At 34.7% G+C, this 57,671-nt stretch carries 56 protein-coding genes and 3 pseudogenes (1 of these 59 running past the window's edge); 48 read left to right on the forward strand and 11 right to left on the reverse strand.

The window, feature by feature from the left end:
* Positions 1-117: 117 nt before the first annotated feature.
* Positions 118-462, reverse strand: coding sequence for a winged helix-turn-helix transcriptional regulator (locus ACODS7_RS08350; RefSeq protein ID WP_016080850.1), 345 nt, complete (start codon positions 460-462; stop codon positions 118-120).
* Positions 463-930: 468 nt separating this feature from the next.
* Here ACODS7_RS08350 and spxA point away from each other — a divergent pair, with 468 nt between their 5' ends.
* The 10 genes from spxA to ACODS7_RS08400 all read left to right on the forward strand — a co-directional run bounded on the left by spxA (position 931) and on the right by ACODS7_RS08400 (position 9,306).
* The gene (gene spxA, locus ACODS7_RS08355; RefSeq protein WP_243168380.1) at positions 931-1,326 is read left to right on the forward strand and encodes a transcriptional regulator SpxA; all 396 of its coding nucleotides are present in this window, start codon (positions 931-933) and stop codon (positions 1,324-1,326) included.
* A 48-nt stretch (positions 1,327-1,374) separates the two neighbouring features.
* A complete protein-coding gene (locus ACODS7_RS08360) occupies positions 1,375-1,509 on the forward strand; it encodes a BA3454 family stress response protein (protein ID WP_000573532.1) in 135 nt (44 codons plus the stop codon).
* Between the two features lie 190 nt (positions 1,510-1,699).
* Entirely contained in the window at positions 1,700-2,113 is a 414-nt protein-coding gene (gene saiR / locus ACODS7_RS08365; protein WP_001083465.1) for an Rrf2-family transcriptional regulator SaiR, read from the forward strand.
* Between the two features lie 124 nt (positions 2,114-2,237).
* On the forward strand, positions 2,238-2,573 hold the full coding sequence (locus ACODS7_RS08370) for an IDEAL domain-containing protein (protein ID WP_000987464.1): 336 nt from the start codon (positions 2,238-2,240) through the stop codon (positions 2,571-2,573).
* Between the two features lie 72 nt (positions 2,574-2,645).
* Positions 2,646-3,335, forward strand: coding sequence for a DUF3888 domain-containing protein (locus ACODS7_RS08375; protein WP_224980025.1), 690 nt, complete (start codon positions 2,646-2,648; stop codon positions 3,333-3,335).
* A 958-nt stretch (positions 3,336-4,293) separates the two neighbouring features.
* Positions 4,294-5,613, forward strand: a complete 1,320-nt coding sequence (locus ACODS7_RS08380) for an aromatic amino acid transport family protein (RefSeq protein ID WP_029442867.1) — start codon at positions 4,294-4,296, stop codon at positions 5,611-5,613.
* Between the two features lie 428 nt (positions 5,614-6,041).
* Positions 6,042-6,395: an ArsR/SmtB family transcription factor gene (locus ACODS7_RS08385; protein WP_016080855.1), complete on the forward strand. Its 354-nt coding sequence runs from the start codon at positions 6,042-6,044 to the stop codon at positions 6,393-6,395.
* Between the two features lies 1 nt (position 6,396).
* Positions 6,397-6,837, forward strand: a complete 441-nt coding sequence (locus ACODS7_RS08390; RefSeq protein WP_000021461.1) for a hypothetical protein — start codon at positions 6,397-6,399, stop codon at positions 6,835-6,837.
* A gap of 100 nt (positions 6,838-6,937) precedes the next feature.
* A complete protein-coding gene (locus tag ACODS7_RS08395) occupies positions 6,938-8,701 on the forward strand; it encodes a SulP family inorganic anion transporter (RefSeq protein WP_029442866.1) in 1,764 nt (587 codons plus the stop codon).
* A gap of 263 nt (positions 8,702-8,964) precedes the next feature.
* On the forward strand, positions 8,965-9,306 hold the full coding sequence (locus ACODS7_RS08400; RefSeq protein ID WP_000067658.1) for a zinc ribbon domain-containing protein YjdM: 342 nt from the start codon (positions 8,965-8,967) through the stop codon (positions 9,304-9,306).
* A 347-nt stretch (positions 9,307-9,653) separates the two neighbouring features.
* On the opposite strand, the pseudogene ACODS7_RS08405 reads toward ACODS7_RS08400, so the two are convergent.
* Positions 9,654-9,788: pseudogene (locus ACODS7_RS08405) on the reverse strand (VOC family protein); the annotation flags it as partial.
* Positions 9,789-10,270: 482 nt separating this feature from the next.
* On the opposite strand from ACODS7_RS08405, the gene ACODS7_RS08410 reads away from it, so the two are divergent.
* The 5 genes from ACODS7_RS08410 (at position 10,271) to ACODS7_RS08430 (ending at position 14,776) form a co-directional block, all read left to right on the forward strand.
* Positions 10,271-10,642 carry a DUF1304 domain-containing protein gene (locus ACODS7_RS08410; RefSeq protein WP_029442865.1) on the forward strand — a complete coding sequence of 124 codons (372 nt, stop codon included), beginning with the start codon at positions 10,271-10,273 and terminating at the stop codon, positions 10,640-10,642.
* 534 nt (positions 10,643-11,176) lie between these two features.
* The gene (locus ACODS7_RS08415; RefSeq protein WP_140163781.1) at positions 11,177-11,692 is read left to right on the forward strand and encodes a heme-degrading domain-containing protein; all 516 of its coding nucleotides are present in this window, start codon (positions 11,177-11,179) and stop codon (positions 11,690-11,692) included.
* Between the two features lie 42 nt (positions 11,693-11,734).
* Entirely contained in the window at positions 11,735-12,208 is a 474-nt protein-coding gene (locus tag ACODS7_RS08420; protein WP_029442863.1) for a tautomerase family protein, read from the forward strand.
* Between the two features lie 506 nt (positions 12,209-12,714).
* A complete protein-coding gene (locus tag ACODS7_RS08425; RefSeq protein WP_029442862.1) occupies positions 12,715-13,788 on the forward strand; it encodes a WD40/YVTN/BNR-like repeat-containing protein in 1,074 nt (357 codons plus the stop codon).
* A gap of 388 nt (positions 13,789-14,176) precedes the next feature.
* Entirely contained in the window at positions 14,177-14,776 is a 600-nt protein-coding gene (locus ACODS7_RS08430) for a nitroreductase family protein (protein ID WP_000158940.1), read from the forward strand.
* 338 nt (positions 14,777-15,114) lie between these two features.
* Here the strand turns inward: ACODS7_RS08430 and ACODS7_RS08435 are convergent, their stop codons facing one another.
* Positions 15,115-15,432 (reverse strand): winged helix-turn-helix transcriptional regulator, encoded by a 318-nt coding sequence (locus ACODS7_RS08435; protein ID WP_001000104.1) that lies wholly within the window; start codon positions 15,430-15,432, stop codon positions 15,115-15,117.
* A gap of 303 nt (positions 15,433-15,735) precedes the next feature.
* On the opposite strand from ACODS7_RS08435, the gene ACODS7_RS08440 reads away from it, so the two are divergent.
* The 8 genes and pseudogenes from ACODS7_RS08440 (at position 15,736) to ACODS7_RS08475 (ending at position 26,280) form a co-directional block, all read left to right on the forward strand.
* Positions 15,736-16,473, forward strand: a complete 738-nt coding sequence (locus ACODS7_RS08440; protein ID WP_029442861.1) for a GTP cyclohydrolase II — start codon at positions 15,736-15,738, stop codon at positions 16,471-16,473.
* Positions 16,466-17,569: a bifunctional diaminohydroxyphosphoribosylaminopyrimidine deaminase/5-amino-6-(5-phosphoribosylamino)uracil reductase RibD gene (gene ribD, locus ACODS7_RS08445; protein ID WP_029442860.1), complete on the forward strand. Its 1,104-nt coding sequence runs from the start codon at positions 16,466-16,468 to the stop codon at positions 17,567-17,569. The genes ACODS7_RS08440 and ribD overlap by 8 nt, the downstream gene beginning before the upstream one ends.
* A 60-nt stretch (positions 17,570-17,629) precedes the next feature.
* A complete protein-coding gene (locus tag ACODS7_RS08450; RefSeq protein WP_029442859.1) occupies positions 17,630-18,199 on the forward strand; it encodes a 5' nucleotidase, NT5C type in 570 nt (189 codons plus the stop codon).
* A gap of 453 nt (positions 18,200-18,652) precedes the next feature.
* A complete protein-coding gene (locus ACODS7_RS08455) occupies positions 18,653-19,228 on the forward strand; it encodes an MCP four helix bundle domain-containing protein (protein ID WP_373371762.1) in 576 nt (191 codons plus the stop codon).
* A gap of 91 nt (positions 19,229-19,319) precedes the next feature.
* The gene (locus ACODS7_RS08460) at positions 19,320-20,372 is read left to right on the forward strand and encodes a methyl-accepting chemotaxis protein (protein WP_373371768.1); all 1,053 of its coding nucleotides are present in this window, start codon (positions 19,320-19,322) and stop codon (positions 20,370-20,372) included.
* A gap of 363 nt (positions 20,373-20,735) precedes the next feature.
* Positions 20,736-22,964, forward strand: a pseudogene (locus ACODS7_RS08465) (putative mucin/carbohydrate-binding domain-containing protein).
* Positions 22,965-23,131: 167 nt separating this feature from the next.
* Positions 23,132-24,829: a M4 family metallopeptidase gene (locus tag ACODS7_RS08470; RefSeq protein ID WP_098629891.1), complete on the forward strand. Its 1,698-nt coding sequence runs from the start codon at positions 23,132-23,134 to the stop codon at positions 24,827-24,829.
* Between the two features lie 656 nt (positions 24,830-25,485).
* Positions 25,486-26,280 (forward strand): SDR family NAD(P)-dependent oxidoreductase, encoded by a 795-nt coding sequence (locus tag ACODS7_RS08475; protein ID WP_243168381.1) that lies wholly within the window; start codon positions 25,486-25,488, stop codon positions 26,278-26,280.
* 252 nt (positions 26,281-26,532) lie between these two features.
* Here the strand turns inward: ACODS7_RS08475 and ACODS7_RS08480 are convergent, their stop codons facing one another.
* On the reverse strand, positions 26,533-27,528 hold the full coding sequence (locus ACODS7_RS08480; protein ID WP_098629890.1) for a zinc-dependent alcohol dehydrogenase family protein: 996 nt from the start codon (positions 27,526-27,528) through the stop codon (positions 26,533-26,535).
* Between the two features lie 416 nt (positions 27,529-27,944).
* Here ACODS7_RS08480 and ACODS7_RS08485 point away from each other — a divergent pair, with 416 nt between their 5' ends.
* From ACODS7_RS08485 to ACODS7_RS08520, 8 genes and pseudogenes are all read left to right on the forward strand, one after another.
* Entirely contained in the window at positions 27,945-28,898 is a 954-nt protein-coding gene (locus tag ACODS7_RS08485; RefSeq protein WP_000410326.1) for an LLM class oxidoreductase, read from the forward strand.
* 13 nt (positions 28,899-28,911) lie between these two features.
* The gene (locus ACODS7_RS08490; RefSeq protein WP_016080868.1) at positions 28,912-29,862 is read left to right on the forward strand and encodes an NADP-dependent oxidoreductase; all 951 of its coding nucleotides are present in this window, start codon (positions 28,912-28,914) and stop codon (positions 29,860-29,862) included.
* Positions 29,863-30,193: 331 nt separating this feature from the next.
* Positions 30,194-30,616, forward strand: a complete 423-nt coding sequence (locus ACODS7_RS08495) for a hypothetical protein (RefSeq protein WP_029443403.1) — start codon at positions 30,194-30,196, stop codon at positions 30,614-30,616.
* Between the two features lie 44 nt (positions 30,617-30,660).
* A complete protein-coding gene (locus tag ACODS7_RS08500) occupies positions 30,661-30,993 on the forward strand; it encodes a cupin domain-containing protein (protein ID WP_000450933.1) in 333 nt (110 codons plus the stop codon).
* Complete coding sequence (locus ACODS7_RS08505) at positions 30,990-31,778, forward strand: GNAT family N-acetyltransferase (protein WP_029443402.1); 789 nt, start codon at positions 30,990-30,992, stop codon at positions 31,776-31,778. The genes ACODS7_RS08500 and ACODS7_RS08505 overlap by 4 nt, the downstream gene beginning before the upstream one ends.
* Before the next feature lie 2 nt (positions 31,779-31,780).
* Positions 31,781-32,125, forward strand: coding sequence for a DUF6176 family protein (locus ACODS7_RS08510; RefSeq protein WP_001100204.1), 345 nt, complete (start codon positions 31,781-31,783; stop codon positions 32,123-32,125).
* A 233-nt stretch (positions 32,126-32,358) separates the two neighbouring features.
* Positions 32,359-32,499: pseudogene (locus ACODS7_RS08515) on the forward strand (anti sigma factor C-terminal domain-containing protein); the annotation flags it as partial.
* Between the two features lie 63 nt (positions 32,500-32,562).
* Positions 32,563-32,769, forward strand: coding sequence for a hypothetical protein (locus tag ACODS7_RS08520; RefSeq protein WP_001248905.1), 207 nt, complete (start codon positions 32,563-32,565; stop codon positions 32,767-32,769).
* Between the two features lie 13 nt (positions 32,770-32,782).
* Here the strand turns inward: ACODS7_RS08520 and ACODS7_RS08525 are convergent, their stop codons facing one another.
* Complete coding sequence (locus ACODS7_RS08525) at positions 32,783-33,610, reverse strand: DUF2785 domain-containing protein (RefSeq protein WP_088115263.1); 828 nt, start codon at positions 33,608-33,610, stop codon at positions 32,783-32,785.
* Between the two features lie 94 nt (positions 33,611-33,704).
* Here ACODS7_RS08525 and ACODS7_RS08530 point away from each other — a divergent pair, with 94 nt between their 5' ends.
* Both ACODS7_RS08530 and ACODS7_RS08535 read left to right on the forward strand, forming a co-directional pair.
* Complete coding sequence (locus ACODS7_RS08530) at positions 33,705-34,079, forward strand: hypothetical protein (protein WP_029443400.1); 375 nt, start codon at positions 33,705-33,707, stop codon at positions 34,077-34,079.
* Positions 34,080-34,099: 20 nt separating this feature from the next.
* Positions 34,100-34,465 carry a DUF3221 domain-containing protein gene (locus ACODS7_RS08535; protein WP_029443399.1) on the forward strand — a complete coding sequence of 122 codons (366 nt, stop codon included), beginning with the start codon at positions 34,100-34,102 and terminating at the stop codon, positions 34,463-34,465.
* A 181-nt stretch (positions 34,466-34,646) separates the two neighbouring features.
* Here ACODS7_RS08535 and pepQ read toward each other — a convergent pair whose 3' ends face one another.
* Entirely contained in the window at positions 34,647-35,744 is a 1,098-nt protein-coding gene (gene pepQ, locus ACODS7_RS08540; protein WP_088115261.1) for a Xaa-Pro dipeptidase, read from the reverse strand.
* A 149-nt stretch (positions 35,745-35,893) separates the two neighbouring features.
* Between pepQ and ACODS7_RS08545 the strand changes: the two genes are divergently transcribed.
* Positions 35,894-36,577, forward strand: a complete 684-nt coding sequence (locus ACODS7_RS08545; RefSeq protein ID WP_000868922.1) for a metal-dependent hydrolase — start codon at positions 35,894-35,896, stop codon at positions 36,575-36,577.
* A 40-nt stretch (positions 36,578-36,617) separates the two neighbouring features.
* Here ACODS7_RS08545 and ACODS7_RS08550 read toward each other — a convergent pair whose 3' ends face one another.
* A complete protein-coding gene (locus ACODS7_RS08550; RefSeq protein WP_197242931.1) occupies positions 36,618-36,776 on the reverse strand; it encodes a hypothetical protein in 159 nt (52 codons plus the stop codon).
* A gap of 247 nt (positions 36,777-37,023) precedes the next feature.
* On the opposite strand from ACODS7_RS08550, the gene ACODS7_RS08555 reads away from it, so the two are divergent.
* Entirely contained in the window at positions 37,024-38,337 is a 1,314-nt protein-coding gene (locus ACODS7_RS08555; protein WP_016080093.1) for a CBS domain-containing protein, read from the forward strand.
* Between the two features lie 193 nt (positions 38,338-38,530).
* Complete coding sequence (locus tag ACODS7_RS08560; protein ID WP_016080094.1) at positions 38,531-38,794, forward strand: DUF3949 domain-containing protein; 264 nt, start codon at positions 38,531-38,533, stop codon at positions 38,792-38,794.
* Positions 38,795-38,802: 8 nt separating this feature from the next.
* Here ACODS7_RS08560 and ACODS7_RS08565 read toward each other — a convergent pair whose 3' ends face one another.
* The gene (locus tag ACODS7_RS08565; RefSeq protein ID WP_016080095.1) at positions 38,803-39,108 is read right to left on the reverse strand and encodes a YtpI family protein; all 306 of its coding nucleotides are present in this window, start codon (positions 39,106-39,108) and stop codon (positions 38,803-38,805) included.
* A 160-nt stretch (positions 39,109-39,268) separates the two neighbouring features.
* On the opposite strand from ACODS7_RS08565, the gene ACODS7_RS08570 reads away from it, so the two are divergent.
* The gene (locus tag ACODS7_RS08570; protein ID WP_243168676.1) at positions 39,269-40,201 is read left to right on the forward strand and encodes a DHH family phosphoesterase; all 933 of its coding nucleotides are present in this window, start codon (positions 39,269-39,271) and stop codon (positions 40,199-40,201) included.
* A gap of 51 nt (positions 40,202-40,252) precedes the next feature.
* Here ACODS7_RS08570 and ytrI read toward each other — a convergent pair whose 3' ends face one another.
* Both ytrI and ACODS7_RS08580 read right to left on the reverse strand, forming a co-directional pair.
* On the reverse strand, positions 40,253-40,756 hold the full coding sequence (gene ytrI / locus ACODS7_RS08575; protein ID WP_001265736.1) for a sporulation membrane protein YtrI: 504 nt from the start codon (positions 40,754-40,756) through the stop codon (positions 40,253-40,255).
* On the reverse strand, positions 40,753-41,166 hold the full coding sequence (locus ACODS7_RS08580) for a YtrH family sporulation protein (RefSeq protein WP_002005839.1): 414 nt from the start codon (positions 41,164-41,166) through the stop codon (positions 40,753-40,755). The genes ytrI and ACODS7_RS08580 overlap by 4 nt, the downstream gene beginning before the upstream one ends.
* 42 nt (positions 41,167-41,208) lie before the next feature.
* Here ACODS7_RS08580 and dnaE point away from each other — a divergent pair, with 42 nt between their 5' ends.
* The 8 genes from dnaE (at position 41,209) to ACODS7_RS08620 (ending at position 52,036) form a co-directional block, all read left to right on the forward strand.
* Positions 41,209-44,535, forward strand: coding sequence for a DNA polymerase III subunit alpha (gene dnaE, locus ACODS7_RS08585; protein WP_043935407.1), 3,327 nt, complete (start codon positions 41,209-41,211; stop codon positions 44,533-44,535).
* Between the two features lie 133 nt (positions 44,536-44,668).
* Positions 44,669-45,877, forward strand: a complete 1,209-nt coding sequence (gene ystJ / locus ACODS7_RS08590; protein ID WP_162200710.1) for an NADP-dependent malic enzyme — start codon at positions 44,669-44,671, stop codon at positions 45,875-45,877.
* 14 nt (positions 45,878-45,891) lie between these two features.
* On the forward strand, positions 45,892-46,536 hold the full coding sequence (locus ACODS7_RS08595; RefSeq protein ID WP_016080099.1) for a FadR/GntR family transcriptional regulator: 645 nt from the start codon (positions 45,892-45,894) through the stop codon (positions 46,534-46,536).
* 185 nt (positions 46,537-46,721) lie between these two features.
* Positions 46,722-47,591 (forward strand): acetyl-CoA carboxylase, carboxyltransferase subunit beta, encoded by an 870-nt coding sequence (accD, locus tag ACODS7_RS08600; protein WP_000942856.1) that lies wholly within the window; start codon positions 46,722-46,724, stop codon positions 47,589-47,591.
* Positions 47,579-48,553 carry an acetyl-CoA carboxylase carboxyl transferase subunit alpha gene (gene accA, locus ACODS7_RS08605; protein ID WP_000818801.1) on the forward strand — a complete coding sequence of 325 codons (975 nt, stop codon included), beginning with the start codon at positions 47,579-47,581 and terminating at the stop codon, positions 48,551-48,553. Before accD ends, accA begins: the two co-directional genes overlap by 13 nt.
* Before the next feature lie 128 nt (positions 48,554-48,681).
* Positions 48,682-49,641 (forward strand): 6-phosphofructokinase, encoded by a 960-nt coding sequence (gene pfkA, locus ACODS7_RS08610; RefSeq protein WP_000821156.1) that lies wholly within the window; start codon positions 48,682-48,684, stop codon positions 49,639-49,641.
* A 53-nt stretch (positions 49,642-49,694) separates the two neighbouring features.
* A complete protein-coding gene (pyk, locus tag ACODS7_RS08615; protein ID WP_029443394.1) occupies positions 49,695-51,452 on the forward strand; it encodes a pyruvate kinase in 1,758 nt (585 codons plus the stop codon).
* Between the two features lie 194 nt (positions 51,453-51,646).
* Positions 51,647-52,036: an FxsA family protein gene (locus tag ACODS7_RS08620; protein WP_029443393.1), complete on the forward strand. Its 390-nt coding sequence runs from the start codon at positions 51,647-51,649 to the stop codon at positions 52,034-52,036.
* 600 nt (positions 52,037-52,636) lie between these two features.
* On the opposite strand, the gene ytvI is transcribed toward ACODS7_RS08620, so the two are convergent.
* Positions 52,637-53,755, reverse strand: coding sequence for a sporulation integral membrane protein YtvI (gene ytvI / locus ACODS7_RS08625; protein ID WP_006926492.1), 1,119 nt, complete (start codon positions 53,753-53,755; stop codon positions 52,637-52,639).
* A 505-nt stretch (positions 53,756-54,260) separates the two neighbouring features.
* Between ytvI and ACODS7_RS08630 the strand changes: the two genes are divergently transcribed.
* From ACODS7_RS08630 to icd, 3 genes are all read left to right on the forward strand, one after another.
* The gene (locus ACODS7_RS08630) at positions 54,261-54,722 is read left to right on the forward strand and encodes a DUF441 domain-containing protein (RefSeq protein WP_000625507.1); all 462 of its coding nucleotides are present in this window, start codon (positions 54,261-54,263) and stop codon (positions 54,720-54,722) included.
* 387 nt (positions 54,723-55,109) lie between these two features.
* Entirely contained in the window at positions 55,110-56,258 is a 1,149-nt protein-coding gene (citZ, locus tag ACODS7_RS08635; RefSeq protein ID WP_000503651.1) for a citrate synthase, read from the forward strand.
* Between the two features lie 160 nt (positions 56,259-56,418).
* Positions 56,419-57,671, forward strand: partial view of an NADP-dependent isocitrate dehydrogenase gene (gene icd, locus ACODS7_RS08640; RefSeq protein WP_000206893.1) — the 5' portion only. 40 nt of this gene lie beyond the right edge of the window; the window shows 1,253 of its 1,293 coding nt (coding positions 1-1,253); the start codon lies at positions 56,419-56,421; the stop codon falls past the right edge of the window.

Consider the following 57,671-nt stretch of genomic DNA (forward strand, 5'->3'; position numbering starts at 1 on the left):
GGGAACAAGTGGTTTAGGTGTTTTGATAGGTGTCCCGTTTTCAGGGTTCACTTCAGTATTGTCTCAACCGGTTTTTTATAACCTTGATAGAATTTACACATATAGTAGGAGCAGTTATTATTCATCGGCTGTAATCAGCATGGATGTGTTCCCGTTTTTTTCAAGATGATTTTCTCCCCAAGCACAAAGTGAATCGAGTATAGTTCCTAAAGACGAACCGTAATCCGTTAAAGAGTACTCTACTTTCGGTGGTACTTGGTCATATACTTTCCTTTGGATTACACCATCTTCTTCTAGTTCCCGTAATTGTTGTGTTAACATTTTTTGCGTAATACCAGGCATTAATCGTTTTAATTCACTCGTTCTTTTTGTTCCTTTTTTTAAATGACAAAGGATAACAACTTTCCACTTTCCGCCAATAACTTCTAAAGTCGCCTCTACAGGAATATTGTATGTTTTCATAAAAAAACCTCCTTTGATGAGTTTAGATTTCCGTTTTGGGGTTACATATGTTTTCGTGCCAAAATTATTACTTTTTAGTGCCTATAACACTTTAAAGTGCGTACTTTTTATTATGTTAAATATATTTCATAATAGCACATGTAAGCAAGAAATGAATAAAATGTACTTTAAAGTACATTGGGAATTGGTTAGCGTAACACTATGGGGACATTCATATAAAAAAATGATTTGTTACGTTCAATAGAATGTATCCAAGACTTAACATTTGATTAATAGAACTGTAAAGTTTAAAATTACAGTATAGTTTTTAGAAGTGAGTTGTTATCGTCTGTAAAATGTAGATAAATGAAATATTCCCGAAAAAATAATATTATGTGTATTTGATTCTAAACTGTAATTTTTTTTAATACATTTCAATAACCGATATTTAAAATGTACGTTTGATAACATTAAAGGAGTGAGTTAAATATGGTAATTCTATATACAACAGCAAGCTGTGCTTCATGCCGAAAAGCGAGAGCATGGCTTGAAGAGCATCAAATTGATTATATTGAAAAAAACATCGTATCAAATTCTATGACAGTTGATGAGCTTAAATCGATTCTTCGTTTAACTGAAGAGGGGGCTACTGAAATTATTTCAACTAGATCCAAAACTTTTCATGACTTAAATATAAATATTGATGAGCTCTCGCTAAATGAATTTTATACATTAATAATTGAGCATCCACTAATGTTACGTCGCCCGATTATGCTGGACGAAAAAAGATTGCAAATTGGTTTTAACGAAGAAGAAATCCGTAAATTTTTACCACGTAGCGTCCGAACATTTTTAAACATTGAACTGCAAAAGTTGGCTAATTAATAAACAATATTTCTTACGGAAAATTTTCTTGAAAGGAGGAAGCAGAAGATGATTGAAGTATGTGTTACAGTTAATTATAATGATAGAAATTATCAAACAAATGTTATTGTGAGTAAAGATACGATTTGGACAAAAATTAAACAACTGGCAGAAGAACAAGTGAAGAAACAGTGGAGTGTTTAATTTTATTTTCAACTTAAAAAGCTAAATGAAGTTATCGGATATAGGTGAGACCGGATAGAATATAAAGGAATTAATTTTTTTATGATAAGAAGTATTCTATATGTTTTAACGTTCTAACCAATCTGTAATATTTATGGCTACAGTATGTTAATATATGAGAAACAATATTTTTAATCGTAGGAGGAAAATCATGAACAGCGACTTTACCTTGGCCATTCACAGTTTAACTTATTTAGCTTTACAGCCAGACCGGATGTCAACAAGTAATGCTATTTCAGAAAGTGCAGGTGTACATCCAGTACGTATTCGTAAAGTGCTAAGTTTGTTAAAAAAACATAAATTTATACAATCAAAAGAGGGAACTGGTGGAGGTTTTATTTTTGCTCGCGATTTAGATGAAATTAATCTTTGGCATATTTATCAGATAACCTCTGAAGGTGCTTTGCAGCCGAAGTGTCCGGAATCAAACAATCAGTGTGTTGTAGGTTCGAACATGCGAAAAGTTCTTTTCGCTATTTTCTTAGGTGCTGAAGAACATCTAGGTGAATACTTAAAGAATTATACAATGAAAGAAGTTGTTGACCTTATCAATCAAGAGCGTTAAGCGGCTTAATTATTATATATCCGTGAGTTCTTAACACTTAAATGTAATGAAAAATATTACAGTATAATTTGTTTTTATATCTTTTTTATCGTCACAAAAAATATTTATAGGAAGGTGAAACGGTATGATGTCAAATAATAATCATGTTTTAAAAGTAGGAGATTGGGTTCGTGGAATATCAAATGAAGGTGAATTAATAGTTGGTTATATTGTATCACTTGATGATGTAGAGGATATAGTTACAGTTAGTATTGTGAAACGTGACGGCCAGTACACAATAAACGAAGCGATTTTACTCTTTAGTAAACACGTTAACAAACTCCCTGAATCAAAGGTAATAAATAAGGAACAAATCCTTTATCTTATAGATCTTGCATTATTAACAGGGGATGAAGAATGGTTTATCGAGCTTTCTTCAAAATTAAACTCGATAAATGAGCTAGTTAATGGGGGAGTTTAATTTTTTAGCCTATGCCCTAATCAATAATATCCTCTCTTTTGTTGCATCTTAATAAAAGAGAGGATTGATGTTATGAAAATAAGATTAACAATGGTTAGCATCATATGTCTGTTTAGTTTTTTATTATCCTGCATTTCTGCTCAAGCAATTGTAAAAAAGGAAAATGATATAAACAGAAATTTTAGCATAGATTTAACCGGTTATGAACTTTATTCGTTTGGTGACTTTAACCAATTAGATTATAAGATAACGCCACTTACTCAGTTGTTTTTAGGGATAGTGCAAACAGAAGGTGAGTGGATTAATGAGCCACGATTATATACTAAGGGAAATAAAGGTTATTTTCATCTTTTGAAAGCGGACGGTACGAATGTTCTTTATACCGTTGAAAAGAGCGGGGATTTTTGGAGGATTATAGATGTAAAAAGAAAGAAAATCAACAGAATACCTGTACCAAAAAAACTTTTAAAAGAAGTAGTAATTGAGCTCTTATTGGAGCCGATAAGCAAAGAGGTTGAAAACTATTATAAGGAACCAAAACTTTGGTATCGAGGTTCTGAAAAAATACTTGAAATAAAAAAAGATACAACAAACTATACTTTTTATGTAACTGTTCAAATTCAAACTTTTGAGGGTGCACACAATCCGCCTTATGGAGAGGACACAATTACTTTTCGCATAAAAGGAAATGATCTAAAAACGATTCATTACAAACATAGAGATATCTCTGAAGAAGAGTCGAACAAACTAGAATTAAGATGACATTGAAGTGATTTGTTTGTGAATCCTTGATAACGATAATTATGTAAATGAGCTGTCCATATGGGGCAGTTTTTTTGTTTTTTGCTCAGTGTAGTTTTTTAAAAGTGTATATGAATTCAATATTGATAATATATATCCTAAAAATTAGTTTTTGTATTTTGTGAATTTTTTCTTTTTGCCTACATTAATTATTTATTAGAATATCTTTTATGTTTAAAATAAATTTTTTTGATAAAAGGGGATATAAGTATTTTTAGAATGAGTCACCTAGAAAGACAATGTATAATTGTATATTTTTACTAACTAATTTAGCTTTACGCGATAAAAACAATGGCTACATGCTAACTGTAAAATATTATCCATATAAAATTATTCCGCTTTAATATTTCTGAAAATATAAAAAAATTAATTTTATAAATATACACGTTATAATGAGGGCGTCGAGAGAAATTTTATTATCTCTGGAGAAAATATAAAAAATGCGATTCTTAGTAAGAAAGGTGTGTGATTAGAGGCGAAATGTATGTAATGTGCTTCAGTGGCTTGTGTAAGCAATATCATCAGTGCTACCGAAGTTATGAAAGTAATGTATAGAATTGAGAAAGAAATGCCTAGCAAATGAAGAGAGGCCGGTTTAGCTAAAATTACTGTTAAAAGTAAAAAAGAGAAACCATTAAAGTAATACACTGTTATTAGAAATGTTGCAACGTATTTATGAAGTCTATTCTATATTGTTCTCTTAAGGGGTCTTTATATAAAGAGCGGATACTTTGAGTAAACTTTTTTGTGAACGCTAACAATTATATTAGGACGCTAACTAGCGAATGTTTCAATTTGGATTCATTATGATGAAGGACATACAATGTGGGGCAACTTGTAAGGAATTCATTTTCCGAAAAGGGAATATTTGTTAGATGCAAAGAGAGATGTAGGAATAGATACAAGGGGGAGTTATTATATGAACGGGAATACTGCAAAGAAAATAGAAGTTCAAGCTGAAAATACCGCACTAAAAAATGAGCAATATGCAGATCCGAAAAAGTGGCATAAGCAGGATACTACATGGGCACTCAGTCTATTTGGAACTGCAATTGGAGCAGGGGTGCTCTTTTTACCGATTAATGCAGGTTCAGGTGGTTTATTATCTTTACTACTAATTACATTACTTGCATATCCAGTTATGTACTACTCACATAGGGCGCTTGCTAAAATGATATACGCTTCTAATTCTGCTGATGAGGGGATCACAGGTACAATTAGAGAGTATTTCGGAAATAAAGCGAGTATCATTTTTAACATCGTATATTTCGGTTCAATTTATACAATCGTACTAATGTATTCGGTTGCGCTTACAAATACTGCAAGTAGTTTTATCGTGCATCAATTGCACATGCCAGAGCCTCCAAGGGCTATTTTATCACTTGTATTAGTTCTTGGTCTTATCGCTATACTGAATTTTGGTCAAGATATTACTGTAAAGATCATGAGTATGCTAGTGTATCCTTTCATAGTTTCTCTACTTTTTATCGCAATATCTTTAATTCCACAGTGGAATACGTCAATGCTTAGTTTTTCAGCTGTTTCAACTGCTTCAACAGGAACAGGCTATTTTGGGACGATATTGATGATTCTACCAATCATCGTATTCTCATTTAATCATTCACCTATGATTTCATCATTTGTTGTGAAACAGAGAGCTACGTATGGAATCGAAGCCACTGATGCTAAATGTGCGCAAATACAAAAGGTTTGTTATATCATGACATTCGCTGTTGTTATGTTCTTCGTTTGGAGTAGCGCATTGAGCTTGACTCCAGATGATATAAAAATGGCAAAAGAACAAAACTTATCAATCCTTTCATATCTTGCTAATGAGCTTAATTCGCCTGTAATCACTATTGCAGCTCCAATTATTGCTTTTGTGGCTATTACAAAGTCTTTCCTTGGCCATTATATAGGAGCATTCGAAGTAATGCGTGACATGATTATTAAGTTCGGTAAATCACGTGGAAAAGATATTGAAGAAAAAACAATTAAGACAATAATCCTTACTTTTGTTGTATTATCATGCTGGTTTGTTGCTTATACAAATCCGAGTATTCTTGGACTTATTGATTCTCTAAGCGGTCCTTTAGTTGCTGCTATCTTATGTCTATTACCGATGTATGCGATTCAAAAAGTACCAGTACTAGCTAAATACAAAGGGAAAATGAGTAACGTATTTGTTATTATTGTAGGTATACTTACAGTTTTAGCAAGTATTAAGTCATTATTCTAATTCACTACTGTTGGTTTTAGTATCAAAATAGTTGGATCTGAGAAAATAAGGAGCAAGTTTTGAATAGTTTTTTTCAAAACTTGCTCTTAAAATATTCTAAGGAATTAATTTTACAAATAAGTTTATTCATATTAGTCATCTAGCGTTTTGGTCATATACTCATCCAATATTATCAAGACCTAAAACAAAAAAATTTAAATATCAAGCGCCTAACGTATTATATATTCCTAATATGTTAGGCGCTTTTATTTTGGATAATAAATTTTGAACCTAAATTTGAATAGTATATTTCTCTATTTGATGCTTATTTAATATTGTAAAATTTGTATTGAAAATTCGAGGTTTTAAAAGTATCATATACATATTCAAACATTTGAAGATGTATATGATACTTTTTGAAATTGAGGAAAAGTAACGGAGGGATTTCAATGGGAAACGAAATGCAACAATTTAAAGCAGATTTCTTTAAAGCCTTAGCACACCCTTTGCGAATAGGTATCTTAGAATTATTGTCAGAAGGTGAAAAAAGCGTAAACGAAATTCAAGATATTCTAAATAAGGAAGGTTCAGCTATTTCTCAGCAATTAAGTGTACTACGTTCAAAAAACATTGTTGTTGGTAGAAAAGATGGAAAAAGAGTTTTATATTCTTTACGAGACCCTATTATTGTGGATTTATTGGTGGTTGCACGGAAGATTTTTAACAACCATTTAATCGATACGATTTCAATGTTAGAAGAGCTAGATGGAGCAGAAAGTGAAATGATGGCTAAGGAGGGATAGGTTGAGTATTGAGGTTAAGAAAGAAGATATCATCCAACATGGAATTGAAACATTTCGCTCATTAGGAGCTCATTACGTTTGTGAAGTTTGTATAAAAAGTGGAAATTCTTGTTGTTTTTCATGCCAACATTTACAAGATGGAGTTGGATGTCGAAAAAGAAATACTGCTTGTACAGCTTGGTTATGTGGAATTCAAGGTTTTTTATTTGATCAAATAGGATTACTGGATGAATGGAATCGTTTTTGGAGTGAAATTCCAGGACAAATGTTTCGTAGAGATATTACTCCAGATAAGGTAAGGATTAGATCGTTTATTGATACAAAGAAGCTAGATAGTCGAGCCGGAGAACGTTTAGCAGAAAGATTGAAATCCTATGTACAACAAGGTGGAGATATAGGTGAATTGGAGTGTCATTTAAGTAAAACATATAGTAAATATTAGGGTGTTTTTTATTTTTGTGAAAAGGACAATTTTCTGTATAAGGGACCGAGAAATACATTTGTAATCCAGATCTATTAAAAATAGAAAAGAAGGGTTTGTAATGAGAAAGTTATTTACAGGAAGGTTTGAAGGATATTCATTAGCACATTTTCAAAAGGATCTTCTTTCAGGAATGATTGTTGGAGTTGTTGCGATTCCACTTGCTATGTCTTTTGCTATAGCCTCTGGTGTTAAGCCAGAGTATGGGATTTATACAACCTGTATTGCTGGAATACTCATTTCACTGTTTGGTGGTTCGAAGTATCAAATTGGAGGACCTACAGGTGCTTTTGTTCCGATTCTTTTAGGAGTTGTAATTACCTATGGATACGAAAATTTACTACTCGCGGGTTTGTTAGCTGGAATTATTTTATGTCTTATGGGAATCTTCAAACTAGGCTCTTTAATTAAGTTTATTCCACGTCCTGTAACAATTGGTTTTACTTCAGGTATTGCTGTTATTATCTTTACGGGACAAATTGCTAGTTTTTTAGGTTTAACAGGTATAAAAAAGCATGAGGAATTTCTAGCAAATTTGAAGGAACTCTTCACTCATATCAGTACTACCAATTTTTATAGTGTTATAACTGCTTTGATTTGCTTTTTTGTTATACTCATAACACCAAAGATTTTACCAAAAGTACCTGGTTCATTAGTAGGTGTTGTTATTTCAACTGTAATTGCAACTGTATTTTTCTCAGGTCATGTACCTACTATTGGTACAGCATATGGCACGATTACAAATACACTTCCTCAGTTTGATATACCAGAAATCACATTAGAACGTATAAAACAGTTAATTGGTCCTGCATTTGTTATTGCGATGCTCGGTGGAATTGAGTCGCTTTTATCCGCTGTCGTGGCAGATGGTATGACAAATAGTAAACACAACAGTAACAAAGAGCTTGTCGGTCAGGGGATTGCAAATATTGTTACCCCGTTATTTGGCGGAATTCCAGCGACTGGAGCAATTGCTCGTACAGCGACTAATATTAAGAGTGGGGCTGTATCTCCGATGTCGGGTATTATTCATGGGGGATTTGTGTTATTGACACTTTTACTGTTAGCTCCATATGCTTCACATATTCCTCTTGCTAGTATGGCTCCCATTTTAATGGTGGTAGCTTGGAATATGAGCGAACAAAAACATTTTTATCACATACTCAAAATGAAGACAGGAGATTCCCTTGTATTACTAGTAACATTTTTACTTACTGTATTTACTAGTTTAACAACAGCTGTGGAGATCGGTCTTATTTTAGCTGTTATTTTGTTTACAAAACGTATGAGTAATATGCTTGTTATATCTAAAGTGCTTCCTGATCATACAAAAAAGAATGAAAAATTGTTATCGCATGTGGTAAATAAAGCTCATGATTGTCCACAAATTAGTATTTATACAATAGAAGGCCCATTATTCTTTGGGGCTGCTCAAACATTTGAACAAAATATTTTAGCGACTATTCATTATAAACCTAAAGTTTTAATTTTACGTATGGGAAAAGTTCCTTTTATTGATACCACAGGAGAGTCTTACTTTAGGAATATTGTTCAGCACTTCAAAAAACAAGGTGGCGTACTTCTTATTTCTGGAATTCAATCAGAGCTAAAAGCCAATCTAGATAAGAATGGATTGTACGCTGAGATTGGGAAAGAAAACTTTTTTGATCATACAGGGGAAGCAATTAATTGTGCTTTAGGACATCTGAATACAAAAAAATGTATAGGGTGTAAGCATTTTGCTTTTCATGAGTGTACAGGGCTTTCTCAGCAATCGCAGGAAATCAATACAATAAAGAATAAAGTAAATGCATTAGATTTTTAAAAATTTCACTTCACATACAAAGTTTGTTTGATTTAATCTACTTTTTCATCATTTTATTAAAAAATAGAGAAGAAGAAAGTTTGCTTTGGAGAATGTGGAGAAGATTTTTTACAAGGTGTGAACAAGTAGTTTTTTTATACATTCAACAAATAAGTATCAAACAGTAAGAAGAGAATATTTTCCGTATATTTAAACGGAAAAGGGAAATTAAAAATAATATTTATTTAATAGAATACACGAAAACGAGTGGAGGAAATAAAAATATGTCTAATTTACCAAATTGTCCAAAATGTAATTCAGAATACACTTACGAAGATGGGAATCTTTTTGTTTGTCCAGAATGTGCTCATGAGTGGACTTTAGAATTAGAAGCTGAAAATAGTGAAGATACAAAAGTAATTAAAGATGCAAATGGAAATATTTTAAACGATGGTGATTCTGTAACAGTAATTAAAGATCTTAAAGTAAAAGGAACTTCATCAGTTGTAAAAATTGGTACAAAAGTAAAGAGTATCCGATTAGTTGATGGAGATCATGATATTGATTGTAAAATTGATGGTTTTGGAGCTATGAAATTAAAATCTGAATTTGTTAAAAAGGTATAAATACAATTTTGTTACATCAAAATTAGTTTGAAGTTAATGAATATACACTGTTTTTCAGCTGTACCCCGTGCCCAACAACTTAAGAATTTCGAATTACCTTGAAATGATAAAATGAACTTTTGGTTATGATTCAGCAGATTTTTTTGGGGAGTACCATGAAATTTTAGCTTGCTAGCAATATAGTACAGCCGAAATATTTGAAATAGCTATAAGACTATTCTTTCGATGGTATGATGAAAGATGTGGAAAAGGAATAGGTGTCAATCAGACCTCAATATTAACCTTCACTATTAGCAACAAAAAACCACCTCTCATAAAGGTGGTTTTTCAGTATTAATATATTTTAATTAGTCACGTCTAAATGGCCCTTTTGGAGCAATTAGCTCTAAATTAGTACCATCTGGATCGGGGAAGTAGGCAACTCCTGTACCAATTCCAGATTTCTAGCCATCTTCTTGAAAGATAATTGGTTCTCCATATGGGTGCTATCTTATGCCCATCAGGCTAACAAAATGGATTGCCTCTGAAACAAAAAAATGATTTTTATTACTATAAAAAACGTAAAGTATCTGTTTTTAGAAAAAATTAATTTTTATAAATTGATGGAGATATAACTCAATTCTTTTATATATTTAGTTAAATATGATTGTCAGAATAAACTTAAAGTAATTATGATTTCTAGAAATACGAACTGATGTTTTGAATTGGTTTAAAGTTGCTGGAACAAAATAAAACCAATTGAGCAAAAAAACTTGCAAAAATAAAAAGAGAGATGTATATTAATTGACGTATCAATAATTGATATATCAATTAATATTTTGACAAGAAAGAAAAGGAACGTTTCATGAAGGGAATGTTCGTAAATATCAGTGGAGAAGAACGCAAAATACTTATTCATGTTCTATTACAGATGCAAAAAAATGTAGAGAATATTAAAGAATAGAGAGTGTAGGGGCAGAATAGTGTGGAAATAATCGTAGCTATTTTAGTCGGGATCGTAGCATTAGAACATTTGTTTATCATGATCCTTGAAATGTTTTTTATTGATTCAAAAGTAGCGAAACGTGTTTTCAAATTACCGAAGCATTTAGAAGGAGATCGAAACGTAGCCATTATGTTTGCAAACCAAGGTTTATATAATGGATTTTTAGCGGCTGGTCTCATTTGGGGACTTGTAATTGGACTCAATCCAATTGGTTATATGGTCCAATTATTTTTCGTGATTTGTGTGGTGGTAGCAGCTATTTTCGGAGGTTTCACATCTAATAAATCAATTATTGTGAAACAAGGACTTCCAGCTGTTTTAGCACTGGTTGCCCTTTTATGTATGATATAGAATCAAAGTTTCTCAATAAAAGAACTCATTTTTGAAAAGAATACGCTATTCTTTCTTTAAAATTATAGGAAAGGATGGCGTTTTTGTATGTCTATTTCTATAAGTAGTGAATTATAACTATTCCCTCAAGGGACTCAACTGCTTTTCAGCTTTTGGATATATTTTCATCCATCTTTGTTTCCTCCTATTGTTGGATAGTGTAATAATTGATAAAAATTTTGATGAAATTGGATTATAACGATTGATCAAAAAAGTTAGTGATTAAAAATATTATTCTTTAGTACATACATTTTTAAGATGTTAAATATATTTCATAATAGTCTCTGTAAGATAGGGATAAGTAGAATAGTACTTTAAAGTACCTATAGCACTTTAAAGTGCGTACTTTTTATAACTTTGAATATCATTCATAATAGCACCAGTAAGAAGAAAACAAGCTTTACGGTACTACTAGTTACCAACGATGTTACAGCAGTTTATTTGGAATCAGATTGATTGAAAGGTTGTACTATATGGCCTAATAATTTCGAAAAAATGTCGGTGTGGCATAAAACAATTATGGAGGTTAAAGATATGAGTACTTTAAATTTGAATGAAATAAGTAAACAAATTTTAAAAGAGGAGGAAACGCTTCAATTTTCCTCTTTTACAAATGAAGATGCCTTGCAACTAGGTTTATTTATCGTTGAAACAGCAAAGCGAGAAGGAAAATTGATTGCTGTTGATATAACGAAAAATGGTGTGCAATTATTTCATTTCAAGATGACAGGGACAAATGCGGAAAATACGAAATGGATTGAGCGTAAAAAACGAGTCGTTTCCCTGCATGATCGTAGCTCGTATTATATGCAGATACAAAGTGAAATAACTGGAATTTCATATAATGAAAAATATCTTTTAAATACTTCGGAATATGCTGCGTTTGGTGGATGCTTTCCTATCAGAATAAAAAACGTAGGGGTTATTGGAATGATAACAGTTTCCGGATTACCACCAGAAGAAGATCACGAATTGGTAGTAAGAGCAGTTAAACATCAGTTGAACCAATAGTTGTAACTAGTCAATAGATAATTAATTTTAGGGGGCAATACTATGCCATTAATTGAGCTAAATACTTGGCCAACCATGTCAACAGAAGAAAAGAAGGAATTCATTTATAATGTAACGGAACTTACAATAAAACTATTAAAAATTGTCCCTGACAAAATTCAAGTGTTGATAACGGAACTTGAGAAAGAAAACTGGGGGAAAGCTGGGGCTGTAGCAAGTGATGCTACCTTTGCTGAGAAAAGTAGGGTGTCCAATTGGGAGACAAAAGAGTCTTACGATACACCAGGTCGTAACGTTGATGGAATGGCTATTATCAAGATTGATATATGGAATACATTTGATCAAGAGACAAAGGATAAGTGGGTAAACGAACTTACACAAGTAACATCTAAATATACTCATGCACCTTTGGATAAAGTACTAATTCTTATTCGCGAAATGATTCCAGGGAACTGGGGACAAAGTGGTGTAACAGGAGCTAATGCAGATTTCCTTTCCAGAAGTCGTACATTTTAATCGTTAAATAAAAAAGGCAAAAATGAACACATTTCTGTTCGTTTTTGCCTTTTTATTATTTGTCTGTGATAATGAACATGATCCTTTATATGTTTAAGTAATGTCCTCTAAAGTTGCCCCTACGGGAAAAGTGTATTTTTTCATTGATTTCTATTCAATAAAATGTTTCTGTTTATATTATGACTTTTAAATTACTTTAGGCGAGCTAAAGAACTGATTAACAGTATTAAAGTTTGACATAAAATAATGCATTCTATATTATGTATGCTATAGCATATAAATTGCGGTTTATTTGGAGGTGGCATATGGACTTATATGAGTTAACAGGACATCTTGTTCATCATACGGATGTGAAGTTAACAAATTATATAATGTAAGTTTTTAATCACATATTGCTTATAAAATTTACCTTTTATATGCTATAGCACATAAATGTCACCTCTTAACTTGTAATGGTAAAGATTCAAATAATACCAGATATATTATGAAACTAGGAGATTTTAGTTATGGAAAAATTCATATTAGCGTTTGATAGAGAACTTGTAATTGCAGAAAAAAAAGACTCAACATGGAGCGTCCAATCGCAGTTTGTAGGTGCGAATCCAGTTGCGTTAGCTTCAGATCCCTACGATCCAGAAAGAATGTATTGTGGTACTTTTGATAGGGGATTATGGAGAAGTAAAGATGGAGGAAGTTCATGGGAAGCAATTGGTGCGTTACCTTCATTTGGTGAAGTGTTCCCAGCTAATGCTATTCATATGAGAGCTATTACAGCAGTTTCTGTATCTCCAGCGAAGGGGGATGACGGTAACGGGATTGTATATGTAGGAACTGAACCGAGTGCAATGTTCGTATCCAAAAATGGAGGAGACAGTTTTGAGCTGCTAACAGATTATCGACAAATGCCATCATATTCATCATGGTTCTTTCCTCAAAGAACATATACACACCATGTAAAACATATTGAAATTGATGCTAATAATCCAGAAACTATTTATACGACTATTGAGGTAGGCGGATTAATTAAAAGTGTAGATGGAGGTAAGACATGGACTGAGGAAAAAGAGGGGAACTATCCTCAAGATATTCACATTCTTAAATCACATCGCAATGCCCCAAATCGTTTATACGGGGTGTTAGGTGATTCATTCTTGAAAGAACCAGGTCAAGAGTATGCGGAGAGTAATGATGGAGGTAAGACTTGGAACTATATGTGTAGTGGGCTAAAGCATCATTACGCATATCAAATGGCAGTTAACCTAAATGATCCAGAAAATATTATCATCGCGACATCTTCAAATCCACACGTAGCGCATGATTACAATAATGGAAATTGTGAATCATTTATTTATAAGAAAGAAAAAGATCAGTCTTGGGCAGAAATGAATGCAGGTTTACCAACTCCTAAAGGGGCAATCATACCAGTATTAAAGGCAACAAGTGATGGAACGTTTTATCTGTTTAGCAATAAAGGAGTGTATCAGTCAGTAGACGGTGGTTCAAATTGGACATCATTAGAGATTCCTTGGGAGAATAGATTTATGGAACAACATCCTTATGAGATGTTAATTATTAAATAAGTGACGGGTATAGTTTTTACTACTATTCATTGGTAATGTTTAGTTGAATTTAAATTAAAAATGTAAAAAGCCAGGTAATGTGTTATTCATACTACCTGGCTTTTTTGACCAGCAATTTAAGGTTATTTTCATATTTGTGTAAATATGAAACAAGCAGGATACATGAATAGAGAATGGGTAAAATAATACCGAATGATCACTAGATTGTATCAATGATGCTATAAGAGTTTTTTTAGGTAAACTGAAGCAAGAAGCAGTGGTTTAGATTCAGAATGACTAGCAATTGGTGTTATGGTGTTCGATGGTTCAAAAATGAACTCATTTCAACTCATATTCTCTTCGCAATGTATCATTTTGAAGAATATTAAAACTTAGGAGGAAATGAATTATGACAAAAGATTTCTATACTGCACTGAAAGAAAGACGTACTTACTATGGAATTAACAAAGAGGTACAAGTATCGGATGAAAAAATTAAAGAAATTGTGGAGTTTGCTGTGAAATATACTCCATCAGCTTTCAATTCTCAAACTGCGCGATTAGTTGTATTATTTGGTGAAGCTCATGATAAATTATGGGATATTACAACTGAAACATTAAGAAAAGTAGTTGGAGATGGAGATTTCTCAGGAACGCAACAAAAAATGGATTCTTTTAAAGCTGGTTATGGAACAGTACTATTCTTTGAAGATGAGGCTATCGTTAAATCGCTTCAAGAAAAATTTGCTGCATATGCTGAAAACTTCCCAATTTGGTCACACCAAGCATCAGGTATGCACCAATTAGTCGTGTGGACAGGTTTAGAAGCAGAGGGATTAGGGGCATCTTTACAACATTATAATCCATTAATTGATGATGAAGTAAAAACAGAATGGAATGTTCCTGCTAATTGGAAACTGATTGCGCAAATGCCATTTGGTAATCCAACGGCTGCACCAGGAGAAAAAGAATTCCAACCACTTGAAGAGCGTGTGAAGTTTCATAAGTAATATTCAAATGCAATAAAATGGAAATTTAATCAGTGGTGGTCTTACTGTCCGCAAATAGCGGGATAAGATAACTGTATTGCGAAAATAAAACTGTTTAGTTACAAAAATTCTATTTATTATTTCTGTTAATCGAGTATGTATTAATAAAAGTTGTTAAAATCACTATTTTAATCTTTAAAGGAACAAGGTGATCGGTTTGATCATCTTGTTTCATTTCTTAAATTTAATTTTATTCATTAAAAAACGCTAGCTTTTCATAAATGCTTGAAAAACTAGCGTTTTAATAATAGGTATCTGTAATTTGATTACTTAAAACTATATACGAAAAAGCTTTTATGTTATTCCTCAAGTTCTATCCATTCCTGTGACCATTCTTCTATTCCGCGAATAATAGCTTCTAAAGCAAATCCTTTTTGAGTTAAAGAATATTCTATACGAACTGGTGTCTCAGGAAAGACTTTACGTTCGACAATTCCTTCTAGTTCTAATTCCTTCAATCTTTCTGAAAGTAATCTTCCGCTAACAGGAAGAGAAGATTCAAGTGTACAAAAGCGCTGAGATCCAGAGAAAAGTTGATAAATAATCAGTGCTGTCCATCGTTGACTAAAAAATTTCATTCCTTTTTCAAAGCGAGGGCATAATGTAGAATCATTCATTTTCCTTCACCTCCTAAAATAAATTATATAACATCTTACAGTTAGTAACAAATATTTTTATAATTAATTACTTGACGTAAATTAATTACGAATGTATACTCACTTACATAAAGTAACTAAGTTGTTTTATGTAACTGGAATTCTTTTCTTTAAATAGCCAAGGTTGTAATGATACATATTGCATATAAGCTGAGAGAAAAAAGAATAGCATCTGTAAAAACACTTACGTTGTGTAAGTTAAACAATAAAAAATATAACAATGGAAGAGAATTTTTAGAGATTCTCTATACTAGGAGGTACCTAATGGCTACAACAGATACAATTCATATGTTAGAAGATAAAATTCAATTTATACATCAAGATGGAAGGGATATTTATTTAGTAGGCCCTATCAAATTGCCAATTAATTTATATGGGGAGACTAAAGTTTTCCAATGGTATTCTTGGTTACAATGTAATGAGGTTACAAATAGTGTAGAAGGAATTATCGAAAAACTCTCATCTATTAATTTAGCTGATATGCAGCAATCTAGTGTGCTTGTATATGGTGATTTTGAGAATTCTGAAGATGCCCTAATTCGTATGCATAGTATTTGTCACACCGGTGATATCTTTGGTAGTAAACGTTGTGACTGTGGATTCCAATTAAAGCAGTCTTTACAAATGATTACAGAACATGGTTCAGGTGCTTTATTTTACTTAGCGAATCATGAAGGAAGAGGAATTGGTTTGTTTAGTAAAGCAATGACGTACCTCTTGCAAGAAAATGGGTTAGATACAGTAGAAGCTAATCTGAACCTAGGTTTTGAAGATGATGTTCGAAACTATGATGATACAATTGAAGTATTAAAAGCGTTACGCTCAAAACCTGTAAAACTTATTACAAATAATCCGAAAAAATTAGAAGCTTTACAAAAAGCTGGATTAAATGTTACGAGTCGTGAACCGTTATGGGGTGATGTCTCAGAGTTTAATGAGAAATATTTGCAAACGAAGATTCAGCGTTCTGGACATTTTGAAGGGGGACACTTACATGCTTGAGCATGAATTGTATATGAAGCTAGCACTAGAAAATGCCAAGGCTATGAAGGGACAAACGACTCCAAATCCATTGGTTGGATCTGTAATTGTAAATGATAATCGAATTGTAGGGGTCGGAGCACATATGAAGGCCGGAGAACCACATGCCGAAATACATGCGATACGTATGGCTGGAGAACAGGCACGTGGTGGTACAATCTATGTAACTCTTGAACCTTGTTCTCATCATGGTAGAACAGGGCCATGTGCTGAAGCAATTGTACAAGCAGGAATTAAGAAGGTAGTAGTTGCTACCCTTGATCCAAACCCGCTTGTTTCTGGACGTGGAATTAAAATTCTACAAGATGCAGGTATTGAAGTACTTGTAGGAGTGTGTGAAGAAGAATCTAAAAAAATGAATGAAGTCTTTAATAAATATATTTTGACAAAGCGCCCATTTGTAACGATTAAATCAGGAATTACATTAGATGGGAAAATCGCTACGTCTTCATCGGATAGTAAGTGGATTACATCTACAGAAGCAAGACAAGAAGTACACCAAATACGAAACGAAAATGCGGCTATTTTAGTAGGAGCGAATACTGTTCAAAAGGATAATCCATCATTGACAACGCGTATTCCAAATGGACGAAATTCAATTCGAATAATATTGGACTCGACATTACGCATACCGATGGAAGCTAACGTTGTTACAGATGGAGAAGCTCCTACCTGGATATTTACAACAAGTAATCATGCAGCGGAAAAAAAGAAAGCATTAGAAAATGCAGGAGTCAAAGTATTTGTTACTAGCGGAGAAAAGCATATAAACTTACATGAAATGCTTGATGTTTTAGGGCAAAAAGGAGTCTCCTCCCTACTTATTGAAGGTGGTGGAGAGGTAAATGCTTCGTTTATTGAAAATAAATTAATAGATAAACTTATTTTATATATTGCACCTAAAATTATTGGGGGTAGAATGGCGCCTAGCTTTGTAGAGGGTGCTGGTATTGCTAAAATGCAAGATGCGATTGAGTTTAAGGACATATCCTTTACCCAGGTTGGAAAAGATTATAGATTTATTGGCTATCCAAAATATCGCAAAGAAGAGGAATAAGGAGAATAAAAAAATACTTATATTTTTCAATAAATGAAGTACAGAAAGGAGCGATGAAGAGTGAAGTTTGGATTTGATATCGATGATACGTTAATTGATTTAAGACAGCATGCTTTTCATTTATATAACAAAAAATTAAACAAAAAAGTAGGTTTGGATGTATTTCATACTTTAAAAACAATTGAAATTCATGAAGCATTTGGCATGACTTCCGAGGAAGGCAGTCAGATGTGGAATAGTTTGCTGGATGAGATTTATTATACTTCTTGTTCACCGTTTCCATATTCAGTAGAGACATTACAAGAATTAGAAAAACAGGGACATGAAATATACTATATAACAGCACGGCCTAAAGAGCATGGAGAGCGAACAAAAAAATGGTTAATAGAAAAAGGTTTTCCGGTACATGAAGATCGCTTTTTCTATGGAATGAGGGATGAAGAAAAAATACACTTCATACAAGAAATAAAATTAAACTATTTCTTTGATGATAAGCCGGCAGTCTTAGAAACGTTAATAGGAAAACCGATAAATGTGTATGCAAAAACTACTTCTTACAATCAACATCTCAATATCCCGCGGATTACAAGTTGGACGGAGTTAGGAGATATTATAAAGAAAGAAATGTGAGGATTTAACTGGCAAATCAAATAGAGCTAAGAGCATATTGAGTGTTACAATTTTAGAGGAAAGACATAGGTGTTATGTCTTTCCTTATTTTTTAATACTATCGTTTTTATTAGTGCGATGTGCTAGGAGTACTTCTAATAGAGAGGAAATAGAAAAATGAGCAATAAGAAAAATATTTTTAAGCTAGTCTTGTATGGCAGTGTAATTTATATATCAATGATGGGTTCCCCTGGTGCCACAATATTTTTGGATATTTTGGATGAGAAGTTTAAGAATTAATAGGGTGTGTTCATAATCATGAATTTTTGGAAAACTAAAATTACAATGTTAGGTTATTTTGAATCAGTAGTGGATGATATGCAAAATTGCATATCACAAAATAAACATCGTAATTTTTGGATTCTTGGTATAAAATACATTACTTAAACTGTATATTAGAATAGATAAAGTGAATTGGAATTATTAAGAAACAGTAAGGTTGGTACAAAACTAAACATATTAATAACTATATCAAGTATTGCATGTATAGTATTATCCCTAATAGGGTTTTGGGGATTAGAAAGAGGGAAAAGTACTTCCTCTAATATGTATGAGGATAATTTACTACCAATTGAGTGGATTGGTATTGTAGAATCTAATTTTTATCATGTTAATATGAACTTTATGGAAATAATGTTATCAAAAGATGAAAAAAGAATGAATGAATTAATAAGAGAAATGGACGGAATTCGTCAGGAAAATGATCATCTTTTAAAGCAGTTTGAGGCTAAAGTTATTTCTACTAAAGAAAAAGAATTATATAACACGTTTTATGAAACATTTAATGAATTAAGAACTCAAATGAAGAAAGCGCAAGAATTAGGGAAATCTAATAATGAGGAAGCATATGCATATTACCTAAAAGAGATTGAACCTAATATGCAAAAATCAATAAAATCAATTCGTGAATTGATTTTATATAATAGTAATAATGCAGAGCTTTTACAGAAGGAAAATAATAATAGAAAATACAATGATAATGTTTATTAGTATTTCGCTTTTAGCAATTTTGATAATTATATTAATTGGATATATTATTAAATTAACTATCCGAAAACCACTTGTGTTACTACAAAATGATATGGAAAAAGTAGCAGCTGGAGATTTAACAACACGTACTCCTTATAAAGCAAATAATGAATTAGGGCATATTGTTCAGTCTTTTAATAGTATGTTAGATAACCTTCAACAATTAATTGCGAATGTTAAGATGACAACACAAGAGGTTATTTCTACTACGGAGGGCGTATTACAAGATACAAATCGAGCGTCTAGTATTTCAAATGAGGTTGTACAGACTGTTTTAGAAGTAAAAACAAAAATAGAAGGACAGGTAACTAGTATTCAGGAGAGCTCATCCTCAATGGAAGAAATTACAACAGGGGTGCAAACTGTAGCTGAATCTTCAGCAGTAGTCGCTGAGGTAGCAGTAACGACTACAGAACGAATAAATATCGGTAGTGAAGTGATAAATCACTCTATTCTTCAAATGAATAGTGTGCATGATGTTGTTGAGGAAACATCAAAAGTAATAAATAAACTTGTTACACGTACACAACAGATTGATACAGCTCTCGCTGCAATTACTAATATTGCCGAACAAACGAATCTTCTTGCCTTAAATGCCGCTATTGAAGCGGCACGTGCTGGAGAGAATGGGAAAGGATTTGCAGTGGTTGCCGCAGAAGTTCGAGACTTGGCTGAGCAATCTAAAGAATCTGCAAAAGAAGTTAATCATTTAATAAAATCCATTCAAAAAGATACCCAAGATACAGTTAATGTCATGCAAAAAGGACAACAAAAGGCAGTAGAAGGAAAAGAAGCTGCTTACAAAGCGAATCAAACCTTCTTGTCTATTATGAGAGATATTGATAAGATTACAAGTCAAATTCAAGAAGTATCCGCAGCGACAGAAGAGATGTCTGCTGGTACAGAAGAAGTAAATGCTTCTCTTTCGCTAGTTTCTGAAACTGCAACGGATGTGAAAAAGGAGACGCTTCAAACAGTAAATTCAATTCAATCACAGGCCGTATCAATTGAACAAATATCAATCCAATCCAACAAAATGAAAGAAAAGGTGGAAGAATTAACGGAACTGGTTTCAAAATTTAATATTACAGAACAAAAAGGATGAGTAAATCATAAAAGTTTAAGTATGGCTATCAGCCTAAAAATAATTGATTTTTCGCGATTAAAAAGATTTAAGTAATTAATTCAATCACAAGTTTAATAACATGTATAAAAAAACATGAAGACTTAAGAGTCTTCGTGTTTTTTTTGAATAATGTCTGAAAAAATATTGATAATTATAGGATACTTTGGGAATTGTCATTAAGTATTCGTATATGCAAAATTACATACATTTAATGATTGATAATCACGAGTTAATGTAACTATAATAATTACACTGATAAGTAACTTACTGACGACAGTTATAAGTGAAGAAGGAGGGTTTTATTGTATTTTGTATATAAAAAATAGAAAAGGAGATATGCAAATGAAAAGATTACTTGTTATAGGCATCATGTATACAATGTTTTTCCTCATAGGAAATATACATTTACATGCTGATGAACGAACAAATGTAAAAGAAATTACTAGTTTAGAAGAGCCTACTTGGATATTTCAGGCGGGCATAAGTAAGGGGAAATATCACGATCGACAAGATTTATGATTTATTTTGCAGAGAAATACACCATTAAAGATAAGACAAACGAATCCTAATTTTAAAGACAAATTAACATTACGTTTATTGTCTAATGACTCAAAAAATGAAAAATCCATACAAGTAGGAAATGAATGGGTTACCATTCAAGGTGATACGCCTTTAGTTCCTTTCATAGATACTCCGTATGGTGAAGAGCACGCTGTACTTGAGTACCAAGTAGGGAATGAAAGTGCTACTAAACCTCTTCCCATTTATAAACAACAAGGAAGTGTATCTCAATTTTTTAGTACATGGGATCAATTTGATGGAGAGTATGCATTACTTCAAGGGGAGAGTTTTCAATTATTTATACCTAAAAAAGATAAAGAAATAGTAAGATCTTTAAAAGATTTTCAATCATTGGATGAGTTAATTGCGTATTATGAAGATATTTTTGCGATGTATGATTCAATTATTGGTTTAGATGGTTCAGCGGTTGAAAATAAAAAAAGTCAAAATCGTTATTTTTTAAAAGCAGATATATCTGGTGCTGGCGGTGCCTATTATGGCACAAATTGGACAGCGAATAGTTCAGATAGTACAAAAATGTGGTTAGATAAACTGAGTTGGGGAACTTTACATGAAATCGCTCACGGATACCAAGCTGGTTTTGATAATCAAGGAATATTTACAGGAGAAGTTTCTAATAATCTATTCGGTGTTCAATATCAATATAGTAAATATGGAAAAAAAGCAGATCAAGTTGGTTGGTTGTTTAATTTCGGGAAAAAGGAACAAGTAGAACGGAATTTATATAATGCTTTAATGAAAGAAAATAAAAATTATGATGATTTAGATTTACGACAAAAACTTATTCTTTTAACGATGGCGAAACAAAAAGCTGGTGATGAAGCTTTTGCAAAAATGTATCAAGGTTATCGAAAACTAGCTAGCAATGCTGCTTTCAAAAAGGATGATCATTCTTTACCGGATTTAATGAATCAGTATTATAGTGAGAATGGACAAGTTGATTTTACACCCGTGTTTGAAAGATGGGGCTTTAAGCTTAATAATAAACAAGTAGAGATAAATAGGGCGAAAGGTTATCCGGCTGTTACGTCTTTAGCCTATATAGTGCCTGAATCACAATTAGCTAAAGCGAGAGCTCTAGTTGATTCTGATATTACGATAAACTCCAACTTTGAAATAGTTACAAATCAGCAAATTGCTTCACTTGGGCTAAAAGGGAATTTGCATATCCATTTAAATACAAATGAAATAGATACATTGAAAGGAGGAAAAATTAAATTAAAAGAAGGGAATACAGTTGTTCAAGAGAAAACAATTGAAACAACAGATATCAATTTACAAGACGTACCAAATGGAGTTTATACAGTTGAAATTTCAGGTGGGAAAACGGATAGTATGTACCATTTTAGTTCGTATTATGCCTATGTAAAAGAAAAAGATAATAGTCTAACGATTGATGTTAACGAAATGAAAGTGAGTAAGTTGGTAAATCAAACAATTCAATTCCTAGGATTAGGAGATGACCAGTTTGCCGAATTAAATACAGACTTAGAGCAAAAGCAAGCTGTTTTTACGGTTACTACTAAAACTCCTCATAGCTATTATACAGATGAAAAATACGCATCAATAGAGGTGTTTAATGATAAGGGAGAAAAAATTTATACGAAGGAAATGGAAGGGACAAATGTAACGATTGTAAAAGATACTATTCCACTAAAAGAAGGAGATAGAATTAAAATCTATCATGATGAAATAAAAAAACGATTAACTAGTACAGCTACTATTATTAATCCTATGAATAAAACGAATGAATTTATAATGACAAAATGGGGATTGAAAAATACTTATTTGAAAAATAATCCAGAAGAAAATCTTATGCAAAGAATTGATGAAGAAATGGAAGAAATTATAGGTAATCCAGTTTTAAAAGAGATACCAATGCAAAAATTAGAAATGAAAAAGAATGTGTGGATGGCGATAAATATGTTATCAGAACCACAAAAAATAACGTATATAAATAAATATAAAGATAGCTTATATAATGAGTAATTTTTGAGAAATGAAATGAATCTAAAAGTAACGACACAATCTATCTATATTATGAGGAATCACAATTCATAAACAGTAGATAAACATAGATAGTTTGAAATATCTATGTTTCCAATTCTAAAGAACATTTATTTAACTTAATAATAAGATTATAAAGGAGTAAGAGTATGAATAATTTCGTAAAGGTAGGTTTAACTACAGGTGTGGTGTTATCGGCGATTATGCCCTCTGGAGGAGTGCATGCGGAAACAGAAGATTTAAAAGTGGAAACAAAGGAAGATACGTTCCGAACAGGTAATTTAACAGCACCTTCTCAAAATTCGGCAGAAAATGTAGCAAAGGATGCACTAAAAGGAAAAACAGAACAAGCATTATCATCAAAGCAAGTTAATACGGAATCCAAAGTTAATTATAATGTTACGCAAAGTCGTAAATCTTATGATGGTACTACATTGGTACGTCTTCAACAAACGTATGAAGGACGTGATGTATACGGATATCAACTAACAGCACATATTAATGATGATGGTGTACTTACGAGCGTTTCGGGGGATAGTGCCCAAGATCTACAACAAAAGGAAGATTTGAAACAACCTATTACTTTATCAGAAGAGGATGCAAAGAAACAGCTTTTCAACATCTATGGAAATGATCTCACATTTATTGAAGAACCAGAAATTAAACAAGTGGTATATGTAGATGAAAATACAAATAAAGCTACAAACGCATATCAAATTACTTTTAGTGCATCTACACCTGAATATGTATCTGGTACAGTATTAATTGATGCTTTTGGTGGAAATCTATTAAAAGAACTCGTTCAAAAATTGGGTATACAAGTAGATAGTAGTATTGTCCAATCTGCGACAGCAAATAAATCACAAGATCCTTCAAAATTAACAGGTACAGGAAAAGATGACTTAGGCATTAATCGTACGTTTGGAATTACACAGCGAAGTGATGGAACGTACATGCTTGCAGATTATTCTCGTGGTAAGGGAATTGAAACATATACTGCTAATTATAAAGATTATAATAATTATAGAAGAAATGTATGGGGGTATCTCGATGATTTAGTAACAAGTAATTCTACAAATTTTACAGATCCTAAAGCAGTTAGTGCCCATTATTTAGCAACAAAAGTATATGATTTTTATCAAGAAAAATATGGCCGTAACAGCTTTGATAATAATGGGCAAAAAGTAATTTCTGTCGTTCATGGTTGGAACACAAATGGTACGAATAAAGGAAATCCTAAGCAGTGGTTCAATGCATTTAGTAATGGAGCTATGCTAGTATACGGAGATCCAATTGTTAGAGCATTTGATGTGGCAGGACATGAATTTACACACGCGGTTACAAGAAATGAGTCTGGACTTGAGTACGCAGGAGAAGCTGGTGCCATTAATGAGGCTCTATCTGATATTTTAGGAGTAGCAGTTGAAAAGTATGCCAATAACGGAAAGTTCAATTGGACAATGGGAGAACAATCAGGTCGTATTTTTAGAGATATGAAAAACCCATCATCTATCTCTTCTAGATATCCGGAGGACTATAGACATTATAATAACTTACCTATCGATGCTGACCACGATCATGGTGGTGTACACACGAACTCTAGCATTATTAATAAAGTAGCTTACTTGATTGCTAGTGGTGGAAACCATAATGGAGTAAACGTACATGGCATTGGAGAAGATAAAATGTTTGATATTTTCTATTATGCAAATACGGATGAATTAAATATGACTTCTAACTTTAAAGAATTAAAAGAAGCTTGTATTCGTGTAGCAACGAACTTATATGGTAAAGACTCATTAGAAGTACAAGCTGTCCAACAAGCCTTTAAAGCAGCTTATATTTAATATTATTTTGATGAATTATAAACCCTTTTATTTTAATATAGTGATTAATTTGTGTGTATAGGCAAAAACCTTGTAGAATTTTTCTGCAAGGTTTTTTTAGAATTTTATTTTACAAATGTGTTATATGGTTTTTAGTTAATTAGAATAAAAATAATCTTATAACTGTATGTAAGAATGTGTGATTTTACACTCTTTTCTATGATGGAAAAGGATACTACGTTAGTAAATATAAAAAGTTAGAAATTATAGTAAATAGGGCACTTTTTTGTTCCTATGGAACTTTAAAGTGCGTAATTTTCTTTCTAGTTAATATATATCATAATGGTATTTACTAGTTGGTTTTAGCTTTACTCTGCTGTTGATGTGATTTTTTAACATTACAATGATTAGAATCAGAATTATCGAGTAGATCTAAATGATGATAATTTCGATTTTTAATTCAGTACAGAGTCCCATAGCTACATAATTTTCGTTTATCCCGCTATTTGCCGGGCAGTAAGACCCCCACTGATTCAAGTTTCACTTTATACTCTTTCGAAACAAGTGTGGATTTGCTTATTTTCTGTTAAAGATAAGAGAAGTGCACCACAATATAAACGTAATTATTTATTCCAACGTAAGTCAATCATTTAGCACATGAATTTGGAGGAATCTATATGCATACGCAATTAAAAGGAAAAACAGCACTGGTTACTGGATCTACGGCAGGGATTGGAAAAGCAATTGCCACTTCTTTAGTAGCGAAAGGAGCTACTGTACTTATTAATGGACGCCGTGAAGAAAATGTTAATCAAACGATAAAAGAAATTCGAGCGCAGTATCCTGATGCTATCCTTCAACCCGTAGTAGCTGATTTAGGAACAGAAAAAGGGTGCCAAAATGTGATTGAAAAGTACCCTGAAGTAGACATTCTTATTAATAACTTAGGAATTTTTGAACCTGTAGAATATTTTGATATTCCTGATGAAGATTGGTTTAAATTGTTTGAAGTCAATATTATGAGTGGTGTTCGACTTACTCGCTCGTATTTAAAACAAATGATTGAAAGAAAAGAAGGAAGAGTCATCTTTATTGCTAGCGAAGCAGCTATTATGCCATCTCAAGAAATGGCTCACTATAGTGCGACTAAAACGATGCAACTCTCACTTTCTCGCAGTTTAGCTGAGCTGACGACAGGAACGAATGTGACTGTTAATACTATAATGCCTGGTTCGACTTTAACGGAAGGAGTGGAGACTATGTTAAATAGTCTTTATCCTAATGAGCAATTGACAATAGAAGAAGCTGAGAAGCGATTTATGAAAGAGAATCGACCAACCTCTATTATTCAAAGACTTATTCGACCAGAAGAAATTGCCAATCTTGTCACTTTCTTAAGCAGCCCACTTTCTTCAGCAATTAATGGTTCCGCGTTGCGAATAGACGGGGGATTAGTACGTAGTGTGTTTTAAAAAATTAAAAACAACATAATATTCTGTTGAAGGTAAAGATGGTAAGGCAAATGAGTTGTATTTTATCTATTAATGGAAATATACAAAAGTAAATTGCGACATGCAAACAGCCGAATTTTCTACTATAAGAAAAATTCGGCTGTTATTTTTTACTTGTTGTAAAGGATGGAAAGCTTTTAAGGTTGTGGCACGCCTCTTAAGACAAAGATAAGGCGAAGCAATCCCGCTGTTATTTGTATTATTTAGTGAAAGTTACCAAACGTTTTTCAACACTATTTTCCCAATTGCTTTATTTGACTCCAAATATTCATGTGCTTGTGCAACTTCATCAAACGTAAAAGTTTTAGAATCTAGCAATGGTCGAAGGTGTCCTTCTTCTACTATTTGCGTTAGTTTAGTTAAAATTTCCCCGCAAGCGTCACGTTTATCTGTATGTAATATTTTTAACGCCATAAAAGTAACGTGCAGAGAGAGTCCTTTTGCGTGTAAAGGAGAGAGGTCATGGGTTGAACGAGCAGCGATTGTTACGACGGTTCCATTGACCGCAGCAGCTTCAAAAGAATGATCGAGATTCTTGCCGCCTACTGTATCAAATATAACTTCAAATCCGTTTCCGTTCGTATGTTTTTTTACATATTCTTGAACAGATTCTTCTTTATAATTAATAGCTATGTCGGCTCCTAGACGATGGGCGATGTCTATTTTGCTTTGCTGAGAAGCGGTTGTAAAAACTTTAGCGCCTGCCCATTTAGCTAGTTGAATGGCTACGTGTCCTACGCCACCAGTAGCTCCATGAATGAGAACATTTTGACCAGGTTTAATATTTGCACGATCAAATAAAGATTCCCAAGCTGTAATTGCAACTAATGGCAAGACAGCTGCTTCTTCCATTGTTAAATTTTTAGGTTTGTGAGCAATTAATCGTGCATCAGCAAGCATAAATTCTGCAAGTGCACCTCCAGTTTCTTTAAAACCTCCGGCACATCCGTATACTTCATCCCCTGATTTGAATTTCGAAACACCTTCTCCTACTTCAATAACAATACCAGCTACATCGCCGTGTAATATAGCTGGAAACTCAGGAGCGACTGCTGAAACAGCGCCACTACGCATTTTTGTATCGATTGGATTTACACTTGTTGCTTTTACATCGATTAGAACATGACCTGGTAAAAGTTTTGGTTTTGAAACTTCTTCTAATTGAAATACAGATGAATCCCCAAAAGAATGGATAATTTGTGCTTTCATAGTTTATACCTCCTGTTTGTGGTTATAGCATAGCAAAGTACGAAAAATAAGTATAATATTTTGAATTTGGTTAGTGAGAATTTTATATAAAGAAGAGGAAAGTACGTGAAATAATGTAACGTACTTGCAAAAGCAACGGTACAGCTTTTTGAAGAAAGGATAGATGTTATTTTTGCAGCATGATTTATTATTACTCACTTAGTATAGGTACTTTAAAGTGCCTACATCACTTTAAAGTACGTACTGTTATTCATGTTATGGCCGATTTATAATAACACTCGTAGCACAAAGAAAGTTATAACGATTACAATCGGCAACAATGTGGTGTTACAGCATTGTCTATGAAATTTCAAAAGAAATATTAAGAGTAAAGAAAAGTATAGATTTATATGAATGAAGGAAAGTGAGTGAAACACATGGAAAAGTTTGCGAATCATTTTGGATATAATCGTATGTTTGCGAAAGATCAACTTACATTAGGAGTTCACATTCCGATTGAAAATTATCAGTTTCATGCTCCAACGATGGAAAAACAAGTAGAGTTAGTACAAAAAGCGGAACAATACGGTTTTACAGGTGTATGGCTTCGCGATGTATTGCTGCAAGACCCTGACTTTGGTGATCCTGCAACAGGTCAAATTTACGATATGATGATTTATTTGACATATTTAGCAAGCAAAACAGAGAAAATCGCATTTGGAACGTCGGCAACTGTATTGTCACTTCGTCATCCATTGCGTGTGGCGAAAGAAATTGCTACATTGGATCAACTATTTCCAGAAAGAATTATGCTTGGCGTTTCATCCGGTGACAGACGTGCTGATTTCAAGGCGTTAGGTGTTAGTCATGAAACACGAGGTGAAAAGTTTAGAGAAGCGTTTGCTTACTTGGAAGAAATTTTGTATAAAAACTTCCCGTCTATCCAGTCGACACTAGGAGAAGTTCATGGTGCGAATTTAGTTCCAAAACCGTCTAAGCATATTCCAACCTTTATTACAGGTTTTAGTCAGCAAAATATGGACTGGTTCGCTGAACATGGAGATGGATGGATGTATTATCCACGTAGTCCAGTACATCAAGCGGGAGCAATTGGACAATGGAGAGAACTAGTAGAGGATTATCATCCAGATGTATTCAAACCATTTATACAACCGATGCATTTAGATTTATCTGAAGATCCAAATGAACGTCCTACACCGATCCGTTTAGGTTACCGTACAGGGCGTAAGGCACTAATTGAATTACTTGATATATATAAAAGTATTGGTGTGAATCATTTATTCCTTGCTCTATTTGATGGTCAACGTCCAGCTGACGAAGTATTGGATGAGCTAGGAGAAGAAGTACTACCTCATTTCCCAGCATTGTAAAGGAGTGTAAAGAATGAAAGCAATAGGACTTATGCAGTATGGAGATAAAAGTGTACTACAAGAGATTGAAATGCAGAAACCGCTATTGGGAGACAACGATATACTGATTGAAGTATATGCAGCTGGTGTAAATCCTGTGGATTGGAAAATACGTGAGGGTTTACTTCAAGACGTAATTTCTTATGACTTCCCGCTCGTTTTAGGATGGGATGTTGCAGGTGTAGTTGCTGCTATAGGAAAAAACGTAACAGCATTTAAAGTGGGGGATGAAGTATATAGTCGTCCAGATATTGAACGAAATGGTACTTATGCAGAGTACGTGGCTGTAGATGAGAAGTATGTAGCGAAAAAACCGAGAAATCTATCTTTTGAGGAAGCAGCATCAATCCCTCTAGTAGGTTTGACAAGTTGGCAAAGTTTAGTGAAATTCGCTAATGTTCAAAAGGGTAATAAGGTTTTAATTCATGCTGGATCTGGCGGGATTGGTACGTTTGCTATTCAGCTAGCAAAAAGCTTCGGTGCACATGTTGCAACTACGACTAGTACGAAAAACATACAGTTTGTAAAGGATTTAGGCGCTGATACTGTCATTGATTACAAAACAGAAGATTTTTCTTTGCTTTTGCATAATTACAATATTGTATTTGATGTGTTAGGCGAGGATGTACTAAAGGATAGTTATAAAGTACTTGCACCAAATGGAAAGTTAGCGTCTATCTATGGTCCGAAAGGTATGGAAATTCCGCAAACTGAAATAGCAAGAGAGAAAAATATTCAGAGTGACCATATATTTACTGAACCTAACGGATATGAACTTTCTCTTATTACAGAATTAATTGAGGGCGGGAAGATTAAACCTGTTGTAACACATGTGTTGCCTTTACATGTAGAAGGCGTAAAAAAAGCACACCACATAAGTGAGTCAGAACGTGCTCTTGGCAAAATTGTATTGAAGAAACATTAGTAAAGTATGAGGTTTTAGAGACAATATTTTGCTAAGTAGCGAATGAACTTATATATTCTATTCTAGCAATTGTTTTAAAAGGGAGAGAACAAATGGATTCAATGACATTTCTTTTATTCCGCATTAACGGGCAGTAAGATCCCCGCCTCAAACTTCAGCGGAAGCAAAGAAGTTAGGTGGGGGATCAACTGCCCGTAAAAGCCCGATTGGTTCAACTAATAATCAGTGGGGGGATGAATAACCCCCCCCACTGATCAAAGTTTCACTTTATTGGTGTAAATCGATTTTTATTGTGATAATTTAGAATTATATAATAAAAAGAGGGGATTGGATGGGGAGTAAAAAGAGGAAGAAAAAGCAGGCAAAGAGACAAAGGTATATAAAGAAAAAACAGGAACAGAACGTACCTATTTCAAATAAAGTAGTCCTTATGATAGAAAAAACATTTCGATATATTTGTATGGCTCTGTATATCATTTTGTGTCTTTATTCAGGTGGGGTGTTTTACAGTTTTGATATAACCCCGAATATTATTGAGAATATTTTAGGCTATATCCTTTTCGCAATAGAATTAGTCTTATTCTTTATATTATTTAATAAAGTATGGCCTAGTCATGAAAGTAAAAAAGATAGAAAAAGAAGCAAAAAATCTTCATACGCTTCAAGCTCATCAAGTGGATTCGGTGACTACAGTAGCAGTGATTGTAGTAGCTCAAGTGATGGTGGAGGAGATTGCGGAGGTGGTGGAGATTAAGTTAATTTTTCAGAAGAACGACTAATGAAAGGATAGGACGAAATATGGAAACTGTGAACTTAATAGAATTAACAAAAGACATTCAAGATCAACATAAAAACTTCGTCGTTTCAAATATAAACAGTCATTGTTTACGAATCGCTGTATTTACTGGTGAATATGATTGGCACTATCATTCTAATTCGGATGAATTATTTATTGTGCTAGAGGGAGAATTACTTATTGATTTTGAAGATGGAGAAACAGCGGTTTTAAAGCCAAATGATTCTATTTTAATTCCAGCATGTACGATTCATAGAACAAGAGCATTAAAGAGAACGGTAAATCTTTGTTTTGAACATATAGAGGCTGATACGATTAAAGTGGAGCAATTATGAAAAAATTATCTGTAGCCGATTATAGAAAAGTTCTTCCGGTTTTAGAAGGTAATACAAGAACGACGACGTTTGCTTATGCGGTATGTGATCAAATGATAGATGGTGAGGTTTTTAAAAACGGGCAATTAACAGCAGGATTAATTATTACAGCTAATGGTATCTATTATTTATTTGGTGATACGGATGATCAAAATTATAACGAAGAGTTATTTTCATATTTAAAAACGGCTATTGAAAAAACAGAGAAGAGATTTACACTGTTCACTTCGAGTGAAGAGTGGGAAATGATGATAGAAGAGCGTTTTAGTAATGTACTTCGGAACATCCCGCGAATGAAATTTCAAAGCGTAACCTTTGAAGAGAGCCAACGAGATTTTAACAAAAATACATATGAAGTGAAGCGTATTGATAGAAGAGATATAGAGCGCAGCAGTGAATTTAAAGAGGAGTACTACAAAGAGTATTGGGGATCAAAAGAAACGTTTTTGAACAGTGGTTTTGGATTTTGTATAGAACAAGATGGGATAATTGTAGCTGAATGCGTCTCAATATTTAGCGGGAATGGTTTTGCTGAAATAGATATTGCAACACATGAAGCGCATCAAGGGAAAGGATTAGCTCAAGCTGTTGCAACAAGGTTCATTGAACATTGCATGCAAAATGACATTATACCGAGCTGGGATTGTTATGTAGACAATATTCCTTCGCGAAAATTAGCTAGTAAATTAAGTTTTTATCATCCAATAGAATATAGTTTATTTGTACGTAAGAAAACGGGGGAATAAAAATGAATGTAGAATTAACAAGATTTAAAGTTAAGCCTGGTAAGAGTCATCGAGTAGATGAATGGATGCAGCTTCTTAATGACAATTTGAAAGAAGTGCTTTTGACATTAAACGACGAAAAGATGTACGTTGAGACAATTTTCCGGGAAATAAGAGATGGAGAAGAGTACTTATATTGGTATTCTGTGCAAGGAGAAGGTGGTATTTTTGTCGAAAATTCGCATCATGAAATTGATAAAAAGCACTTAGCATTTTGGTATGAATGTATCGATGAAGAAGCACCGTCTATTGATATGAAAACAGAAGTTGTTATGATTCAAGATGTTGTGAAGGAAGCGATGAAATAATAGAATAGTATAGTATTTCAGAGAAGCGCATCAAAATGGATGTGCTTTTTATTATGAAACAATTTATAAAAGTTGCATTTGGATGTCTTTAAGTGAAAATAAAGAGGGATACTGAGAATATTTTAGGATAAACTATAAAGTGAAACTTTAATCAGTGTGGGGTTCATCCCCCGTCTAACTTCTTGCTTCCGCTGAATTTTGATGTGAGGTCTTACTGCCCGTTAATGCGGGATAAAGAAATAAAAAACACCAAACCAAAAGACTTACCAATATACGGTATAGTCGTAACAGGAAAAACAGAGGATTTACAAAGTTTACAAGGGTCACCGTATATTAAGGCTGCTGTAAGAGGTGTAACAGTTGAGAAATATTGATTACAAGTAATTAATGTGAATAATCAGAAAATTCATGTTATAATATGGGAAAAGGAGGTTTATATGAGGCAAATACATGGAGCAATTTATATTTACATAACAATGTTTTTCGTGGCGATATCCTATGGGTTGGGGCACGTGTATTCGCATCCTATACTAACTTTTTTAAGTGGAGCATGTATGGCGTTTGCGCTTCTTGTCCACCTTTTCTCAGTTTGGATCGTGAAATTTCAATTAAATATTAGTGAAATAGAAGAAGGCACTTTTTGAGTGGCCTTCTTTTTTAATAATATTTTGGAAGCTCTTGTAGCAATTTTTCAATATCGAATTCGGTTTCTTCACATATAGAAAGTGTGCGTAGTCTGAAAAATAAGCTACGTAAGAAAGATTTTGTATTTCCATATAGAAACTCGTACGATTCAATAGGTAGTGCTTGTTTTTGGACCGGTAATTGAGCTACTAAGTCACGAAGGGCTAATATGAGTATTTCTTCTTTCAGGCCATTTTGCAGCATTGCGACAATCGGATAAACGAGACGCTCGTCTTCTTCGTATTTATAGTAAATAGAATGGACAAAAACTTTGTTTAACAAAGTTTTTAATATCTCTTCGTAATGTAAAGTTTCTAGTTTAGGATTATGAACAAGCGCCTTAAATGTATCGGAAGCATGAGCGATACTATGTGCCCAGCCGTGGTCTGGAACATATCCGCGGAAATCATGTTCATTGTTCATATATAGAATTAATTGATCTTTTACAGTTAAAATATCATTCTGTGATAAGAAATTATGAGTTGTATCTGCATCTATAATGAGCGCAATTAATAAGGTCGTAAATGCGCGAGTAAATACAGCATCTTCATCATCTGAATGAATTTTATACAATAAATATTTTTCACCGATGCTTTCTAATAATAGTTTCTGTAATTGTGTGTGTGAAAGGTAGCGATTTTTGATGAGATGATAAAAAGTAGAGTAGATGAGTTTGTCCCTTAAATAGCTATCAGTAACACCGATATGTTCAAGCATACTGGAACTTAAAGAATCAATATGAAGTGTGTTATCTATGATGTAATTATTATTACGAATTTTTTCTAACTGTTGTTGTAACATATAAACCTCCTATTTTAGAAAATTCTGTATTTTTATAATATAATAAGAGGAAGAAATAGACAATAAATAAGTGCATTTGAATGGAGGGGGCATTATGAAGAGAGCATTATTTTTTTTCATTAGTATTTTCTTTTTAGGAAGCTGTTCCATTTCGTATGTTAATTTTTCTAGCGAGAGCAAAAGTTGGACTGGACAATATAAAGGGCATATTAAGGATGACAGTGAAGATGGAATGTTTACGTTTCAGTACAAGGGCGGAGATGGGAATACAGAATTTAAAAACTTAGAGATTGCTATTAATGGAGCCTTTAGTACAATGACACAAACGTCAGAAGTTCATAAAGGAGCAAGGGTTGAAATGAAATCTTCTTGTGTAAGTTGTGCACCTCTATCTAAAGATGAACCGATAGAAGTTGTAATTAAATGGGATGATAAGTATGAGGAGAAGATGGTGCTAAATCTGAAATAGCCTAGAGTAAGGAGTTAAAAATGAATAGGTATATGAAAATTGTTATGTTTTTAAGTGTATTTCTAGTCATATTATCAGCGTGTACTACAAAACAAGTAGAGCAAGTAACGGTAAAAGAAGTCCCTAAAGAAGGGTATATCATATTAAGAAATGACACGGTGTTTTTTGCCGATGATAAAACGTTTGAAACAAAAGTAGAGTTACAAAATTATATAGAACAACAAATGAATAAAGAGCATCCATCACATATAGTCTTGAGCTTTAAGGACAAAGACGCATGTAAACAGTTAAAAACAGGGGATAAAATAAAAGTATGGTTTTCTCAAATACTTGAAAGCTATCCAGCAAGAATGATTGTAGAGAAATTTGAAATAGTAGAGAAATAAAAAAGGCAGCATTCACGCTGCCTTTTTATCCCGCTTTAACGGGCAGTAAGACCCCCACCTCAAAATTCAGCGGAAGCAAAGAAGTTAGGTGGGGGATCAACTGTCCGTAAAAGTCCGATTGGTGAGGGCTGATAATCAGTGGGGGATGAACGAAATCCCCACTGATTAAAGTTTCACTTTATTATTTCACAAATTGTAATTCTTTCGGGAATTTCGTTAAAATTTCTGATCCGTCTTTTGTGATGTAAATATCATCTTCAATACGAACGCCACCTACGTTTGGTACGTAAATACCAGGTTCGATTGTGAAGACCATACCTTCTTTTAATGGAGACTCGTTACCAGCTTTTACATCTGGATATTCGTGTACGCTAATTCCAAGTCCATGACCAAGTCGGTGCGGGAAGAAGTCTCCGTAACCTGCATCTGCGATAACAGAACGAGCAGCGTTGTCGATTGCGCCAAGTGTAACACCTGGTTTACATGCTTCAACTGCTTGTAGTTGTCCAGCAAGTACAGTGTTGTAAATGCGAGTTTGCTCTTCAGAAATCTCACCGAATGCTACTGTACGTGTAATATCAGAGCAATAACCTTCAATGATTACACCTAAATCAAATAGTACGAAATCACCGCGCTTCATTTTGTTTGCGCCAGGAATACCGTGTGGAAGAGCAGAGTTTGCACCCGCTAATACCATCGTATCAAATGACATTTTATGTATGCCTTTTGTTTTTAATTCGTGTTCAATAATTGCTAATACTTCTAGCTCGCTGCGGTTTTCTTTAATTGCATTTACACCAACTTCAACAGCGTAGTCCGCCATTTTAGCTGCTTCGCGTAAAATAGAAAGTTCTTTTTCATCTTTAATTAAACGAAGTTCGCGAACTTTCTCCTCAGCTGATTTGAAAGCTGCATTTGGGAATAATTTCGTTAATTCTTCGTAGCGCTCTACGTTTAAATGTTCTTTTTCAATTGCAACTGCATTTGCATTAATGCCGCGGTCTTTAATTGCTTTTGCAATCATATCCCATGGTCTGTCAGTATCAGTAAATCCGATAATTTCATGTGCCCAGCCAGCGTTACGTGCTTGACCTTCTTCCATTTTAGGACAAATTAAAATAGGTTCTTTTTCTTGGAATACAAACATACCAAGTAATCTTTCATGCGGTTCACAGTGGAAGTTCGTCATGTAGAAGACGTTCGGTGTAGAAGTTAAGAACGCAACTTCTACGTTTTTTTCTTTTAGCCATTGCATTAAATTTTCTAATCTAGCATTCATCGATTGGCACCCCCGAGATATTTAATTACAAATATAACTTTAACTCGGAAGAAAGCGTTATGACAAGTAAATAGATGTTAGAAAAGACAGGGAATTGAAAAATCATGTAGAATAAAAAGTGAGAATGTGAATAGGGGAGGAATGTAATAATGAAAGTATCTTATCATGGACATTCAGTCGTGAAAATTGAGGCGAATGGAAAAGTTATTTTAATTGACCCGTTTTTAACAGGTAATCCGAAAACAGATTTAAAAGCTGAAGATGTAAAAGTGGATGCAATCCTTTTATCGCATGGACACGGTGATCATGTTGGAGATACAGTAGAACTTGCGAAGAAAAATAATGCAGTTGTTGTAGCGCCATTTGAACTAGCAACATTTTTAAGTTGGCAAGGTGTAAATACACATCCGATGCATATTGGTGGTTCACATGAATTTGACTTCGGAAAAGTGAAGTTTACACAAGCATTCCACGGCTCTAGTTATATTGATGAAGCAAATAAGACGATTACATATACAGGTATGCCAGCAGGTATTTTATTTACAGCAGAAGAGAAAACAGTGTACCACGCAGGAGATACTGCACTATTCTCTGATATGAAGTTAATTGGGGAATTGAATAAAGTTGATCTAGCATTTTTACCAATTGGCGATAATTTCACAATGGGACCAGAAGATGCTGTACTAGCGGCAAAATGGATTAATGCGAAAACTGTTGTACCGATGCATTACAATACGTTCCCAGTTATTGAACAAGATCCATATCAATTTGTAGAAAAGCTACAAAATTGTACAGGGAAAGTATTAGAAGCTGGAGAAAGTATTACACTATAGAAAAGAAACCCTTCATTTGAAAAGAAAAGTGAAGGGTTTTTTACGTGTGTAGGACAGCTTTTAATGCTTGTATTTGTTTTGGTGATTCTTTTCTTTTGGTACGTGGTTGTTCAGGTGTTTCATTCAATTCCATTGCAACTTTTTTCCCATCTACGAAAGCTAAAAATACAGCACCTACAACCTCTAAAAGTTTTTTCATCATGTGTTCGCTCCTTTGTTTTATTTCTTGTCTTCATTGTATAGGGAATCAAGTGGGCGAACTATCGAATGAGATGACAAAAGCATTACATTGTTGTCATAGAATGACTGGTGGAATGTAAGAGTCATTTTGTTATAAAAAAAATAGTACAGGTATGCAAAGAGAGAGTGTAACAGTTTTGAAAATATAGTATACTGAAAGTACAACACATGAAGAATTTAGGGAAAAGAAAGTATGGTGAAACCATTTGGCTACCAAGCATAACCAAATTTTAGAACATATTAATAGCCTGCCAGTAGGCCATAAAATTTCTGTAAGACAAATTGCGAAAGATTTGAGTGTAAGTGAAGGGACAGCTTACCGTGCAATTAAAGATGCAGAAAATAAAGGATATGTTAGTACAATTGAACGTGTCGGAACAATTCGAATTGAACAAAAGAAGAAAGAGAATATCGAAAAACTGACATATGCAGAAGTCGTTAACATTGTCGACGGTCAAGTACTTGGGGGCAGAGAAGGACTACATAAAACATTAAATAAATTCGTAATCGGAGCTATGAAATTAGAAGCGATGATGCGCTATACAGAAGCTGGGAATTTACTCATTATTGGTAACCGTACGAATGCACATCAATTAGCGCTAGAAACTGGAGCCGCTGTATTAATTACGGGCGGATTTGATACGGAAGATCATGTGAAGAAATTAGCAGATGAATTAAAGCTGCCGATTATTTCAAGTAGCTACGATACATTTACGGTCGCAACATTAATTAACCGTGCAATTTATGATCAACTGATTAAGAAAGAAATTGTACTTGTTGAGGATATTTTAACACCAATTGAAGAAACGTTATATTTAAAGCCGCATGATACAGTACAGCAATGGCATGCATATAATGAAGAGACAATGCACGGAAGATATCCAATTGTCGATGAAAATAAAAAAGTGCTAGGAATCGTAACTTCAAAAGACATGATCGGTGTAGCGAAAGAAACACCAATTGATAAAGTAATGACAAAACACCCAATTACAGTGAATGGTAAAATGTCTGTCGCAGCTGCGGCACGTATGATGGTGTGGGAAGGAATTGAATTACTTCCTGTCGTTGAGGAAGGAAATAAACTGCAAGGTATTATTAGCCGTCAAGATGTACTTCAGGCACTGCAAATGATTCAACGTCAGCCACAAGTTGGAGAAACAATTGATGATATTGTAACGAATCAATTTATGACGCCAAAAGAAGCGAAAAATGAGCATCTATATCAATTTTCAGTGACGCCGCAAATGACGAACTCAATCGGAACGTTATCGTACGGTGTATTTGCAACAATTGTGACAGAAGCGACAAATCGCGTCATTCGTGCGCAAAAGAAAAGCGATTTAATTGTTGAAAACTTAACGATTTATTTCGTAAAACCAGTTCAAATTGATAATGTTGTATCCGTTCATCCGAAAGTATTAGAAATTGGACGTAAATTTGGTAAGGTCGATGTAGAGGTGCATCATGATGGTAATGTCGTTGGAAAAGCATTACTTATGGTGCAGTTAATCGATAAATAAAAAGATGGAACAAATCGTTTTGATTTGTTCCATCTTTTTTGTTGTTTTAAATTTGAAAGGCATGATTTTAGATGGAGTGGAAAAGCTAGTGGGAAAGTAATGTGACAAAAGACAGAATAGTAATTCAATTTTGTTGTATATTGTGTTATGATTATATTGTAAGAAAATGGTTTTTTGGAAGGTGGTATACATTATGTCATCAACAGTACTCTTTTTTGGTAGTATCGCACTATTTTACTTCCTTGTAATGATACCGATCCAATATTTATATTTACAAGGTTTACGTGAAAAAAAGGAAAAGACAGGATTATCTCAGCGAGAGCTATATGAAAAAATGTCTTTTGGAGAAGAACAATTACATTTTCACGTACAAGGTAACCCATTTAATATACCATCTGCGTTTGTTGCATATATGATTTTGAAAGTTAAGGGACGTAAAAAAGCATCACAATATTGATGCTTTTTTTATGTTGCTTCATAGACTTCGGCTTCTTTAACTGCTAATGGTAAGAAGTGTTTGTATTGGCGAAATCCATTAAATACACTTGCACTACCAAATAGAACGAATAAAACACCAACAATAATACGGGCGGTTGAAAGTTCTAAAAAGAATTGGTTTACCCCGAAAAATAAAACGAATGAACCGAGTGCCATTGCGGATTTTCCTGAGAGCCAACCTTTTTCCATTGGGCGGTTTGTACGAAAGTATTTTGTTTTGTAAAAGAGGTACAACATAAATGAGACGATAATACAGAAGACTAATACTGGCATAATGAACACTCCCATCGCTTTGTGAAAAATAATAGAAAAGAAAAAAGAAATATCTAAACTTTCTAACTTTTATTATAAAGCAATTGTTCGCATGTATGAAATACTTTCCGTTATAATGGAGGATAAAGTGAAGAAGTTGATTAAAAAGGAGATTATACATATGCATGAGCAAATTTTAGGAGCAATTAAAGAGTTTGATACAATTATTATTCATCGCCACGTGCGTCCGGATCCAGATGCATTAGGTTCACAGGGTGGTCTTGGTACAATTCTACAAGAATCGTTTCCAGAGAAAAATATTTATACGGTTGGGTACAATGAACCGTCACTAGCATACTTACGAGTAATGGATGATATTGAAGATAGTGTATACGAAAATGCGCTTGTTATTGTTTGTGATACTGCGAATCAAGAACGTGTTGACGATCAACGCTATACAAAAGGGAAGATGTTAATTAAAATTGATCATCATCCAAATGAAGATCCATATGGAGATATTACATGGGTAGATACGACAGTGAGTTCTACAAGTGAAATGATTTACGAGTTTTACACGTATGGAAAAGATAAAGGATTAAAAATAACAAAAGAAGCAGCTCGCCTTATTTTAGCGGGAATTGTTGGAGATACAGGTCGTTTCTTATTCCCAAATACGACAGCAAAAACACTTCGTTACGTAAGTGAGCTTGTTGACATGGATGTGAAATTCACAGATTTATACAATGAAATGTATAAGACAAAAGAAAAAATTGCTCGTTTAAACGGTTATATTTTACAGAACTTTACGATGGTAGAAGAAGGAGCAGCTTACATTAAATTAACGAAAGAAGTATTAGAAGAATTTGATGTACTTCCTTCTGAAGCATCTGGTGTTGTTGGAGCGCTTGGCAATATTGACGGATTAAAGGCGTGGGTTCTATTTTTAGAGGAAGACGACGTAATTCGTGTTCGTCTTCGTTCAAAAGGACCAGTTATAAACAAATTGGCAATGCAATATAACGGCGGAGGACATCCGATGGCTTCTGGTGCCAAGGCATCTTCTTGGGAAGAAGCGGATCGTCTTTTTGCTGATTTACGTGAGATTTGTAAATAAGAGATTATATGTTAGAACGAAAAGAAGGAGCGGCGCTAAAGCCCTCCTTCTTTATTTTTCTTTCTCTATAGTAATGCTAATTTCAAGCACTGTATCAAAAGATATTGTATCGACTTTAAAACGGTATAGTCGATCGTAATGTTTGTACGTTTTGTTTTCGATTACCTTTTTGAGTAGGTCTTTATTTTTTGCGATACTTTGAATGTTTTTCGTTAAAAGATGCTGGAGGTCATTATGGATAGATGTAGTCATATTTTCGAGTGTAAGATTGTCTAAATCGTATTTTTCTCGATTGATAAGTTTTATTTTAATTTCTTGAATGGTTAAGAGCCGTTTATTTTCAGTGTTCAATTTTTCTTGATCTTCGAGAAGGACGTGGAGCTTTGCTTCTTGTTTTTCTATAATTTCTCTTTGTTCTGCTATTTTACTAGCTTGTTCTTCTTGAAAAACACCGTATATGTACAAAAAAATAAACCAGCTCAACACGCCTCCAACAGCAGCACCAGCTAATACTAAGTACCATCTTTTTGCTGTATTGGCACTTGGTACTCTCATACATGTTCCTGCGTTAGCCATTTAATAATAATGAGACCTGTTTGCATACCACCAGTTGCGAAAAAAATAAGGAGAATTTGTTTTACGATATCTTTCATATCTCCGCCAAAGAAACTTCTTTCAAAGCTATAAAAGGTATCGAATGTTCCGCCGATTGCTGCAACGAGTGCCCAAATTCTTAAATTTTGGGCGAATTGATTAATGTAAGTTAGAGCCGGTTTTCCGATAAGAAACGCACCAAATCCACCAATTAATGAACCGCCAAGTATAACCCCAAAGGCAATAAAATAACTAATAATAAGCAGAGAGAAAAAAGTATGTTCTCTTACATCCATCGTCATTCCCCTTTCTTCTTCATATATATGGACAAAGTATAAGAAGTATGTTTTGATTTCCGCTTTCCTCATCACCTATAATAAAAGTAGTCAAATAGGTAAAGAGAGGGTACAACAGTGAAGTTTGTGCATTTACAATGTCAAACCGTTTTTAGTTTATTAAAAAGTGCTTGTAAAATTGATGAGCTTGTAGTCAGGGCGAAAGAACTTGGTTTTTCATCGCTGGCTATTACGGATGAAAATGTTATGTATGGCGTTATTCCGTTTTATAAAGCATGTAAGAAACATGGTATACAGCCTGTTATTGGATTAACCGCTTCTATTTTTAGTGAAGAAGAAGAAAGGTCTTATCCGCTTGTATTACTTGCTGAGAATGAAATAGGCTACCAAAATTTATTAAAGATTTCTAGCAGTATTATGACAAAGTCCAAAGAAGGTATTCCTAAGAAGTGGCTTGCGCATTATGCGAAAGGATTAATTGCTATTTCACCAGGTAAAGATGGCGAAATTGAGCAATTATTACTAGAAGACAATGAGAGTCAGGCTGAAGAAGTAGCTCGCACATATCAAAATATGTTCGGCCATTTTTATATGAGTTTGCAGCATCATGCGATTCAAGATGAGTTGCTTTTACAAGAGAAACTACCTGAATTTATTAGTAGGGTTAATATTCCAGTCGTTGCAACAAACGATGTGCGCTATATCAATCAAAGTGACGCACTTGTTCACGAATGTTTACTATCTGTTGAAAGTGGAACGAAAATGACTGATCCAGATAGGCCGAGGCTGAAAACAGATCAATATTATTTAAAGTCATCGGATGAAATGGAAGCACTATTTTCCCATGCGCCGGAAGCAATCCAAAATACAATGAAAATTGCAGAGCGTTGCCAAGTAGAAATACCGTTCCATGTAAATCAACTTCCGAAGTTTCCTGTTTCGTCTAATGAAACGAGTGATATATACTTGCGTCGTGTTTGTGAAGAAGGTTTGCGGAAACGATATGGTGCGCCGAAAGAAGTGCATATAAAGCGTTTAAATCATGAATTAAATGTTATTTCTCGTATGGGATTTAGTGATTATTTCCTCATCGTATGGGATTTTATGAAGTATGCACATGAAAATCATATTTTAACAGGACCAGGTCGTGGATCGGCAGCTGGTTCACTCGTCTCATACGTATTAGAAATTACAGATATTGATCCGATTGAATACGATCTATTATTTGAAAGGTTTTTAAATCCTGAACGTGTGACGCTTCCCGATATTGATATTGATTTTCCAGACGTAAGACGTGATGAGATGATTCGCTATGTGAAAGATAAATACGGTCAGCTCCGTGTTGCGCAAATTGTAACGTTTGGTACGCTTGCAGCAAAAGCGGCAATAAGAGACATTGCCCGCGTAATGGGGCTTCCGCCGCGAGATATTGATATATTTTCAAAACTTATCCCATCAAAGCTTGGTATAACGTTAAAAGATGCATATGAAGAATCACAATCACTTCGTGAGTTTATACAAGGGAATCTTCTGCATGAGCGTGTGTTTGAAATCGCAAAACGTGTAGAAGGTTTACCACGTCATACGTCTATTCATGCGGCTGGCGTTATTATGAGTCAAGAACCGCTAACAGGCAGTGTAGCAATTCAAGAAGGACATAACGATGTTTATGTTACGCAATATCCAGCCGATGCACTAGAAGAACTTGGGTTGCTTAAGATGGACTTTTTAGGACTGCGTAATTTAACGTTACTTGAAAATATTATAAAATTTATCGCGAATAAAACAGGGAAAGAAATTGATATAAGAAACTTACCTCTTCAAGATGAAAAGACGTTCCAATTATTAGGGAGAGGGGATACAACAGGTGTATTCCAGCTTGAATCAGGTGGTATGCGAAATGTACTTCGCGGGTTAAAACCGAATGAGTTTGAAGATATCGTAGCTGTTAACTCATTATACAGACCGGGACCGATGGAACAGATACCGACCTTTATTGAATCGAAACATGGAAAAAGAAAAATTGAATATTTACATCCGGATTTAAAGCCAATTTTAGAAAGAACATACGGCGTCATTGTATACCAAGAACAAATTATGCAAATTGCATCGAAGTTAGCAGGGTTTTCGCTCGGTGAAGCAGATTTACTGCGCCGTGCAGTGAGTAAAAAAAATCGTGATATTTTAGATCAGGAACGTAAGCATTTTGTCCAAGGTTGTTTGCAAAATGGTTACGATGAGACGTCTGCTGAGAAAATTTACGATTTAATTGTAAGATTTGCGAATTACGGTTTTAACCGAAGTCACGCTGTAGCTTACAGTATGATCGGATATCAGCTTGCCTACTTAAAAGCGAACTATACGCTGGAATTTATGACGGCACTATTATCAAGTGCAATTGGAAATGAAGATAAAATTGTACAGTATATACGAGAAACGAAGCGAAAAGGTTTTCATGTTTTGCCGCCGTCTCTTCAAAAAAGTGGTTACAACTTCCAAATAGAGGGGAATGCGATACGTTACAGTTTACTTTCGATTCGAAATATTGGAATGGCTACAGTGACGGCATTATTAGAAGAACGAGAGAAAAGAATGTTCGAAGATTTATTTGAATTTTGTCTCCGTATGCCATCAAAGTTTGTAACAGAGCGCAATTTAGAAGCTTTCGTCTGGTCGGGATGTTTTGATGATTTTGGTGTTTCGAGAACAAATTTATGGAAAAGTCTTAAAGGGGCGTTGGAGTACGCAAATCTCGCGCGTGATTTAGGAGATGCTGTTCCAAAATCAAAATACGTACAAGGAGAAGAGCTATCTTTTATTGAACAACTAAATAAAGAGAAAGAAGCACTTGGCTTTTATTTATCAAGTTATCCGACTGCGCAGTATGTAAAGTTAGCAAAAGAATTAGAAATTCCATCTCTCGCTCAGGCGATGCGACATAAGAAAAAAGTACAAAGAGCCATTGTGTATATAACAAGTGTGAGAGTGATTCGTACGAAAAAGTTTCAAAAGATGGCATTTATTACATTCTGTGATCAAAATGATGAAATGGAAGCGGTCCTCTTCCCGGAAACGTATATACATTTCTCGGATAAGTTACAAGAAGGAGCAATTGTTTTAGTTGACGGTACGATTGAGCTAAGAAATCATAAGCTGCAGTGGATTGTAAATGGACTATATCCGCTAGAGGAAATGGATGTGTATGAAGAAAAGAAAGATGCATCTGTTTACGTGAAATTGCCGTCTCAGTATGAGAAAAAGCTTTTAAATCAGGTTACGAAAATATTGTTCGACTATTCAGGTTTTGCGAAAGTACTAATTTATTATGAAAAGGAACATAAAATGGTACAATTATCTCGAAGTTTATCGATTCATCCAAGTGAAGAATGTTTAGGAGCACTTCGTGAAATTGTCGGGGAAGAAAATGTAGTTGTGAAAATATAATGGACAATTTCCCTACACTTCGATTATTATAGTAGTAGTGTTCGTGGTCAGACCACTTGGAGAAATTGATATCAGCAAGAATAATTTGAGGAGAGTGGATAGTTTGTCAACACTTCGTGAAGAAGCACTTCACATGCATAAAGTGCATCAAGGAAAATTAGAAACTGTATCAAAAGTAAAAGTAGAAAATGCAAAAGATTTAAGTCTTGCATATTCTCCAGGGGTTGCAGAACCTTGTAAAGAAATTTATGACGATAAAAGTAAGGTATATGAATATACGATGAAGGGAAATATGGTAGCAGTTGTGACAGATGGAACAGCTGTACTTGGTCTTGGTAACATTGGACCTGAAGCATCTCTTCCAGTAATGGAAGGTAAAGCTGTATTATTCAAGAGCTTTGCTGGTGTAGATGCATTCCCAATTGCCTTAAATACAAACGATGTAGATAAAATTGTTGAAACTGTAAAATTAATGGAGCCAACTTTTGGCGGCGTTAACTTAGAAGATATCGCAGCACCAAACTGCTTCATTATTGAAGAGCGTTTGAAAAAAGAAACAAATATTCCTATCTTCCATGATGATCAACACGGAACAGCTATCGTAACAGTAGCAGGTCTTGTAAATGCACTGAAATTAGTTGGAAAGAAAATGTCTGACATTAAAGTTGTCGCAAATGGCGCAGGTGCAGCAGGTATTGCAATTATTAAACTTTTATATCGCTATGGTGTACGCGACATTATTATGTGTGACCGTAAAGGGGCAATCTATGATGGTCGTCCTACAGGTATGAATCCGGTGAAGGATGAAGTTGCAAAATATACAAATAAGAATCGTATAGAAGGTTCTTTAGCTGATGTTGTACAAGGTGCGGACGTATTCATTGGTGTATCTGCAGAAGGTGCATTAACAGAAGAGATGGTTCGTACAATGAATGACGATGCGATTATTTTTGCAATGGCGAATCCAGTTCCAGAAATTATGCCAGAATTGGCAAAAGCAGCGGGCGCAGCTGTTGTTGGAACAGGTCGTTCTGACTTCCCGAATCAAGTAAATAATGTACTGGCGTTCCCTGGTATTTTCCGCGGTGCACTTGACGTACATGCGACACAAATTAACGAAGAAATGAAGATGGCAGCTGTACAGGCTATTGCTGAGCTTGTAGCAGAAGATGAGTTAAATGCAGACTATATCATTCCGGCACCATTTGACGCGCGTGTAGCGCCTCAAGTAGCGTCTTACGTTGCAAAAGCAGCAATGGAGACAGGAGTAGCTCGCCGTCAAGTAGATCCAAATGAGATCGCTGAAAAAACAAAACAATTAGCGCTGATTGGTAAAGAATAAGCGAGGAATTTCCATTGACATCATCAAATACAAAAGTATATCTCGAAATTGTAAAAAAAATCCGTTCCATTATGGAAGAGGATGGATTGGTAGCGGGGGATCGTTTGCCGTCTGAGCGTGAGTTAAGTTCACGCTTAAACGTAGGACGTTCCTCTGTAAGAGAAGCATTGCGTGCTTTAGAACTGGTAGGATTGATTGAAACGAGACGTGGTGAAGGGACGTTTATTCGAAACTTTTATGATAACGGTCTTGTACAATTAATTGCTCCGTTCTTATTGCAAGATGAGAAAACAATTCGTGATTTATTACAAACAAAACGATTACTTGAGAAAGATATGATTCGAATTGTATGTAATTTACCGAAAGAAACGTTTTCTAAAGTACTAAGTAGATTACACCAAGTACTTGAAGAAAATGAAAGCTCAATCCCAACGCTTCATCAAACGTTCTTTAAAACACTTATTGAACAAGTCGATAATTATTTACTATATCGCATTTGGATGATCGTAAATGATTACGTAGCAACTCTTTCTTGTAAAGTTTCAAGAGATACTATCGATATGTATAGAAAGCTTTATGCTACTTTGGAAGAAAAACAAGAAAATGATGCACTAAAAATTTACGATGAATTAGTAGAGAATATACAGTTTCACTCGTAATGTATAAAATTTGTCGAAATGACCATGACACGTTATGACAAACATTCTACCGCGTAGCGGTTAAAGTTAAACGTAAAGAGTGAGGTTATTAGACAGATTGAGAAGATAAGGCTAACATCAAACTTTGGTGTTAGCCCCATTTTCTTCTTACGCTAACCTTAGCTCTCAACGAAGGGGGTCAAATTGTGCTAAGAGATTTATTCGTGAAAAAGAAAAAGTACGCTGCAATACCTTCAGAACAAGTACGAAAAGATGTGCCAGATGGCGTTATGACAAAATGTCCGGAATGTAAAAAAATCATGTATACGAAAGAACTTCTAAAAAATTTAAAAGTATGTGTGAATTGTGGATATCATCATCCTATGAATGCATGGGAACGTCTTGATAGTATATTGGACGAAGGGTCATTCCGTGAGTATGACAAAGAAATGGTTTCATTAAATCCACTCGAGTTTCCGGGTTATGAAGAGAAACTAGAGAGCGATCGTAAGAAGACTGAATTGAACGAAGCGGTTGTAACTGGTGAAGGAACAATTGATGACATGCTTGTTGTTGTTGCAGTAATGGATTCTCGTTTTCGAATGGGGAGCATGGGCTCTGTAGTAGGAGAAAAAATCGCCCGTGCGGTTGAAAAGGCGTACGACTTACAAGTTCCATTTATTATCTTTACTGCTTCGGGTGGTGCCCGTATGCAAGAAGGTATATTAAGTTTAATGCAAATGGCAAAAACAAGCGTAGCTTTGAAAAAGCATAGTAATGCAGGAGGATTATTTATTTCTGTTATGACTCACCCAACGACGGGCGGGGTTTCAGCGAGTTTCGCTTCACTTGGTGATTATAATCTTGCAGAACCAGGTGCACTTATCGGATTTGCTGGTAGACGTGTAATTGAACAAACGGTGCGTGAGAAACTACCGGAAGATTTCCAAACGGCAGAATTCTTACTAGATCATGGTCAATTAGATGCGGTGGTGCATCGTGATGATATGAGAGAATCGCTTCGCAAGATTTTAGAAGTTCATCAAGGAGGGGAAATGGCTGTATGGCAGAGCTAGAATTTGAAAAACCAGTTGTTGAGCTAAGAAATAAGATTCGTGAACTGAAAGACTATACGAAAAACAGCCAGATGGACTTCAGTGAGGAGATTCGTATTTTGGAAGAAAAGCTAGAAAATTTAGAGGAAGATATATACGGCAATCTAAAAGTATGGGACCGTGTTCAAATTGCTCGTCATGCAGAACGACCGACAACGCTCGATTATATTGAGCACTTATTTACTGATTTTTTCGAATGTCATGGAGATCGTCTATTTGGCGATGATGCAGCGATTGTCGGCGGCATTGCGAAATATAAAGGGATGCCTGTAACTGTAATTGGGCATCAGCGCGGAAAAGATACGAAAGAAAATATTCGCCGTAACTTTGGAATGCCTCATCCGGAAGGATATCGAAAAGCACTGCGTCTCATGAAACAAGCGGAAAAGTTTAATCGTCCTATTATTTGTTTCATCGATACGAAGGGAGCTTATCCTGGTAAAGCAGCTGAAGAACGTGGACAAAGTGAAGCTATTGCCCGCAACCTATTTGAGATGGCAGGTTTAACGGTACCAGTTATTTGTATCGTTATCGGTGAAGGCGGTAGTGGTGGTGCGCTAGGTCTTGGAGTAGGAGATTACATTCATATGCTAGAAAATTCCACTTATTCTGTTATTACACCAGAGGGTGCAGCGGCAATTCTTTGGAAAGATGCAGGAAAAGCGAAGGAAGCTGCAGAAGCAATGAAAATTACAGCAGCAGATTTGAAAGAATTAGGTGTAATTGATGAAATTATTCCAGAGGCAAAAGGTGGAGCTCACCGTAATCTTTTGAAACAGTCAGAAAATATAGACTTAATGATTAGAAAAACTTTTGAACAATTAAACGGAATTTCGAAAGATGAATTAATCGAAAAACGTTATGAAAAATATATGAAAATTGGGCAAGTTTCGTTTTCAAACGCTTCCATTGGGATAAAATAAGAAAAGCGTGCGTTCCTCTTCGCGAATGCACGTTTTTATTATGAAAAGACACATCTTCTCCATTGTGTTTTTATATTTTTTCGTGTTATTTTATTATAAGGCAAATAATCTTTATGAGGTGAGTACAAATGAAACGTATTGGTGTATTAACAAGTGGTGGAGATTCACCTGGTATGAATGCTGCCATTCGTGCAGTTGTTCGTAAAGCGATTTTCCATGATATTGAAGTATATGGTATTTACCATGGATACGCTGGATTAATTTCTGGTCACATTGAAAAATTAGAACTTGGTTCTGTTGGCGATATTATCCACCGCGGTGGTACGAAATTATATACAGCAAGATGTCCTGAGTTTAAAGACCCAGAAGTACGACTAAAAGGTATCGAGCAATTAAAGAAACATGGTATCGAAGGACTTGTTGTTATTGGTGGAGATGGCTCTTACCAAGGTGCTAAAAAATTAACTGAACAAGGATTCCCATGTGTTGGTGTACCAGGTACAATCGACAATGATATTCCTGGAACAGACTTCACAATTGGTTTCGATACAGCTCTAAATACTGTTATTGATGCAATTGATAAAATCCGTGACACAGCTACATCTCATGAACGTACATATGTTATTGAAGTAATGGGACGTCATGCTGGAGATATCGCATTATGGGCTGGTTTAGCTGATGGTGCAGAAACGATTTTAATTCCAGAAGAAGAGTATGACATGGATGATGTAATCGCTCGTCTAAAACGTGGTAGCGAACGTGGTAAAAAACACAGTATTATCATTGTAGCTGAAGGTGTTGGAAGTGCAATTGACATCGGTAAGCACATTGAAGAAGCAACAAACTTTGATACTCGTGTAACTGTATTAGGTCACGTACAACGTGGTGGATCACCAAGTGCACAAGACCGTGTATTAGCAAGTCGTCTTGGTGCAAGAGCAGTTGAGTTGTTAATTGCTGGTAAAGGTGGACGTTGTGTAGGTATTCAAGATAATAAACTTGTTGATCATGACATTATCGAGGCGTTAGCTCAAAAGCATACAATCGATAAAGATATGTATCAATTATCTAAAGAATTATCCATCTAATCGGCGTAATGTCGGATATTTGGGAACGGTTTCATAATTTTCGGAGGTGCAATATGCGTAAAACTAAAATTGTATGTACTATAGGTCCTGCTAGTGAAAGTATTGAGAAATTAGAACAATTAATGGAAGCGGGTATGAACGTTGCTCGTTTAAACTTCTCTCATGGTAGCCATGAAGAGCACGGCGCTCGTATTAAAAACATTCGTGAAGCTTCAAAGAAAACTGGTAAAACAGTTGGTATCTTACTTGATACAAAAGGTCCAGAAATCCGTACTCACGACTTCGTAGACGGACAAGCTGAGCTTGTAACAGGTGCAGAAGTAGTTCTTTCTACTGAGCAAGTATTAGGTACTGCAGAGAAGTTCTCTGTATCTTATGCTGGTCTTTATGATGATGTGGACCCAGGTTCTCGCATTCTAATCGATGACGGTCTTATCGAACTAGAAGTAATCGAAAAAGCTGACGGAAATATCCGTACAAAAGTTCTTAACAGTGGAACTGTAAAAAATAAAAAAGGTGTTAACGTACCAAACGTAAGCATTAAGCTTCCTGGTATCACTGAAAAAGACGTAAAAGATATCATCTTCGGTATCGAGCAAAAAGTTGATTTCATCGCAGCTTCATTCGTACGTAAAGCGTCTGACGTATTAGAAATCCGTGAATTATTAGAAGAGCATGGCGCTCAATACATCCAAATCGTACCGAAAATCGAAAACCAAGAAGGTATCGACAATATCGATTCAATCTTAGAAGTTTCTGACGGTTTAATGGTAGCTCGTGGTGATATGGGTGTAGAAATTCCACCAGAAGAAGTACCATTAGTACAAAAACGTCTAATCAAAAAATGTAACGTGTTAGGTAAACCAGTTATTACTGCGACACAAATGTTAGATTCTATGCAACGTAACCCACGTCCAACTCGTGCGGAAGCAAGTGACGTAGCTAACGCAATCTTCGATGGTACAGATGCAATCATGCTTTCAGGTGAAACAGCTGCTGGTCAATACCCAGTAGAAGCAGTAACAATGATGGCTAACATTGCAGTACGTGTTGAAAAATCATTACAATACGAAGATATGTTCAAAAAACGTATTAAAGAGTTCACTCCAACAATTACAGATGCAATTAGCCAATCTGTTGCGCATACAGCACTTGCTCTTGATGTAGCTGCAATCGTAGCTCCAACAGAAAGTGGACATACTGCGAAAATGATCTCTAAATACCGTCCAAAATCTCCAATCGTAGCTGTAACATCTGACGAGCAAGTAGGGCGTCGTCTTGCACTTGTTTGGGGTGTACAAGCATTTATGGCTGAGAAGCGCGCAGCTTCAACTGACGAAATGTTAGATACAGCAATTCAAACAGGTATGGATGCAGGTCTAATCGGCCTTGGAGATACTGTAGTAATTACTGCTGGTGTTCCAGTTGCTGAAACTGGTACAACAAACTTAATGAAAATCCACGTTGTTGGTGAAGAAGTTGCTAAAGGACAAGGAATCGGTCGTAAAGCTGCGAAAGGTAAAGTAGTTGTAGCAAAAACAGCTGCTGAAGCTGTAGCGAACGTAAACGAAGGTGATATCCTTGTTACAACAAGTACTGATAAAGATATGATTCCTGCAATCGAAAAAGCTGCTGCTTTAGTTGTAGAAGAAGGTGGCTTAACAAGCCATGCTGCTGTTGTAGGCGTATCAATCGGTATTCCTGTTATCGTTGGTGTAAACGGCGTAACAGCAACTTTAAAAAATGGCCAAGAAGTAACAGTTGATGCAGCACGCGGAATTGTTTATAATGGACATGCGGAAGTGCTATAAGTAATACGGAGAGAAGGATCGGAGTCCTTCTCTTTTTTTTACACAAAAACGAGATAGAATTAGCTTAAAACGCCTAGAATTGCTTTTAAAAGCTGTTTGTTATGGGTTTTAATATGAAAGGGTATTATATTTCATATGATGTATATAGGCGTTGTGAGGGCGTTAAAAGTGAGTTGTGAGAGAGGTGTAGAACTATGAAGTGGTTACTATTCTTGTTTATTTTAATACCGGCGATTGAGATTACGGTCTTAATCGGATCAAGTCATGTAATAGGTTTATGGTCTACGTTCGCTATGATTGTATTTACAGGTGTTGTAGGTGTGTATTTGGCGAAAAGACAAGGATTTAAAGTGCTTGGAGAGATTCAATCTAAGTTGAATAGAGGGGAAATGCCAGGTGAGGCAGTGCTAGATGGCATTTTTGTATTTGTAGGAGGTATTCTCTTAGTGCTTCCTGGTTATGTGACAGATGTGCTAGGGTTTATCTGCGTGATCCCTGTTACGAGAGCTTTATTGAAGCCGCTTGTTATGAAGTGGATGGAATGGAAGTTTAGAAAGAACTCTACTATTATCATTCAGAAGTAGCACTTAGATTATAACGATCTAAGTGCTATTTTTTTGTCTTGTAAGAGGAGAGGGCCGCTTTGCTTTACCGCGTTATTTGTAGGGTGTGGAATTTCTATCTCAAAGCTGGGATGCTCGTAAGTGTTTGATGTGGGGGGATGAACAAAACGTCTGCTTATTATATTTGCTATATAATTTTCGTTTGAACTCTTGTTGTGCTTCGATTAAACATGTGATTTTTTAATGCTATTAATTTGGATGAATAAGATGGTGCGAAATGCAGCTAAATTAAAGTTTTGCTTTCGTATATAAAGGAGCGATTGGTGTAAAGAATTCATGTAAAAGGTGGGAATTGTTAGTTGGAGTCTTATTTTATGCAGTTTTGTATATTTATTCATTTACATAAAAAGTAATAAATGTAAGTAATAATTATAGATAAAATAGAATAAAAATGTATTTTCAGTTAGGAAATGTGTTTTTTATGCAAAAAAACAAGAGAATTATCCTTTTTCTGGGTAATGCTCTTGTTGCGTGTGAGTAGTGTGAAAAATAAGTGAAAGGAATAATCAGTGGAAAATTCCCACTGATTACAACTTGGTTTTTTGTATGGATTAGAAACTGTTATTTTGAAGGTGAACCTTTAATATATTTCCACAAGTCATGGAAGACATTAGCTTTGTGTAATGTATTAAGTAGTACTAAGGTGACTGGACCGATGATTAATCCTAAAAAGCCAAAAAGCTTAAAGCCGACAAATAGCGCGACGAGTGTTGCTAATGGATCGAGACCGATGTTAGATGAAAGTACTTTCGGCTCCATAATTTGTCTTTGGACAATCACGACGATGTATAAAATGAGAAGACCAATGGCGAATGCGGTATCGCCAGTGAAAAATACGTATATAACCCATGGAACGAAGACTGCGCCTGTGCCTAAATAGGGTAGTAAATCTACAACTCCTGTAATAATCGCAATAGTAATGGCGTATGGTACGCGTAATATTAAAAGTCCGATCAGTACAATGACGGTTGTCATAGATACGAGTGTAAGTTGTGCTTTCACAAAACCAAACAAAGCTTTTTTTAAGTCGACAAAAATAGTTTTTCCGTATCCATGTACACGATTTGGTAGTAACTTTCTTGCTTTCTGAGCAAGACGGTGCCAATCGTAACTAATGAAGAAAGTGGCTAATAAAATGAATACAAGGACAGTTAAAGTTGTCGGCAGTGCACTAATGAAATTCGTTAACCCGCTTATAATGGCGGTTAAAAGTTCTTTCATTTGTGTCGTTGCTTCTGTTCCTAAGTTTTGAATGTTTTGTGTAATTGTATAGCGCTGGGGTTCTCCAAGATGATTAAATTTAGAGATTAAATCATCGTAGAGAGGCATAATATGATTAAGTGCAAATTGCTGAGCGAATGTAACGATATCTGGAAACTTTACTGTAACAAGTTGTAGTAAGTATGTTGTGGCAGATATTGCTTCAGTTACAAGATATGTAACAAGTCCAACGATAGCTCCAAATACGAGAATTAAGCTAACGAGTACTGCTAGTGCACGAGGAAATTGTAGTTTTTGATTAAGGAAATTGACGACAGGATTAATCAAATAAGCAAATGCAAAAGCGATAATAAAAGGATAGATAAGCCCTGACATGTATAGTAAGACATAAAACCCAGCTACCGTTGCTACAATGACAAATATGAGTCGCAATATCATATATAGTAAGTTTCGGTTCAAAGATGTATACCTCCCATTCCGATTTGGATTATCCTAATTCGTTCAACTTATAACTAGCGTGCTCTGCTGATTAAAGTCTCACTTTATCGGCAGTAAATCTCCCGCCAAAGCCCAATTGGTGAAGGTCAATAATCAGCGGAAGATGCCCAACTGATTAAAGTTTTACTTTATGTTATAGTGGAATGATGGATTTAGCCTGCTTTTTTCGGTATATGAATGGCTGTGAAAGCCTGTTGGTGATGCTACTACTATATGGTAAAAACTTCATTTTCTCTTCTTTTTATTTTACCTGTTTCTTATTAGAAAAGAAAGAAGAGACGACTGTTTTCAAAAATGTATACATGCTTAAATTTTTTTGGAGAAAGTCTCTTTTTTTAATTGTAAAATGCATAAAAAATTGAAGGTGTTATCGATAAATAGGCATCTGTATAGCATGTATAACGATAGGTTTAAAGGTATTTTTGTTTGGAAATGAGTTCATTATTTTCAGAAAGGAAGTGCAAACATGATTAGTCAGTCAACTTTATTTTTATTCATACTACTTATTATAGGACTTATTGCTAAAAACCAATCGCTTACTGTAGCTATTGGTGTGTTATTTTTATTGAAGTTTACGTTTTTAGGAGATAAGGTCTTTCCTTATTTACAAACGAAAGGAATTAACCTAGGTGTAACGGTCATTACAATAGCGGTGCTAGTACCGATTGCGACGGGGGAAATAGGTTTTAAACAACTTGGAGAAGCAGCGAAATCGTATTATGCGTGGATTGCTTTAGCTTCAGGTGTAGCAGTCGCTTTGTTAGCAAAAGGCGGCGTACAATTATTGACGACGGATCCTCATATTACAACTGCGCTTGTTTTTGGGACAATTATAGCGGTCGCGTTATTTAATGGGGTTGCTGTAGGGCCTTTAATTGGGGCTGGAATTGCCTATGCGGTTATGAGTATTATACAGATGTTTAAATGAGAAATTTTATAGTAATATAAAATTTTTGAATTCTTTCTGTTCACAAAAGTCAGATAATTGTTTATAATAGGATTAGAAACTTTGAAAAGTTACATAACAGCAGAGACTTTACACCAGATAAAATAAAAACAACATAAAACAATTTTATAATGATATTGTTTTATGTTGTTTTTATCATAAAACTCTTCGGAATTTATTTTCCTCACTAACTTGTTGTTTTGAGCGTGAGGATTCGGGGAGACATTCACGCTCATGCTTTCCATGTAAACAATGGACAATAAGAGGGGAACATCGCAACAAATTTGCATGATCGTGCATTTTGCTTGCCTAAAGAGTGAACGGGCGTTCATAATTCATAAGGGGAGCAAATAGATATAAGGAGCAAGGTTGGGAGAATTTTCAGGAAAAGGAGAGAATGTCATGACTGTTATTCGAGGTTTAGAAGGGGTAGTAGCAACAACATCATCTGTGAGCTCTATTATTGATGATACATTAACTTATGTTGGGTATAATATTGATGATTTAGCTGAGAATGCTACGTTTGAAGAAGTAGTGTACTTATTATGGCACCGCAAGCTTCCTAATGAAAAAGAACTAGCGGAATTTAATGAAATTGTATCTGAATACTATAAAGTTCCAGGTGAGATTTTAACATATTTGAAACAAGTAGATTTAAAAATTGCACATCCGATGTCTGTTTTACGAACTGCAATTTCCATGCTATCATTATACGATGAGAGCGCTGAAATTATGGATGAAAAGTCTAATTATTTGAAAGCGGTTAAATTACAGGCTCAAGTGGGAACTTTAGTTGCTGCTTACGCGAGAATCCGTAAAGGTTTAGATATTGTTGAGCCAAGAAAAGATTTATCATTAGCTGCAAACTTCTTGTACATGTTAAATGATCGCGAGCCAAATGAAGTTGAAATTGAAGCTTTTGATAAGGCGCTTGTACTTCATGCGGATCATGAGTTAAACGCTTCTACATTTACTGCACGTGTTTGCGTAGCTACACTTTCAGATGTATATTCTGGTATTACAGCAGCAATCGGTGCATTGAAAGGTCCTCTTCACGGTGGGGCGAATGAAAATGTAATGAAGATGTTAACTGAAATTGGCGAAGAAGAAAATGTAGAATCATATATTCATAATGCTCTTCAAAATAAAGTGAAAATCATGGGCTTTGGTCACCGTGTGTATGAGCAAGGTGATCCGCGTGCAAAACACTTACGTGAAATGTCTAAGAGATTATGCGTGCTTTTAGGAGAAGACAAATGGTATAATATGTCTATCAAAATTGAAGACATTGTAACAAAAGAAAAAGGTCTTCCACCAAATGTTGATTTCTATTCAGCTTCTGTATACCATTGTTTAGGAATTGACCATGACTTATTTACACCTATTTTTGCAATTAGCCGTATGTCAGGCTGGTTAGCTCATATTCTAGAACAATATGAAAATAACCGTTTAATCCGTCCGCGTGCTGATTATAATGGACCAACGCATCAAGTGTATGTTCCAATCGCACAAAGATAAGCAAAAAACACTATTTCGATAGTGAAAATACGCTTTCAAAAGTCTGATTTTTTTGGGAAGATGTAATGATTAGAATATTTTAATTTGACTAACGGTTTGAACTGAGGGGTTATTCCCTCAGTTTCATACATATGAAATTTCAAACATGGGGGTTATCACATTGACGACAGGTGAAAAAATTACTGTAACTAATGGTGTTATGAATGTACCAAACAATCCGATTATTCCATTTATTGAAGGAGATGGAATTGGTCCTGATATTTGGGCAGCTGCATCTCGCGTAATAGAAGCAGCAGTTGAAAAAGCTTATGATGGTGAGAAGAAAATCGTTTGGAAAGAAGTGCTTGCAGGGGAAAAAGCATTCAACCAAACAGGCGAGTGGTTACCAGAAGAAACTTTAAATTTAATTCGCGAATATTTAATCGCAATTAAAGGTCCACTTACAACTCCAGTTGGCGGTGGTATTCGTTCTCTAAACGTGGCACTTCGTCAAGAATTAGATCTATATGTATGTCTACGTCCAGTTCGTTATTTTGAAGGTGTTCCTTCACCTGTAAAACGTCCGGAAGATACTGATATGGTTATTTTCCGTGAAAATACAGAAGACATTTATGCTGGAATTGAATATGCACAAGGATCTCCAGAAGCAGAAAAAGTTCTTGCTTTCTTAAAAGAAGCAATGGGTGTTAATAAAATCCGCTTCCCAGAAACATCTGGTATTGGTATTAAACCAATCTCAGAAGAAGGGACAAAGCGTCTTGTTCGTGCTGCAATTCAATATGCAATTAACGAAAAACGCTCTTCTGTTACATTAGTTCATAAAGGAAACATTATGAAATTTACAGAAGGTGCTTTCAAAAACTGGGGTTACGAAGTAGCGGAACAAGAATTCGGCGACAAAGTATTTACTTGGGCTGAATATGATCGCATCGTTGAAAAAGATGGTAAAGATGCAGCAAATAAAGCGATGGCAGACGCTGAAGTGGCTGGAAAAATCATCGTAAAAGATTCTATTGCAGACATCTTCTTACAACAAATTTTAACTCGTCCACGTGAGTTCGATGTTGTTGCAACAATGAACTTAAATGGTGACTATATCTCTGATGCACTTGCTGCACAAGTAGGTGGAATTGGTATTGCACCTGGTGCAAACATTAACTATGTGACTGGACATGCTATCTTTGAAGCTACACATGGTACAGCTCCAAAATATGCAGGTTTAGATAAAGTAAACCCATCTTCTGTTCTTCTTTCAGGTGTATTATTACTAGAACATTTAGGATGGAATGAAGCGGCGAAATTAGTAACAGATTCAGTTGAGAAAACAATTGCATCAAAAGTAGTAACATATGACTTTGCTCGCCTAATGGAAGGCGCAACAGAAGTGAAATGTTCTGAGTTTGCTAATGAGCT

This window comes from Bacillus sp. FG16, from assembly GCF_057809515.1.

Coding starts and splice junctions, on each gene's coding strand:
- ACODS7_RS08350 (WP_016080850.1), bottom strand. CDS start 462: ATGAAAACATACAATATTCCTGTAGAGGCGACTTTAGAAGTTATTGGC.
- spxA (WP_243168380.1), top strand. CDS start 931: ATGGTAATTCTATATACAACAGCAAGCTGTGCTTCATGCCGAAAAGCG.
- ACODS7_RS08360 (WP_000573532.1), top strand. CDS start 1,375: ATGATTGAAGTATGTGTTACAGTTAATTATAATGATAGAAATTATCAA.
- saiR (WP_001083465.1), top strand. CDS start 1,700: ATGAACAGCGACTTTACCTTGGCCATTCACAGTTTAACTTATTTAGCT.
- ACODS7_RS08370 (WP_000987464.1), top strand. CDS start 2,238: ATGATGTCAAATAATAATCATGTTTTAAAAGTAGGAGATTGGGTTCGT.
- ACODS7_RS08375 (WP_224980025.1), top strand. CDS start 2,646: ATGAAAATAAGATTAACAATGGTTAGCATCATATGTCTGTTTAGTTTT.
- ACODS7_RS08380 (WP_029442867.1), top strand. CDS start 4,294: ATGAACGGGAATACTGCAAAGAAAATAGAAGTTCAAGCTGAAAATACC.
- ACODS7_RS08385 (WP_016080855.1), top strand. CDS start 6,042: ATGGGAAACGAAATGCAACAATTTAAAGCAGATTTCTTTAAAGCCTTA.
- ACODS7_RS08395 (WP_029442866.1), top strand. CDS start 6,938: ATGAGAAAGTTATTTACAGGAAGGTTTGAAGGATATTCATTAGCACAT.
- ACODS7_RS08400 (WP_000067658.1), top strand. CDS start 8,965: ATGTCTAATTTACCAAATTGTCCAAAATGTAATTCAGAATACACTTAC.
- ACODS7_RS08415 (WP_140163781.1), top strand. CDS start 11,177: ATGTCGGTGTGGCATAAAACAATTATGGAGGTTAAAGATATGAGTACT.
- ACODS7_RS08420 (WP_029442863.1), top strand. CDS start 11,735: ATGCCATTAATTGAGCTAAATACTTGGCCAACCATGTCAACAGAAGAA.
- ACODS7_RS08425 (WP_029442862.1), top strand. CDS start 12,715: ATGGAAAAATTCATATTAGCGTTTGATAGAGAACTTGTAATTGCAGAA.
- ACODS7_RS08430 (WP_000158940.1), top strand. CDS start 14,177: ATGACAAAAGATTTCTATACTGCACTGAAAGAAAGACGTACTTACTAT.
- ACODS7_RS08435 (WP_001000104.1), bottom strand. CDS start 15,432: ATGAATGATTCTACATTATGCCCTCGCTTTGAAAAAGGAATGAAATTT.
- ACODS7_RS08440 (WP_029442861.1), top strand. CDS start 15,736: ATGGCTACAACAGATACAATTCATATGTTAGAAGATAAAATTCAATTT.
- ribD (WP_029442860.1), top strand. CDS start 16,466: ATGCTTGAGCATGAATTGTATATGAAGCTAGCACTAGAAAATGCCAAG.
- ACODS7_RS08460 (WP_373371768.1), top strand. CDS start 19,320: ATGGAAAAAGTAGCAGCTGGAGATTTAACAACACGTACTCCTTATAAA.
- ACODS7_RS08470 (WP_098629891.1), top strand. CDS start 23,132: ATGAATAATTTCGTAAAGGTAGGTTTAACTACAGGTGTGGTGTTATCG.
- ACODS7_RS08475 (WP_243168381.1), top strand. CDS start 25,486: ATGCATACGCAATTAAAAGGAAAAACAGCACTGGTTACTGGATCTACG.
- ACODS7_RS08480 (WP_098629890.1), bottom strand. CDS start 27,528: ATGAAAGCACAAATTATCCATTCTTTTGGGGATTCATCTGTATTTCAA.
- ACODS7_RS08485 (WP_000410326.1), top strand. CDS start 27,945: ATGGAAAAGTTTGCGAATCATTTTGGATATAATCGTATGTTTGCGAAA.
- ACODS7_RS08490 (WP_016080868.1), top strand. CDS start 28,912: ATGAAAGCAATAGGACTTATGCAGTATGGAGATAAAAGTGTACTACAA.
- ACODS7_RS08495 (WP_029443403.1), top strand. CDS start 30,194: ATGGGGAGTAAAAAGAGGAAGAAAAAGCAGGCAAAGAGACAAAGGTAT.
- ACODS7_RS08500 (WP_000450933.1), top strand. CDS start 30,661: ATGGAAACTGTGAACTTAATAGAATTAACAAAAGACATTCAAGATCAA.
- ACODS7_RS08505 (WP_029443402.1), top strand. CDS start 30,990: ATGAAAAAATTATCTGTAGCCGATTATAGAAAAGTTCTTCCGGTTTTA.
- ACODS7_RS08510 (WP_001100204.1), top strand. CDS start 31,781: ATGAATGTAGAATTAACAAGATTTAAAGTTAAGCCTGGTAAGAGTCAT.
- ACODS7_RS08520 (WP_001248905.1), top strand. CDS start 32,563: ATGAGGCAAATACATGGAGCAATTTATATTTACATAACAATGTTTTTC.
- ACODS7_RS08525 (WP_088115263.1), bottom strand. CDS start 33,610: ATGTTACAACAACAGTTAGAAAAAATTCGTAATAATAATTACATCATA.
- ACODS7_RS08530 (WP_029443400.1), top strand. CDS start 33,705: ATGAAGAGAGCATTATTTTTTTTCATTAGTATTTTCTTTTTAGGAAGC.
- ACODS7_RS08535 (WP_029443399.1), top strand. CDS start 34,100: ATGAATAGGTATATGAAAATTGTTATGTTTTTAAGTGTATTTCTAGTC.
- pepQ (WP_088115261.1), bottom strand. CDS start 35,744: ATGAATGCTAGATTAGAAAATTTAATGCAATGGCTAAAAGAAAAAAAC.
- ACODS7_RS08545 (WP_000868922.1), top strand. CDS start 35,894: ATGAAAGTATCTTATCATGGACATTCAGTCGTGAAAATTGAGGCGAAT.
- ACODS7_RS08550 (WP_197242931.1), bottom strand. CDS start 36,776: ATGAAAAAACTTTTAGAGGTTGTAGGTGCTGTATTTTTAGCTTTCGTA.
- ACODS7_RS08560 (WP_016080094.1), top strand. CDS start 38,531: ATGTCATCAACAGTACTCTTTTTTGGTAGTATCGCACTATTTTACTTC.
- ACODS7_RS08565 (WP_016080095.1), bottom strand. CDS start 39,108: ATGCCAGTATTAGTCTTCTGTATTATCGTCTCATTTATGTTGTACCTC.
- ACODS7_RS08570 (WP_243168676.1), top strand. CDS start 39,269: ATGCATGAGCAAATTTTAGGAGCAATTAAAGAGTTTGATACAATTATT.
- ytrI (WP_001265736.1), bottom strand. CDS start 40,756: ATGAGAGTACCAAGTGCCAATACAGCAAAAAGATGGTACTTAGTATTA.
- ystJ (WP_162200710.1), top strand. CDS start 44,669: ATGCATAAAGTGCATCAAGGAAAATTAGAAACTGTATCAAAAGTAAAA.
- accA (WP_000818801.1), top strand. CDS start 47,579: ATGGCAGAGCTAGAATTTGAAAAACCAGTTGTTGAGCTAAGAAATAAG.
- pfkA (WP_000821156.1), top strand. CDS start 48,682: ATGAAACGTATTGGTGTATTAACAAGTGGTGGAGATTCACCTGGTATG.
- pyk (WP_029443394.1), top strand. CDS start 49,695: ATGCGTAAAACTAAAATTGTATGTACTATAGGTCCTGCTAGTGAAAGT.
- ACODS7_RS08620 (WP_029443393.1), top strand. CDS start 51,647: ATGAAGTGGTTACTATTCTTGTTTATTTTAATACCGGCGATTGAGATT.
- ACODS7_RS08630 (WP_000625507.1), top strand. CDS start 54,261: ATGATTAGTCAGTCAACTTTATTTTTATTCATACTACTTATTATAGGA.